Consider the following 57,671-nt stretch of genomic DNA (forward strand, 5'->3'; position numbering starts at 1 on the left):
ACCGGCGCTATTTCAATGATTTGCTAGGGCTTGAGGGGCAGTGAAGTTCCGCTTAGAAATCCCCGCTCCCTGCGGCGATGGCGTCCACTTCCTGCACCTGTTCCGGCGAGAGCGTCCAGTCGGCGGCCGCGGCGTTGGCTTCCAGTTGTTCGATGCTGGTGACCGCCACCAGGACCGTGCAGACGTAGGGCTTGTCCCGCAGCCAGGCGATGGCCAGTTCACCCAGCCGGCGGCCGTGATCCCGGGTCCAGGCATCGAGACGCTCGACAATCTCCAGACGCTCGCCGGTCATGTAGCGGGCCAGGACGGGGCTCGGATTCTTCCAGGCCCGGGTGCCGCGCGGGATCAGCGCGCCCCGGCGATACTTGCCCGTCAGGACGCCTTGGGCCAGGGGGGAGTAGGCGGCGATGCTCAGCCCGTGGTGGAGGCAGGAGGGAAGGACCTCGGCTTCCAGCGACCGTTCGAAGAGGTTGTACGGCGACTGGCTGACCAGGAACGGCGCGTATCCGCGCCGCTCGGCAACGCCGCTCGCCGTGGCGATTTCCCAGCCCGCGTAGTTGGAGCATCCGACGTAGCGCACCCTCCCCTGGCGAACCAGGTCGTCGAAGGCGCGGAGCGTCTCTTCGATGGGCGTCTCAGGATCCGGCCGGTGCGCATAGTAGAGGTCGACGTAGTCCGTATCCAGCCGGCGAAGCGTGCCCTCGATGCTGCTCATGATGTGGCCGCGCGAGAGCCCCGCATCGTTGGGGCCGTCGCCCACCCGCAGGCCCACCTTGCTGGCGATGACGAAACGGTCGCGCCGTCCGGCGACGGCCCTTCCGATGTAGGTTTCGGAGACGCCGCGCGAGTACATGTCGGCGGTGTCGATGTGGTTGATGCCCAGGTCGGCCGCCCGGTGGATAATGGCGGCCGTCTCCCTTTCGTCGCAGTGGTGGGTGAAACTCTCGTGCTGGCCGAATACGTTGGTGCCCAGGCCGAGGATCGAGATTCTGAGGCCGCTGTTTCCAAGCTGACGGTATTGCATCGGGCTTCTCTCCTGGATTGATAGGGGCCTGCGGGGAAGAAATCCGGGTCAGACCAAACCCGAAATCGGATTCCCCTGCTCGTCGCTGGCGCCGATGATCTGTCCCCCCTTCCCCATCACGAGATCAGCGGTTGGAAACCGCCGCTGCGGGAAGGTGATTTCCAATCGTCCGGTTCCCCTCGTATGCCGATGTCCAAAGAACCGGCGGTTAGGAAACCGCCGCTCCAACCTCAAAAATTGAGGCGGAGGGAGAATTGGAATTGCCTCGGAGGAAATGCCGAGGTGTATGAGAACGGCTCCGTCACCGGTCCCCGGCGCCCCTTGTACGACGACGGAAGTTCCTCCAGCGTGACGTTTCCGACGGTGCCGTTGACGTTCTTGAAATTGGTGCGGTTGAGCAGGTTGAATCCTTCGGCCACCACATCCACGCTCACGTCCTCCAAGACCGGGATCCGGCGCTTCAGGCGCAGGTCGGCGCTGAAGAAGTTGGGTCCGATGCCCACGTTGCGCCCCAGGCCCCAGGGCCGGTGCGTGTCGTTGTGCCGGTCCCCCACGTTGTCGTAGCCTGTATTCAGATTGAACGGGGCGAATGAGCGTGCGGTGACAATCCCCGAGATGGTGAGGTCTCCGAGCAGGTTGTCCAGGAAGCCCTTTCCCCGGCCGGCCTTCCAGGGAAGCTGAGCCATGGAGCGGACGACGAACCGGTGACCGCGGTGGTAGGCCGAGAGGGCCATCTCGGCCGCCGCGTCCCATTGCAGGTGCGGCTGGAACGACGTGTTGTAATCGGTGATCTCGTCCATCGCCTTGCTCCAGGTGTGATGAGCCGAGATCTGGAACCCTTCCGAGAAGCGCTTCTCCAGTTGCAGGATCAGGGCGTGGTAGAAGGAATTGGACCAGCTTCCGTAAATGTTGTCCTGCAGGACATTTGGATTGCGAAAACCGATGATGGGGCGTCCCAGGGCGTTGGTCCCGGCCTGGTAAGGGTTGACGTCGAGCGGACGGATGATGTGGACGCCCCGGTTGAAGTTGTATCCGGCCGAAAGGGCGAATCCGGCCGCCTCCCTCTGGATCTCCAGGCTCGCCTGTTGGGCGTAGGGATTCACGATGTCGTCCGCGATCCGGAACCGCACGTGGAAGGGCAGTCCGGGCTCAGGTACGAATCCATGGACGGCCAGGTCCTCGGCCGTGACCGGCCGCTTGCCCAGGACGCCGCGGTTCAAGAGTGTATGGTAGATCTCCGCCGAGTTGAGCAGATCTCCGGTCAGTGCGCTGTTGACTCCCGGGACGCCGTTCAGGGGAATGAAGACCTGAATGATCTGCTGGGCCTCCTCTCCCAGCAGGTCGTCGATGAACGTGATGTGGCCGTCGATCCGGGCATGGAAGATCCCGTACCCGCCCCGGATGACGGTCTTGGCGTCGGGACTCCAGGCGAATCCCACGCGGGGACCGAAGTTGTCGTTGTCCCGGGGGAATTCCGCCTTGCGAAAGAGTTCGTAGCGCAGCCCGAGGGTGAGCAGGAAGTTTTGGTGAATGCGCCACGAGTCCTCGACGAAGAAGCCGAAATTGTGAGCCCAACCGGTGTAGAAGGGGTCGCCGAAACCCTGCTGGTAGACCAGGGGCAGGCCGAGCGCATAGGCCTGCAGTGAGGAGATGGGGGCATCGATCGCTGCGGCCATTTGGGCTTGGCCGGCCGAGTGGAACAGGTCCTTGAGCAATGGGGAGACGGTGTACCCGGCCCCCTCGTCGATCAGAACCCAGAGCGGAATGGCCTCTCCGAAGATGAACTTCCCGCTGAAGAAGGTCTCGGACCGCGCCCGGTCGTAGTATGGATTGTAGTCGGCGCCGAACTTGACCGAATGCCGTCCGGAGACGTAGGTGAAGTTCTGCCGGGCCTGCCCCGTCCGCTCCACGTTTCGCGTCGGCAGGATGACGTCCCGTCCGAAGTAGCCGAATCCCTCGATGTCGATGGAGGGACCGTGAGGGTCGGTGGGATAGACGCCGAAGTCGTGATATCCGATCCCCAGCCAGGTTTCGCTGATCCACTCCGGGCTGATCACCGAGGCGTTCCCGACTGCGAGCGAGAAGTCGTTCAGGTCGTTGTTGCGGCCCCGGTTGCGGGCGATCAGCGAACCGAAGCTGGTGTTCTGGCTGTTCAGTCCCGTCCAGTTTCCCCGCAGGAAGAGCTTGTGCGCCGACCCGATGGCGTGGTCGACGCGGGCAATGACTTGCTGCCGCTCTTCCGAGAAGGGGAAGGCCCCGCTGTTGCTTTCGAACATCTCGACCACGTGGGGATAGTTCCCGGGAACCAGTGCCTCCGCAAGGTAGCCGACCAACGGAGCCAGAGGCGCGAATTCGGGTGGAGCCGAGTCGCTGCTGATCCCGTCGGCCAGAGCCTGCTGCGAGGGTGTCAGGTCGTAGAGAAACGACTTGTCACGGAGCAACGGAACGAACGACGACTCGTGCCGGTCGAGGCGTTCGTAGGCGGTGTAGAAAAACGTCGTGCCGCGGATGATGGGACCGCCGAACGATCCTCCGCTCTGGGCCCGGGTGTAGGCCGACTCGGCCGGATCGAAGTGGTTGCGGGCCTGGAACCGGCGGTTGCGGAGCACTCCGAAGACCGATCCCCGGAAATCGTTGGTGCCACCCTTGGTGACGATGTTGATGGTTCCGCCCGGCGCTCCGCCCAATTCCGAGGAAAACGAATTACGGTTGACCTGAAACTCCTGCACCGCGTCCTGGCTGATGGAGGAACGGACGCTGCCGGTGGAGTAGTTGTTGTTCAGTCCGTCGATGGTGAAGGTGTTGCCCCGGCCGGTCCCCCCTGCGATGCCGAGTCCGGACGCCGGCGTCGGAGCGATTCGGAAGTCGCGGTCGTCCGCCACGTAGTTCGAGTCCACCACGCCGGGGGTCAGGAGCGCCAGGTCCAGGTAGTCGCGTCGGTTGATGGGAAGGTCCTCGATGCTGGTGGAGTCGATGTGGTGGGACTGCTGGGTCCTGTCGCGGGCCACGGCGATTCGCGCCGCTTCCGCCGTAATGACGATTTCTTCGGCGGCCACCACGATTTCCGGAGAGAAGGACTGGGTCTCTCCCACCAGCACTTCCATGTCCTGGACCACGTAGGGGGCAAACCCCGGCAACTCGAACCGCAGCGAGTAGAGTCCCGGATCCACCCGGCTCAGGACGTACTCTCCCAAGTCCGAAGTGAGGGTCTCCCGGATCACGCCCCGGCCCTGGTAGGTGGCGGTGACGGTGACGCCGGGGAGGACGGCCCGGGTCTTGTCGTAGACGTAACCGCGGATGGTCCCGGTGTCGGTCTGGGCGGGGAGCAGGACGGTGCCGGCCAGCAAAAGCAGGGCCATGGTCCCGGTTCGGCGAACAGGGCGCCCGCAGTTACGAAGCAAAGCACGGAAAAGGCTCTTATTCGACATCACCTGATACTCCCGATCGAATCAACCACGCCATCCCGCGTAGCAGGGCGAAACCGGCCGAATGGATGTGGACTCTGATGGTACGGGGAACCTGGCGGAAATCCCGGATCGATTCGTCCCGGGTTGGCTCCGTGATGCTCATTCGTGGCGCAATGTCTTGCAAAAAAACTCAGTCTTTCAGAATCGAACCCTGATTTCCAGACCTCCGGGAGGGGGGTTGGCGAGGCGCCTGGACGGGGGACTGTCTCGTCCCCCAAAACCCCGGAACCGGGGGTTGGAAACCTCCGCTACTGTCCGATTTCGATCACTCGGAGCCGGTGAAGGGGCAGCGCTGAAGTTTCTCCCGGCTGCGTCCGCACTCCGCCCCGGCCTACTCGTAATACGCTACGCCGTTCCGGTAATACACGTTGCTCGTGCTTCCGTCCTTGTTGCGGATGAGCCAGTCGCCGTCCATCTCGCCGTACAGGTACTGACCCTTCCAGAGGCCGCCGTCGGCAAGGCGCCACTCCCAATCGCCGTGCATTTCGTCGTCGAAGTACGGCCCTTCCCAGACGGTGCCGTCGGCATGGCGGACGACCCAGTCGCCGTTCCTCATGCCGTCCACATAAGGGCCTTCCCAGACACCGCGATAGGCGTCGCGCACGACCCATCGGCCCTGCCTCACGCCGGCCACGAAGGGGCCCTTCCAGACGGCGCCGTCGGCCCGGCGTTCGACCCAGAGGCCGTGTTTCAGCCCGGCGACGTAGGGTCCTTCCGAGACGTCCCCGTTCGCTTCGCGCACCACCCAGTCGCCCTGCCGCTTGCCGTACAGGAGACGTCCGGTTGCTTCCACCGTTGACTTGCCGCCGTCCCAGACCCGCTTGATGGTCCCGGTCCCCTGGGCGACGCTCCCGGTGCAGATGGCCGACCAGGTGACGGACTCCTCCGGCTGGAGGTCAACGTTCCAGGCGTAGCATCCCGGCTGCTTTGCCAACTCCATCCAGCAATCGGCGCCCTTGGGCTGGTCCGAGCACGAGTTCTGCGCCGGCAGGCTGGCTTCGATATCGAGCGACAATTCCAGTGCCTCCCGGTAAAACGGGTCGTCCCTCGCGGCCATCCTCAGATACCGGTTCACGGAGTCCATGGCGATCTGGAACGAGCCGGCCGAAAAGGCCACCTCCGCAACCTTGAAGTCGTAGTCCTCGGGCAACTCGAGATCGTGATCCATCTTCAGATCGCGGGCCTTCTGCATCGATTCGAGCGCCCGGACCGGGTCTCCTTGGGCCAGCAGCCGCTCCGCGTGCAACAGATGGCGGTCCACCATCACTTCCGGTGGAAGTTGGGCCGCCGCGACAGCAGCGCCGAAAAGGACGGAAATGACGACATTGGGGACGGTTCTCGGCATGCTGGTCCCTCCTGCGGCTCAGCTCGTGCGGGTGTCGTTGAACTGATGATCATCGTAATGAAATCGTTCAGATTTTCCAGGATCGTTTAAGATGGGGACTCCAATGCGTTAGAATTTTCTTTCGAGTGCCCGGACAACCTGGGGAAAGGATGGCGTTGACGATATGGCCATAAAGGACTGGAGCAAGACAAAGCAGGTCGTGGTCGGTTTCATATCGGGCATGATCGCGACCTGGTTGGTTTTGTGGGCGCTCGGTTGGCCTTAGTCCGAAATCCTTGCCAAGTCGTTGAGAATGTTCAGCAATGCACCGTAGGGAATTCCTAGTGCTCTCGTCGGCCGTTCCATTCGGGTCTCCGGGATTCGCAGGGGTCGAGGACGATCTGAAGATCACCGGTGTGCGACTCGTCCGCATGAGGCCGAAACGGCCGGTTCCCAGCTACGAACCCGCTCCGGACGCTTGGTCCGCGACAGGCGTCGAAGTCGCCAATCCCGTCTCCATCTACCCCAAGTACAAGCCGATGCGCAGCTTGTTCATGGCGGACGGCCCCGGAATTTCGAGTTTCTGGGTCGAGATATCGACCAATAAGGGCGTGACCGGCTACGGGCCGGGAGGACCGGCCGGCGGGGTGATCGTCCAAGACCACCTGGCGAAGCTTCTGATGGGTGAGAACCCCCTCGACATTGAACGCCTTTGGGACATCATGTGGAGATCCACCATGTACTACGGACGCAAGGGCGTGGTGGTGAACGCGATCTCCGGTGTCGACATCGCTCTCTGGGACATTGCAGGAAAGGTCTGGGACGCTCCGGTCTGGCGTCTCTTGGGCGGGCGGATCCATCCCCGCATTCCATGCTACTGCACGGGAAACGACATCGAGCAGCATGTCGAATTCGGCTACACGCGCCTCAAGCTCGCACTGCCCTACGGCCCGGCGGACGGCAGGGAGGGCATCCGCAAGAACGTGGAGCTCGTCAAGCGGGCCCGCTCTGCCGTGGGCCCGGACGGCGATGTCATGATGGACTGCTGGATGGCCCTCACGGAGCGCTACACCCTGGAACTGGCGGAAGCGTTCGAGCCGTACAACGTCTATTGGCTTGAAGAGGCGCTGCCGCCTGACGATTTCGAGGGATTCGGCCGCCTGCGCCGCCAGATCACCTCCACGCGAATCGCCACCGGGGAGCATGTGTACACCCGCTATGGCTTCAGGCAACTGCTGAGAGTCGAGGGGGCCGAGATCTGGCAGCCCGACATCAATTGGTGCGGGGGGATGAGCGAGCTCGTCAAGATTGGGCATCTGGCAGCGGCCCACGACATTCCGGTGATTCCGCACGGCGGCGGCCAGCGGGATGCGGTGCATTTCATCTACGCCACGCCCAACTCGCCGTGGGCAGAAATGTTCATGCCTGCTCCAGGCGGCCCGGACGTGGTCTACCAGCGCTACGAGGAGGACAACAACCTGACGCGCGGGCCCGAAGGAATCTACACCAGACCATCTGACGGGCCGGGATTCGGCTGGGAAGTTGAGCCGGAAGCCTGACGGGCTCCGACAAGGCCGCTGGTCAGCCCCCTTTTCCTCCCGTCAATGACCAAATCGACTGCCTGCAACAAATCGGTCCTGAAGCTCCCGTTCAAGACGGTCTGCCTGCTTTCTTCGGCCCACTTCGGGAATGTCGGCATCCTTGTTGCCGACACGAGCGCGTAAAGCGTGGCCAGGGGCCGGTCGAGGGTCTTCTCGCCGGGGTCGACGCTTCCGTAGACCTCGCGGAACCCGGTGACCGCCTCCCCCGACAAAGATCCCACGACATTCCGGAAGTCGCTGTAGCGGGTTCCGATTCCGAGCAGGTCGTAGTCGAATACGATGGCCTCCATTCCGGGACCTGACTTCCGGCTCAGGGCCAGGTTCGTCCAGTGGAAGTCGTTGTAGTTCAGGGTCGTCCCGAAACCGGCAAGGCCGAGCTTCAGAAGCTCGATGTGGTCGGCGGCGAGACGCCACGAGTCCATTCGCAGGAGACCCAGGGCGCGGCCCGCCGATTCGATGGTGGCGGGATCGAGCAGATCCTCTTCCCGTTTGAGGAACGGGGGCAGGCCCGGGCCGGATGCCGCCAGGGACGAGCCTTTCTGATGGAAGTGCCAATACCAGCGGGCCACCGCCTCTCCCACGCTGCGTTCCCGCACGTCCGACTCGGTGGCCAAGCGCCACGTATCGCTGCAGGTGAGATCTTCCAGGAGGAGATCGGTCTCGGTTTTGGCAATGACGCTGATGGTGGGTACGCCGAGCTGCCGGAGGAGACTGTAGCCTCGAATCTCATTACCTGGCGTATTGCGGATGAACGACTTGAGAACATAGGAGCACCTGTGGGTGCGAATTCTGTAGAGACGATGGCCGGGACGGAAGGAGATCGTTTCCACGCGCCGGACCTCGCCGGCAGGGATGCCCAAGCCTTTGAGGCTGTCGCCGATTTCATTTTGGATTCCGTGTCCGCTCATCATTCCGTGCGACTGCGTACTCTACCTTATTCGAGGCGTTCCGGAGCGATCCCTGCCGTGTGCCGGCGGCACTGTTCTGATACACTCTGCGGTCGCGTGATCCTGCATGAGTTATTCCTTAAGTTATTGATATATAAATATTTACAACATACATCCCAGCCTCTGAAGATGTCTTCGACGAGCTGTCCCATCAAGAACTTGTGACCGTCGTGCAACAAAAGGATTTCACGTCCGCATTCAAGGCCTATGTGCTGCCCGGAATCGTATTCCAGTCGGTGATCATCGCCGGGGGGTACGGCACCGGACGGGAAATGGTGGAGTACTTCCTCAACTACGGACCCGTCGGCGGACTGGTGGGAATGCTTTTCATCAGTACCTTGATGTGGTCGGTGGTTCTGGCCGCCTCCTTCGAATTCGCCAGGGTCTACCGGGCCCATGACTATCGGACCTTCTTCCTGCAACTGCTGGGCCGTTTCTGGTACAGCTTCGAGGTCCTCTACCTGATTCTGCTGCTCATCGTCCTGGCGGTGATCGGCTCCACTGCGGGAGTTTTGCTGCGCGACAATTTCGGTCTGCCCTACCTGCTCGGTGTCGCCGTCATGCTGGCTTCCGTGGGATTTCTCACCTTCAAGGGGACGAGCCTGATCGAGAAGTTTCTCTCCGGGTGGTCCTTGCTCCTCTACGGGATCTATCTGGTCTTCTTCGTCATGTGCTTCCTTCGATTCGGCGACGAGATACGAAACAGCTTGTCCATGGGGATCGATTCCTCCGGCTGGGTCCTGGGCGCCTTCAAGTACGGCTTCTACAATCTGGGAGCGATTCCGGCGGTCCTGTTCACGACACACCACATCAAGACCCGGAGGCAGGCCGTAGGAGCGGGTCTCCTCGGCGGCGTGATCGGAATCTTCCCCGGCTTGCTCTTCTACCTCGCTATCGTCGGCCTCTATCCGCAGGTGCTTTCGGCCGAAGTTCCGGCGGTCTACGCTCTTCGCGCGGCCCAATTGCCCCTGCTTCTCATCGTCTTTCAGGTGGTCTTGCTGGGGACTCTGGTCGAAACCGGGACCGGAATGATCCACGCCGTCAACGAACGGTTGCGGTCGGCCCTCAGGGCGCGGGGGAGAGACCTCCCCCGCCGGGTGCGGCCACTGGTGGCCCTGGGTCTTCTCTTGCTGGGACTGGCGCTGTCGACATTCGGACTGATCCAACTGGTCGCCAAGGGCTACGGAGCGGTGAGTTGGGGATTCCTGTTCGTCTACATCGTCCCGTTGTTGACCTGGGGCTTGTACAAGATCTGGAAGAAGGGAAAGAGTCCCGCCTGACCAGCATGGCTGGAGCAGAATCGGTCGGTGCGACAACTCACACGGAAACGACCAGTTCCACCAGGTGCATTGCGCACGCGTAGGGGTTTTCCCATGAACCATGTGGGCACGGTTTACAAAAGTCGCTACTAGTTGCTACTTTGTTCTGTATGAGATCAGTAGGGATAAAAATTCTGAACAGCCGTCTGAGCGAATACATACGATTAGCCGCATCGGGGGAAACGGTTCTGGTTACAGACCGTGATCGAGTCGTCGCCGAAATCGGGCCACCAAGGCCTTCAAGAAGCCCGATGCTCGCCGACGCGCTGCTCGCAGAGGCGGTGCGTAAGGGCTGGTTGACGCCGCCGGCGCTACCAGCCGAGGGTGAGCCAACGACACCTGAACGAGTGGCGCCACTCCGGGATATTCTCGCCGAATTGGACGAAGACCGGGGCGATCGATGATCTATCTCGATACCTCCGTCGCTCTTGCCCAGCTACTTGCCGAAGATCGCCACCCCACTGCCTCGTTTTGGAGCGAGACCCTGGTGTCCAGCCGTTTGATGGAGTACGAGATTTGGACCCGGTTACACGCGCGCAGACTCGCCGATTCCCACAGTGAGGCGGCCCTCAGGCTCTTAGGACGAGTCGCTTTGATGGACCTTACTCAACCGGTACTTGCGCGAGCTCTGGATGCCTTTCCCGTGTCTTTGTCGGTACGCACTCTTGATGCCCTGCATCTTGCCTCCTGCGACTTCCTGCGTCAGCAAGGTCAATCAGTCGCACTTGCGAGCTACGATCGCCGGATGACGGAAACAGCTCGAGCCATGGAGATTCCTATCTGGCATTTGGAATAGTCCTGAACGACGCACGGAATTCCAGGGTGGACAGGCCGAAATACGCTCCCCGGTCGGTAGCGCCGGTCACTTGAGGTCCGAGCGAATCTTGGCGATGAGGTTCGGCAGGTAGATGCGGAACCGCCGGTCCATTCCGGGCAACTCCTGGGGCAAGGCGAGGATTCGCTCGAGTGCCGGGGCGGCGCGGTCGTCCAGGTAGTCAAGAGCGTTGAGCGCGATCATGGCGACGTGGAGCCCGTGCTTTTCCGCGTCGGCCAGTTCCACCAGCACGGCCAGGGCGCGTGTGGCGTCGGCATCGCTGCCATGGCGTCCGAGCGCTTCGGCGGCCGCGACGCGCACCGCCGGAGCCTCATCCGATAGCGCTTTCCGGAGCGGTCCGGCCAGGGGCCGAACCCCCTCCCGGCCTCGAATCAGGGCGCCGAGGGCCGCCCAGTATCGGACCGCGCCGTCAGAAACGTCGAAGCCGGCCCGGAGTTTGTCCTCGACGCCGTTCCGCATGGAGGTGGCCGACTCGGCCATGCCCATGATCCGCTCCAACGGATACCTCTTGGGATCGGCGCCCATGGTGTGGGGTGCGTCTGAGCCGGAACGTGTGTGGATGGCGTTCTCGGGCAGGAATCCCAGGTCACGGATCGACAGCGACCACTCGCGGCGCGCGGTGCGCAGGCGGTCCAGAACGGCCTTGTGCCGGGGGCTGCCGGCGAGGTTCTTCGTTTCGTCGGGATCCTCGGCCAGGTCGTAGAGTTCCTCGGCCGGCTTGGTCTCCCAGAAGCGGGTGCGCGGGGGACTCAGCTTTCCTTCGCGGTAGAGCCGGTGCCACACGGCCGTCGTCGGCGTCCGGAACATGTACTCGACGAACTGGCCGTAGATCCGGTGGGGCATGAAGTTGCGAATGTAGATGTAGCGGTGGTTGCGAACGCTGCGGACCATGTCGTAGCGCTCGTCCATGCGGCCGCGAAAGCCGTAGAGGTAGGGTTGCGGCGAAGCCTCGTATTCTCCCGCGAAGGCGTGGCCCTGGAAATGGTCCGGAGGTCGGATGCCGGCGAGGCTGAGCAACGTCGGCGCGAAGTCGATAAAGCCGACGAGTCGGTTGGTTTCCCCGCCCGGCGTGTAGCCGGATGGCCGCAGGTGCCGGAACTTCTCGGGGATGTAGAGGATCAGCGGCACGTGCAGACCGGAGTTGTAGGTCCAGCGCTTGCTGCGGGGCAGTCCGGAGCCGTGGTCCGCCCAGTAGAAGACGATGGTGTCCTCTTCCAGGCCTTCTTTTCTCAACTGCTCCAGCACCTTGCCGGCCAGACCATCCATCTCGGTGATCTTGTCGTGGTACTGGGCCCAGTCCTGCCGGGTTTCCGGGGTGTCGGGGTGGTAGGCGGGGACCCGCACCGCAGCGGGGTCGTGGACGGCCGCATGGGGCCGCTTTCGGATCTGGGACTCGTGGGTGACCGTGAGATTGAAAACCGAGAAGAAGGGCTGGCCGGGCGCGCGCTTGCGCCAGTGCGCCTGCCGGCTCGACTCGTCCCAGACCTTGCCGGGTTTCTCCAGGTTGTAGTCCTCCTTGGAGTTGTTCGAGGTGTAGTAGCCGGCCTCCCGCAGGTACTGGGGGAACATCTTCATCGGCCGCGGCAGCCGCGTCGACGAGCGCATGTGCTGCGAGCCCGTGGACGGCGGGTACATGCCGCTGATGATGGTGGTGCGCGCCGGTGCGCAAACGGGAGCCGTGGACCAGGCGGTGCGGTAGATCATGCCGCGGGCGCCCAGGGCATCCAGGTTCGGGGTGTCGGCGCAGGAGTCGCCGTAGACCCCCAGGTGGGGGCCGTTGTCTTCCGAGCTGATCCAGAGGATGTTGGGGGCGTTCGCAAGGGCGGTGGTGAGCGATGCCGCGAGGACGAAGATAGCTCGCATCGGCTTGCTCCGGTCAACGTTTCGGAATGACCGGCAACAGGATGTGGGACGGGTGTTCGGCGTCGTGGTAGACGGTCTGATTGGCGATGACGATTTCCGTGTCGACGCCGAGCTTTCCGCCGTTGTTCAGGTTGCGGTCGAAACGCGGGAAGTTGCTACTGGAGACCTCGACGCGGATCTTGTGGCCCTTGAGAAAGACGTTGCTGACGACGCCCACTTCGATGAAGAATTTGTAGATCTTCCCGGGTTGCAACAGTTTGGGGTTTTCGAATTGGCCAGGTGAAGGGACCCCGGCTCTGATGGCCGCGGGGTCCCGGTAACGGGCCCGGAGAATGCCGTCCCAGAGGTTCACCGCCTTGCCGTCCGGGTAGACGTCCAGCAGCTTGACGGTCCAGTCCGTGTCCCGAGCGGAGCTGCTGGCGTAGATGCTGGCCTGGATCGGCCCCGTCACCTCCAGCTCTTCCTCCAGCGCCTCGGTGCTGTAGACCAGCACGTCATCCCGGTGTTCCACGGGCCGGTGGTCCAGGGGCTCCACCTCGCCGTTGGGGTCCATCCCCAGGGTCGGGACCGGGTCCTCCGGATTGTAGGTGTACCGGTCGGGAGCTTCTCCGGGGGACGGTTTTCCCGTAGAGAGGGTCCCGTCGCCGAAGAGGGAATTGGCCCGTCCGCTGCTTCGGAGGTAGAAGGGAGTCCACTGGGTCTCCGGGAGCGGCCACATGTCGGCGGTCCGCCAACGGTTTTTCCCCATCATGAACAGTCTCAGAGGGGGTTCGTTCTCGACTCCGTTCTCGATTCCCTTCAGCCACCGGTCCATCCAGCGCAGGTAGAGCGCATAGAGGTCGATGATGGAGTCGACTCCGAAATCGAGCACCCCGTACGCCTGCTTGGGCCGGTCGGTGTGGACCCAGGGGCCCACCACCACTTTCTGCAGGCGCTTGGCGCGTTCGGTGCCCTCTCGCTGAATCGCTTCGTAATTGGCGAACAGCGACTTGGCGTGCAGGTCGAGCCATCCGCTCACCTGCAGGATGGGGACGTCCGTCTTGCGGAAGTGCCCATAGTTGCTGGCTTTCTTCCAGAACTCGTCATAGCTGGGGTGCTGGATCCAGTCGCGGTAGAACCCGATCGGTTTGCCCGTGGCCTCGACGTCGGCCGTCAGGATGGGCAGGTGCCGGAACAGCTTGTCCCAGTCGTACGGTTGCCGTGTCTGCTGGGTCCGCCCGCGGACGCCGATGGACCAGGGGATGCCGATCTGCAGCAGGAAGGCCCCGCCGGTGTAGTTCATCCCGTACAGGTATTCGTCGGCCGGCCCCATTTGAGGCGCGATGGCCTTCAGATAGGGAGAGCCGGTCTGGGCCGCCTTCCACTGGGTCAGCCCCATGTGGGACATCCCCATCATGCCCACGTTGCCGTCGGACCAGGACCGGGTCCCGCACCAGTCCAGCGTGTCGCGGCCGTCTTCGATCTCCACGATCCATCCGGACCACTTCCCGTCCGAATCGAACCGGCCCCGGCAGTCCTGGAGCACGTACACGTACCCGCGACGGGCGAAATACAGGGCCCGGTTGACGTACCAGTCGGAGCTGTTGCCGTACGGAGTCCGCTCCAGGATCACCGGCCACCGGCCTTCCTTCCCGGGGAGATAGACGTCCGCCGACAATGAAACGCCGTCCCGCATGGGCACCCGGACGTCGATCAGCGTGGCGGGCGAGTGTTCCGGCGGCGAGAGCATGTCCTTCCAGGCCGAACTCTCCGCCAGAGACGGCGAAATGAGTGTGGATTGCAGGCACATGGCGAGAAGTCCTCGGGTCCAGCGGCGAGTCGATGGGATCATGGACTCCCCTCCCGGATCGGCAACTCGATGAAGGAGGCGTGTTCGCCCCCGTGGTGGATCGTGTTGTCGGCGATGCGCCACTGCCGGCTCAACGGGTCGCCGGTGTTCCGGTTGATGTCGAAATTGGGAAAACTGCTGCTGGAGATGTCCACGCGGATGCGATGTCCCGCCTTGAACAGGTTGGCCGCCGGCTGGACAGGAAGCCGGATCTCGTACACTTGGCCCGGCTCCATCAACTCCGGCTTCCTGAAGCTGTTCCGGTACCGGGCGCGGATGATGCCGTCGGTGACGGGGAAGGCGTAGCCTGCCGGGTAGTCTTCGCTGGGCGGATAGACGTCGATGAGCTTGACGAAGAAGTCGGTGTCGGGAGCGTCCGACGACACGTAGAGGACGGCACGAAGGTTGCCCGCCATGGTCACGTCTCCGGACAGGGGAGGGGTCTGGAAGACCAGGACGTCGGGGCGGGAGGCGGTGGGGAGTCCGGGGATTCCATGGCCCGGGAGGGTCTCCATCTGAATCTGGTTGTAGGGCCCCATTCCCCGGAACCCGAGGTCCGACGCCGGTCCGTAGGCGATCTCGCAGCGTCCGTCGCTGTGGACCGTGTTGCGCGGATCGTAGGTGTAGGTGGTGGACTCGGACCCGCCGTCCGGTTCGGCCGCCGACAGAGTACCGTCGCCATGGAAGTAGTACTTCCTGGGAGAGGTGCCGGCGGCGGGCCATTGCTCGCCGGTCTGCCAGGTTCCTCCGTGGTTCAAACGGTCCTTTTCGCCGCGCCGCCCGTCGCCGCCGCCCATCACGAACACCTTCACCGGGTCGCCCAGCTCGGCGTTCTCGTCCCCCTTGAGCCAGCGGTTGAACCATTGCAGCTCGTAGTCGAGGAATTCCAGATCGTTGGGTGGAACGACGCCTGCCGCGGCGCCGTAGTTGGCGTCCCCGTTGTAGGGATCCCAGTTGGCGTGGGTCCAGGGGCCGGCCACCAGGTACTGGTCGCGGCGGCCTCTCTTGAGCATCTCCCGGTAACCGTCCACGATGGATCGCGCGTAGACCTCGTACCACCCCGTGACCCACATGATGGGAATCTCCGGATAGTTGTCGAAGTATTCGTCCATGGCCAGGCTGGGCCGTTGCCAGAACTCGTTGTAGTCGTTGTTCTCGAAGTAGAACTGGAAGGCGGCGTCCTCATAACGGGGAGCCACGCTCAACGGCGTCTGCCCGCGCCGCCACGGAATTCGCGACGCCCACCGCAGAAACCCCTTGGACGTCAGCATCGGCTTGATGGCTTCAACGATTGAGGGGTTCTCCTTGGCCTCCCAACTGGTGGTGGCCATGTGCAGGTGCCACCGCAACAGGCCCAGAGTCCGGGTCCCGCCCACGTGCATGCTGTAGTAGTAGGCGTTGTTCGGTCCGGTGTGGGGGATCATGGTGGCCAGGCCGGGCGGGTTCAGCGTGGCCATCTGCAACTGTACCCAGCCCATGTAGGAGACCCCGTAGGTCCCCACCTTTCCGTTGCTGGAGGGATGGCGCGCCAGCCATTCCACCGTGTCGTATCCGTCCTCCGCCTCGTCCCGCATGGGAAAGAACTCGCCGCCCGACCGGAAGCGGCCCCGGCAGTCCTGAATGACCGACAGGTAGCCGTGGCTGGCGAAGAAGGTGGCCGGGTCCTTGTAGAACTCGTTCTCCTTGTCGTAGGGCGTCCGCTGCAGGACGACAGGGAACTTTCCTTCCAGGGGGCGGCCGTCTTGGGCAGGCAGGTACAGGTCCGTCGCCAGTTCGACTCCGTCCCGCATCGGGATCTTGACATCCTTCAAGACGACGACGTCCATGGATTTCCCCTCCGCCGCCGGTCCGGCGGCCGCTACGCCAAGGCAGGAGAATCCCGTTGCAAACAACAGAGTCCACGGCAAACTCCTCATGAGTGATCTCCCGTTCTCGTTGATTGACTGGGCTGGAAGCTGAGTGAGAATTTGCGGCTCAGAATATGGAGGGTGAGCCCCGATGTCAATTGGAGCGTGGGTTTTCAACCCGCGATTAGGAGCGTGGGTTGACAACCCCCGATTCGGAGCGGCGGTTTCCAACCGCCGAATCGGAACGGCGGTTTCCAGCCGCCGAATCTTGCACAGGCTCAAGACTGTCCCCTCTTATGCATTGGAACTGCCTTGCTATCACCAGAGAGGTCCATTCGCTATACTCTTCAACAACCCATGAGTCCGGCAATTCCGGGACTTTGTTTCTTTATCTTTGCCGCTTCCGCCGCATTCGGCCAATCCGTCCGGGACGAGGAATCCGAGCAGCACTTCAGAAACTGGCTGGACGAGGACGTCCGCTTCATCATCAATCCGGAGGAGAAGACCGTCTTCCGGGGTCTCTCCACGCCGGAGGAGAAGGAGCGGTTCATCGAGCAGTTCTGGCTGCGCCGGGACCCCGATCCCAAGACGTCCATCAACGAGTTCAAGGAGGAGCACTACCGCCGCATCGCCTACGCCAACGAGCGCTTCAAGGCGGGACGCGACGGCTGGCTCACCGACCGGGGACGGATCTATATCGTCTTCGGTCCGCCGGCCCACATCGAAATGCATCCCATGGGCGGACTTCACAACCGTTCGCTTTCCGAAGGGGGCGGATCCACCGTCACGTTCCCCTACGAGGTCTGGACCTACCGTTACATCGAGGGGCTGGGAAACGACATCCTCTTCGAATTCGTCGACTCCGGCATGAGCGGCAACTACCGGCTCGCCCTCAGCCCGGACGAAAAGGACGCCCTGCTGATGACCGGCTACGGGCTGACCATGGAGGAGTTCTTCGGATCCAGGACGCGCCTTGACCGGGTCCGGCAGCAGGGGATCCTGCGTCCTCTCGATCACACCGGTCTCGGCATCAACAAGAGCAACCTCCAACTCATCGAGGACTACTTCAAGGCCCTCACTCCCCCCAACATCAAGTACAAGGACCTGCAGAAACTCGTGGGGACGCGCGTCCACTACGAGGAGTTGCCCATCGGCACCCGGGCCTCCATCGTCTGGGTCAACGCCGAGCAGTTCATGGTGCCGGCCACGCTCCAGGTCTGGAACCGCCTGCTGACCTATCAGCCGGAGAACGACATCCGCAGGGCGCGGGTCGAGATCTACGGCGCCGTTCATGACCTCTTGGGAAAGACCGTCTACGAGTTCGAAGACCAGGTCTACGTCGACGACACGGGCTACCGTCCCTTCGTGGAACAGGGGAAGTCCCTCTACCAGCACACGATTCCCCTGAGGTCGGGGCGCTACAAGCTGGACTGGGTGGTCCGCGACGTTCACTCCGGAAAGATCGGTACTTCGGTCCATTCCATCGTGGTGCCGCCCAAGCCGGAGGCGGAGCTCTTCACCAGCACGCTGATCCTGGCCGACCGGATTCGAGTCCAGCAGGAGCCCGATCCGCTGGAGCCCTTCGCCACCCTTTCCGGACTCAAGGTCTATCCCAACCTCCAGAAGAATACGTTCCCGGCCGGAGAGCGGGTCGGACTCTACTTCGAGATCTACAACTTCTCCGTCGACTCCGCCACCGGGGAAGCGGACCTGAGGATTCCGCTTCGCGTCCTGGACCGAAACGGACAGGTGGTCCAGGAGATCCGCCTGGATCACGTGGGCCTGACCTACCTGGGAGAACGGGCTTCGGCCTCGACCCATCTCTATATCGACGGCATCGGGGACTACCGGGCCGAGATCTCCATTGAGGACCTGATCTCGGGCCGGAAGAAGGACATGAGCGTCCGATTTCGAATCCAGGACAGTTCGGGTTGAAACTGGGACGGGCCGGGACGAGGCTGACGCAGGCCGTCCGGTTCGCCGCAGTCCTGGCCGCAGTCCTCACCGGCGGCTGCATCGACGCGGGACCTCCCTACTCTCCGGAAGCCGCTCTCCAATCCTTTCAACTGGCTCCGGGTTTCCGGATCGAGCTGGCGGCCGCCGAACCGCAAGTGGTGGATCCCATCTCCATGGCGTTCGACGAGCGTGGCCGGCTGTTCGTCGTCGAGATGAGGGACTACCCGATCTCCGACCAGCCGCTCTCCAGGATCAAGCTGCTCGAGGACCGGGACGGCGACGGCCGGTTCGAGCACGCCAGCGTGTTCGTCGACGGGCTTCACATGGCCCATGGCGTATTGCCCTGGAAGGGCGGGATCCTGGTCGCCTGCGCCCCCGACATCCTCCATTTCACCGATACCGACGGCGACGGGCGGGCCGACCGGCGCAAGGTGATCCTGACCGGATTCGCGCTGGTCAATCCACAGCTCCGCATCAACACGCCGCTCTATGAGATGGACAACTGGATCTACGCCGCCTATCCGAGATTCGGAGTCGGCCGGCGTTTCAAGCAGTTCAGCGATCAGGGCCAGCCGATCCATTTCCCCGGTCACCCTGAGGTCGCACCCGTCGATGTCTTCGAGCGACGGTCCGATATTCGCTTCAAACCGGACAAGCTGCGGATCGAGCCGGTCACCGGCAATTCCGAGTTCGGTCAAGCCTTCAATGCCCGCGGCCACCGGTTCCCCTCCTGGAACAACAATCACCTGAGACATTCCGTCATCGAAATTCGCTACCTGGACCGTAATCCTCATCTCCAGGTCGAGAATCCCATGCAGACCGTGTCCGACCATGGCCAGCCGGCCCCCGTCTACCCCATCACCGACCATCCGCACCTTCAGAACATTCGCCAGACCCGCCTGTTGAAGGAACTCGGCCACTTCACTTCCGCCTGCGGCCAGAGCATCTATGCGGGCGGCCGGTTTCCCGAGCCGTACGGCGGGGCCTATTTCATCGCGGAGCCGGCCCATAACCTGGTGCACAGCGATATTTTGTCGACGAGGGGGGCGACCTACACCGGTGCCGGCGCCTTCGAAAAATCGGAGTTCCTGGCTTCCCGGGACAGTTGGTTCATGCCCGTCTTCACCACGACCGGTCCCGACGGGGCCCTGTACGTGGCCGATTTTTACCGCAAGATCGTCGAGCACCCCGAATGGATTCGCGAGGACTTCGTCGACGATCACGAACTGTTTTACGCGGGTCAGGATCGCGGCCGGATCTACCGGATCGTCCACGGCCAGCCGGAGCCGGCCGAGGCGCCCCGGCTCGACCGGGCCGACGCTGCGGAACTCGTCGGCCGGCTCTCCCATCCCAACCGGTGGTGGCGGCTCACGGCCCAGCGGCTCCTGGTCGAGCGCCGGGATCCGTCGGCGATTCCCCGCTTGGTGGAGCTCGCTCGCGGCGGTGCCTCGACCCGGGGCCGAATGCATGCCCTCTGGACGCTGGAGGGGCTGGATGCCCTGGACGCCGGCCTGGTTGTGGCCGGTTTGGGAGACGAAAGCCCGGAGGTACGGGAGCAGGCGATCCGGATCGGTGAATCCTATCTTTCGGACCGCCGCGTCGTGGACCGGATGATGGAGATGACCGGGGACCCGGACGATCGGGTTCGTTTCCAGTTGGCCTGCACCCTGGGGGAACTTCCTGCCGGGGACTCCTTCGAACCGCTGCTGAAGATCGTCCATGACCACATGGAGGACCCCTGGTTTCAGGTCGCCGCGCTCAGCGCCGCCGGCGAACACACGGTCGGGTGGTTTCGCGCCGTGGTCGGGAACCGGGACTTCGCGTCCCGGGAGACGGAGGGCCGGCAGCTTTTCCTGCGCCGTCTGGGGGCCATGATCGGAGCCCGCCAGAAGGCTCGGGAGCTGACGGCGGTGCTGGCGACCGTGGGCAGGGCCGCAGCGGACGCGGACCTTTGGTGGCCCGTTCCGAGCCTGGAAGGGCTGGCGGAGGGATTGAAACGCGGGACCGAACCGGAGGTCGACCTTTCCCGCCAGGCACAGCGGATCCTGTTGGAGCTGCTGTCCGGACCGAACCGGTTGGGATCGGCGGCCCTTGAGATGGCGGAAGGAGTCCGGCTGTCGAACACGCTCCAATTCCGGTCATTGATACGGCAGGCTGCGGCGGTGGCCGCCGACGAGGAAGCCGGCTTGGATTCCCGGGTCCACGCCATCCGGTTGGCGGCCCTGGACCCCACGCGGGCGGACTACGCGCTGTTGGCCGGGCTGCTGCAACCCAGCCAGCCGGAAAAGATTCAGATGGCGGCGACCCGCGCTCTGGTCGTCCTGCCCCATCCCAGATCGACCGATGTTCTTCTGGGAGCCTGGCGGTCGTTCACGGCTCCGCTCCGGAACGCGGCGCTGGACGGGTTGCTCAGGGAACCGGAGCGGGTGCCCAGCCTGCTGGACGCCGTCGAGGCCGGGAGCGTCCAGCCGTGGACCATCCGGGGCGCCAGACGGGGCCGCCTGTTTCGGATCTCGGAGGGGGAGACCCTGGAGCGCGCCAGGACTCTACTGCGGAGTTCTCCTCCCGACCTGAGGGTGCTGATGGACCAGTATGGCGCCGCCGCCCGCACCACCGGGGACGCCGCTTCAGGCCGTGAGGTCTTCAACCGGAATTGCAGCCAGTGTCACAAGGTCGGAGAGACCGGCTCCGAGGTCGGACCGGATCTGCTGAGCCTTTCAGGCCGGACCAAGTACGAATTCCTGGAGAACATCCTCGACCCCAACTCCAACATCGTCCCCGGTTATGAGGAGTACCTGGTCGAGACCAACGACGGGCGCGCCCTGACCGGAGTGATGGCCAGCCAGGGACCGGCGACGGTCACCCTGAGGCGGAGCGAGGGAGAGGAGGACACGATCTCCCGAAGCCAGATCGCCAACCTCCGCTCGCTGGGAGTGTCCGCCATGCCGGAGGGTGTCCAGGAGGACATCACCGTCCAGCAGATGACCGACCTTCTCGAGTACCTGACCCACCTGGGAGCGGCGACTGGAGCGGCGACTTTCTAGTCGCCGAACAGGAACGGCGGTTTCCCAACCGCCGATCTCCGGAGTAACAGCCCACCGAACCCGCACCGGAAGACCGAAAAATCCCCTCCCACCCTTCCCCAAAAGAAAAGGGACCGACCAATTTCACTCCTCCACTACCAGCACTCGATCCCCTTGCTCCCGATCCTCCCGCTCCTGTTTCTGACGAAGCTCCTCAAACCGCATCAGCGACCGCTTCGCCTTCTCGGTCAGGCCCTGCCTGGAATAGAGCCGGCCCAACTCGAGATGGGCCTCCTTCAACTCCGGTTCCAGCCGCACTGCGTTGTCCAACGCGGATTCCGCAGCTTCGATTTCCCCGGAATCTGCCATCGCCTTTCCCAACTGGTAGTGGACTCGAGCGTCGTCGCCCCTCAACTCGAGGCATTTCCTGAGTTGGGACACGGCCTCGGTCTTGCGTCCCAGCCGGGCGAGCAGCACCGCGTAGAGATAGCGCGAGTCGAAGTCTCCACCGTTGACCTTGAGCGCGCTCAGCAAAACCGGCTCGGCCTCCTCCAACTGTCCACTCTCCAACAACGAACCGGCCAAGGCCGTGTAGACCCCAGGGAAGTCCGCGTCCTGCCGGATGACTCGCCGGAACTCCTGCTGCGCCTGCCGGCTCTTCAACTGCTTCTGGTAGCAGACCCCCAGTTCGAAGCGGATCGCCGCCGACCGGGGCAGTTGCCGAAGACCGTAATTGAGAATCTTCTCGGCCCCGGTGTAAGCCTGACCCCGCGACAGAACCTGGGCGTATTCCAGATAGAACGACTCGTTTCTCGGCTCCCTGAGCATCGCCTGCTCGAAGTTGGAAACGGCCGCGTCGAATTGCTGCGCCTCGAACTGCACCCGCCCCAGCAGGAAGCGCACCCGTGCGTTGTCCGGGTCGAGGCTCGCACTCTTCCGCAGCGCGGTGATCGCTTCCCGGAGCTGTCCCTGGCGCGCCAGGACGAAACCGAGCCCGGCCAGCAACTTTGGGTCGTCCGGCGTCTGACGCAGCGCTTGTTCGTAGGCGTCCCGGGCGGCGGGCCAATCCTCGAGTCCGGCGCACACCCCTGCGAGCATGGCCCATAGCTGCGGAGACTGCGGGTTCCCTTGTACGGCCCGGTCGAGCAGAAGGCGGGCCCCGGCCAGGTCTCCCGAGTTGAGAAGAGCCTGCACGTGCTGGAAATCCACCGTCTGGGACCAGAGGACCGAGTTCAGAACGAAGGTCGCGATCACGACACTCAGGGAGGGGAACGATACTGGCAGAGGATCTTCAACCATCACAGTAGGGGACAGCGTTGCCCCGGTACACTCCGGAATCGGCGGTTAGGAAACCGCCGCCCCACCTTGGAAACGGCGGTTAGGAAACCGCCGCCCCACCTTGGAATCGGCGGTTGGGAAACCGCCGCCCCACATGGGCTGGGAAACCGCCGCTCCACGCTGACCCGGACTCAATTCAGTTTCCTGGGCACGCTCACGGACCAGCTCTTGTTGGTGTGACTCTTGCCGTTGACCCGGACCTCCACTTGGCCCATATGGTGGAAAGCCTTCGAGTCGCTCCTCGTCACCTCGTTCGCCTCCACCCGGACCTCCATGCCGGGACGGTCCATGGACCGTATGGAGCGGGCCTTGAGCACGGCGTTGGCAGGTTCTTTCGACGACACCGTGAAGCTCGACTCGATGATCCGGCCGTACTCCCGATCGTCAATGGACAATCGGACCGTCGCGGTCTCGTTCACCAGGTCCCGGGTGACGGAGTACTCCGTGGGCTTGGCGAGGATGTCGGGATCCGCAGGCGGCAGGATCTTCAGATCCGGCGGTGGAAGGCGCGGGCTCTGGCGCCCGATGACGGGGAGGATGATCCGGGAAGGGAAGCGCCCCCCTCGATGGATCGTGTTGGTGGCGCTCTGCGCTGTGGGCCAGGCGTTCTGGATATCGGCGCTGGTGACGGCCACCCGGATCCGGTGCCCCGGTGCGAAGACGTACGAAATCGTCTTCAACTCGACTTTGATTTCGTAAGTCTTTCCCGGCTCCAGGGGTTTCGGCTCGAAATGCGAGTCGCGATGCGTCGCATTGAGTCCCCCGTAGCGGACCAGCTTGGAAGTCCCGTCCGGGGCCACGTCGATGAGCTTGACGCGAAAATAGGCGACCTCGGCAGTGGAGGAGACGTTGAGCATCGCCGTGGGCGTCCCCGTCACTTCCAGTTCCTCTTCCAGCGGGGGTGTCGTATAGGTCAGGGAGAGGGCTTCGTCCAGCCGCTGATCGATGGGCATTCCCCAGGGCAGGACGCCGCCGCCCCAGTGAATTCCGGACGTGAGTCCCACTACGGGATCGTATTCATACTCGTCGCGCCCTTCGGCGGCGTCTTCCTCACGACTTAGCCCGCCGCCGGAGTGGAAGTAAAGCGGTGTCGGCCGGGTGCGGGCGATGGGCCACTCCCGCTCCGACCGCCAGGACCCGGGCTCCTCCAGGTACATCCGGGCCGACGGCTTCTTGTACTTCTTGACGAAAATGGTCACCGGCGGTTCGTCCATGACGCCGTTGTCGATCTCCTTGAGCCAGTAGTCGAACCACTTCACGTACTCGATGCCGCCCTCGATCCGGGGTCCGGGGACCGCCCGCTCCACTTCCGGCCACCAGTGTCCCCAGGGACCGATCAGCGCCCGTTTGGGGACTTTCAAATTCGAGTAGGCCCGCAGCAGCGCGGTGGGATAGACGTCCGACCAGCCCCCGATCACGTAGACGGCGCACTTGACCCGGTTGAAATCCTTCGCCAGCGACCGGTCCTGCCAGTAGGGGCCGTTCTGCTGGTGGGAGATGTAGCCGATGCCCCAGGGCTCGCTCTTTTCCAACCGCTCCTGCCAGATTTCGCTCCACTTGGGGCCGGCGATATCCGGATTGGGCGGCAGCATATTGGAGGCCGTCATCAAGGGAGAGAAGGTGTCGAACATGTAGGGCCGGAGGACGCCGCCGGGATAGGTCCACTCGGTGTAGACGTCGTCGTTGGCGGAGCGGACGATGATGGCCTTGAGGCTGGGAGGCGCCTGCACCGCCACCTGCCACTGCACCACGCCTCCGTAGGAGATGCCGATCATGCCCACGTTGCCGTTGCACCACGGTTGGTCGGCGATCCACTCCACCATCTCGTAGCCGTCCCGCCGCTCGTCGGCGGAATAGATGTCCTTGGTCCAGCCTCCCGAATTTCCGGTCCCGCGGACCTCGTACTGAACGACGGCATAGCCTCTTTCCGCCAGGTAGGGCGTGGGTCCGACCGGCCAGGGGAAGCCCAGGTCCTCCGAGTCGTTCAGAAAACGGTAGGGGTAGTACATCATCACGCCGGGGAACCGCCCTTCGGCGTCGGGACGCACGATCTTGGCGGCCAGCTCGACGCCGTCCCGCATGGGAACCCGCACGAATTCCACTTTGAGATTATTTTTATATTTTGGTTCAGACATCTTTGCTTTCGAATAAACGATTGATGGAGGAAGGGAAAGCAGAAATAGCGCAATAAAAACGAGCCGGCCCCATTCTTCCGGCTTCGATCGAGGCCTTATTATGCAATCGTCACGATGCAATTCCATAAATCTATTCTCCATCAATGAAGTTTATCTACTTATGTCAGTATGCGCTATATGAAGGCGTCCGGGACGGCGAGACCGCACCCGTGATGAGATCCTTCGGAAAGGAGAAATATCCCCGGGCGCCCACCTCCCTCCCGAACGGGAAGTTCTTGGTGTTCGTCTTGCCCAGCGACACATAGGTTTCGGGGTCGCCGGTTGTCACGTGGATGTCCAGACCGGCATGACCCCGGAGCCACTCGGGGCTGACCAACCGTTTGCCGCGCCAAATCCCCCGGGTTGCGATCAACAGGCCGAAGCGGGCCAGATCTTCCGAACTGATCATGAACCAGCCGGGACCGCCCCGAACCACGTTCCCGTTGATCTCGTAGGGAGGATCGACGTACTCGCCATAGTGGGGAATGGCGGGATAGAAGTCCTTCGTGTCCTGAAGCACCTTGCCGGGCTTCCATTCCCAGCGGTCGGGAGGGATTCCCATGGGACCGAACAATCGCTCGTCGATGACATCCTTCAGGTCCCGGTCCCAGAGGGCGGTCAACGCCTGGCCCAGCCGGACATAGCCTCCGCTGCTGTACCGGGTGACGGTGCCCGGTTCCGTATGGGAGTAGTTGTCGTAGATCGGGTCCCCCGTCCATTCCACCCAATCCGGGATGGTGCCGTGAATCCAATGCGCCGCCACCTCCGGGTCCCGCTCTCCCGGCTTGTTCCGCCAGTGGTAACCGCTCTCCAGGATGAATCCGCCCCGGTGGTTGACCAGTTTCCGCCAGGTGAGGGTCTTGTGATGCCCTTCATCCAGGTACTTGTGGGGATGCGACAGCTCGTCCCGCCCGGTCCAGGTCTTCCAGATGGGTTCGTCCGGATCCACCAGGCCGTCGTCCACGGCCAATCCCAGCAGGGCGCGGACGAGGCATTTCCCCAGTGACGCCGACTGGGTTTTGTAGCTGGGGTCCCCGAATGCGTAGACGAGGTAGCCCCCGCGGGTCAGGACGGCGCCCCATTCGTCATCGCCGGGTGCCGTGCCGCCGAAGCCTCCGGGGTGGATACCGGCGGCGGCGAAGATGCGATCCATCCGGCCCGCATCCAGACCCGCGTCGGCCGGATCGATCTTCACCCATTCCTCTTCCGGAAACGCGACCCACTCGGGGACTCCGAGTCCGTCCCGCCGGCATGCCGGGAGGACCCCCGCCGCGGTTCCGGCGAACGCTCCCAAGGAGAGTGTCTTCAGGCAGTCCCTGCGATTGAGCGGCGGCAGCTTGGAGTCCATTCGGCGTCCCTCCGGCATGAGGCAAGCATGGCAATGTCGTTGTTCGACTGAGTTATGTTGATATATTACATGGATCGATTGCGATTCGACTCGAGATTCCAACAGAGGATCGACTATGCCAAGAAAAAGTCTGGCGCCTTCAGGATTGGCCTGCCTTGCGCTCACCCTGGCGGTAGCGGCGCAAGAGGCGCGCCCCGCACAGGAAGACGAATCGTGGGAGCGGCAGGCCCGAGCCTACTTGAAGAGTATTCTGTACTCGCCGGAGCTGGTGGAGGACTGGATCCTGGGCAGGGCCAGCCTGGGGGAAGCCTACGACGGCGAGCTGGGATGGGTGTTTCACGACAGGCGGGTCAAACACGGGGTCGATGGATCGATATCGACCTATCGGTACGCGGGCGCCCGCCGAACCATCATGTACGGCGACAACCCTTGCCGGATCAACACCTACGGAGACAGTTTCACCCACTGCGACCAGGTCAGTGACGGCGAGACCTGGCAGGAAGTGCTCGCCGCCCACCTGTGCGAACCTCTGCGCAACTTCGGAGTCGGGGGGTACTCCGTCTACCAGGCCTACCTGAGAATGCTGCGTGAGGAAACCCGTACTCCCGCCCGGTACATCATCTTCAACATCTACGACGACGATCACTATCGAAACCTGCATGGCTGGCGCAACGTTCGATTGGGCTATACGACCGGGATGTGGCCGGCCGTGCTCGGCTCCACCATGCCCTATGTCACAGCGAATCCCGCAACCAGGCAATTCACGGAGTTCAAGAATCCCTGCCCGACTCCCGAATCGGTCCGCAACCTCAGCGACTTCGACTGGGTGTTCGAGCGATTCAAGGACGACTTCGTGCTGAAGATCGTCCTGGCGCAAAGGGACCCGGGGGCGGGCTCCCTGCAGCCGAGCTACGCGGTGATGGAGGAACTGGCCCGGGAACACGGCCTCCAGGCCAGCATCGGGACTCCGGAAGAGCTGAAACGGACGGCAACGGAGATCTACACCAGAGCCGCGCTGTTCGCCACCATGAGAATCATCGAGAAGATCGAGCGCTATGCATCGGCTCAGGGAAAACAAGTCCTCTTCGTTCTCTCCTACGGGCAACGGAACGCGGCAAAGGTGCTGACGACAGGGGAACGTTTCGACCAGAGCCTGCTTGATTTTCTAGAGGAGAAGAGGCTGCCGTATGTCGATCTGATGGAGGCGCACGGGCGGGATTTTGCCCAGTTCAAAGTGACGGTGGACGAGTACATCAAGCGTTATTGGATCGGCCACTACAATCCCCTGGGCAACTTCTTTCAGGCATTTGCCATCAAGGACAAGCTGGTCGAGCTCCTCGACCCGAAGCCCGTCAGCTATTCCACCGATCCATCGCAATACATCGAGATGAAGCCCAATCGGAGATGACGAACGCCAATGGGCGTCCTCGCAGGTCTATTCCTCCTGATCGGACTCGGTCCCGGTCCGGAGCCTCGTCTGACCGATGTGACCGACGCCAGCGGCATCCTCTGGAAGCACGGCGCCGGTTCACCCGGGAAAACCAACATCCGCGAGCAGATCGGGAGCGGCGTCGCGCTCCTGGACTACGACCGTGACGGTTGGCTCGACGTCTACCTGCTGACGGGTCCGGCCGCCAATCCGTCCGACTCCCCCGGCAACCGGCTCTATCGCAACAACGGCGACGGTTCGTTCTCCGACGTCACCGAATCGGCGGAAGTCGGTTTCCGAGGGTGGAGCATGGGCGTCTGCGCGGGAGACTACGACGGCGACGGGAACCTCGACCTCTACGTCACCAATCTGGGCCCCAATCTGCTCTATCGCAACAACGGGGACGGGACCTTCACCGAGGCCGCAAAGCGGGCCGGAGTTTCGTGTCCCCGGTTCAGCACCGGGAGCGCCTTCGCCGACTACGACGGCGACGGGGATCTGGACCTCTTCGTGGCCAACTACGTCGCCGTTGAACATACCGATCCCAGCCGGAAGGACCGGGTGTGCAACTACTACGGGCTGCGCGTGGGTTGCGGGCCCCGGGGACTCAAGGGAGCGCCCGATTTCCTCTACCGGAACAACGGGGACGGGACCTTCACCGACGTTTCGCAAGGGGCCGGCGTCGCTGACGGGGCGATGTTCTACGGCCTGGGCGTCATCTGGACTGATATCGACAACGACGCGGACCTCGATCTCTTCGTCGCCAATGACCGGAACCCCAACTACCTCTACCGGAACGACGGCCGGGGCCGTTTCGAGGAGGCCGGGCTGCTGAGCGGAGTCGCCGTCGGATGGGACGGCCAGACCCAGGCCTGCATGGGAGTGGACATCGGCGACGTCGATGCCGACGGGAACCCGGATATCGTGGTGACCAACTTCTCGCGGGAGTACAACGCCGTCTACAAGAGCACGGCCGGGAACCTCTTTTCCGACATGAGCCCCCAGATGGGCTTGGGGCGGCCCAGTTTTCCGTTCGTGGCCTGGGGCACGCAATTTTTCGACGTCGACTCCGACGGGGATCTGGACCTCTTCGTCGCCAACGGCCACACCTACCCCCAGGTGGAAGAACGTGAATGGGACGAGCGCTACGCGCAGCGGAACCAGTTGTTCCTCAATACGGGGTCGGGACGATTTCGGGAACTGGTCTCCGCGGGTCCGGGCCTGGCATTGGCCAGGTCCAGCCGCGGAGCCGCGTTCGGCGATCTGGACAACGACGGCGACGTCGACGTGGTGGTCAACAACGTGGACGATTCCCCGACCATTCTGCGAAACGACACGCCTCGAAAGGGCCACTGGCTGTCGGTCCGGCTGGTGGGGAAGGGCCCCAACGAACCGGCCATCGGCGCCCGGGTCACGGCGGTCGTCCCCGACCGCACGGTGACGCGGGAAGTTCGAAGCGGCGGGAGCTACCTTTCGCAAAACGACCTGCGCCTGCACTTCGGCTTGGGAACTGCCCAACGTCTCGACCGGCTGCTGGTCCTTTGGCCGGACGGTCGGGAGCAAGTCCTGGTGGACGTGCCCGTGGATCGCTTCCTCACCGTCACCCGCACTGCGGAGTGATCTGCGCAACCGCCATACGCATCCTTCCGGGAGTGTGTAAGGGACCGCACGCGGACATCCGGGTAGAGGCGTCTCAATCCAACAAGCTGGACTACTTCGGTGGTCCGGTCCGAAATATTGGACAGTTTCCTGGCCGTGCGCGGCAGGAAACTCGTGGGCGAGTTCCTAAATCCTTTGCTATCCACGGCTTACCGGAACGATCCGGAGCCTCGCTGGACAGTGGAACTTCCATTGCTTACAATTCGGGCATCAAGTTCCACCCTGCCCTAACGTGGAACGCCATCCGATCAGAGGGGTGCAACGCCCCGCCGCCGCAGGAGCCGCACGATGAAGATTCGAAACACCAGATCACTTCGGGTATTGGCCGTCGCGTTTGCCTTCGGGCTTGCGTTGACCACCGTCACGGTGGCACAGGTCAGCAAGGGTGTCATTCTCGGCACCATTACCGACCAGACCGGCGCCGTCATGCCGGGCGCCGAGGTGGAGGTCGCCGCCACCGGGACCGGCGTCACCCGGCTCATGGTCACCGGCGAGGATGGCAACTACCGGATCGTGAATCTCGATCCCGGAGAGTACTCGGTTCGGGCCCTGCTGCCCGGCTTCAAGCCCAAGACCGTTCAGGGAATCATCCTCCAGGTGGACCAGCGGGCGCGGATCGACGTGGAGCTGGAGGTGGGCGAGGTCGCCGACGAGGTGACGGTCCAGGGAGTCACTCCCATCATCGCCACCGACCAGGCGACGGTGGGCGAAGTCATCGAGCGGGAGAAGGTGCTGGAGCTGCCGTTGAACGGGCGCCAGTTCCTTCAGTTGGCGGAACTGACGCCGGGCGTCCAGAGGACCACCGTCGGCTACATGGAATACAGCGGCGGCAGCATCTCGGCCAACGGGATGTCCGACCACTCCAACAACACCATGGTCGACGGGGTCATGAATCAGGAGAGCGGCGCCGCCCGCATGAACTTCTCCCCCAGCATCGACCTGATCCAGGAGTTCAAGATCCAGACCAACGTCTATGACGCCGAGTTCGGCCGCAGCGGCGGAGCCCAGATCAACATCGTCACCAAGCGCGGGTCGCTCGACTACCATGGCGCCCTCTACATGTTCCACCGAAACGACAACCACGAGGCCCGGAACTTCTTCGCCAGGAGGATTCCCGAGTTCCGGCGGAGCCAATTCGGAGGCTCGTTCGGCGGACATATTCCGGGCTCGGAGGACGATTTCTTCTTCTTCAACTACGAAGGACAGCGGGCCGCTCGGGGCTTGACCGTTCCCATCAGCGTGCCCCCGGCGGATATCAGGAACGGTGACTTCTCGAGCCTGCTGGCGCCGGGCACAAACTGCATGGACCACAGCAACAACAAGGGTTGCATCTACGACCCGGCCACCCTGGATCCCGCGACCGGCACCCGGCAACCGTTCCCCAACAACATCATTCCCAATGACCGGATCACACAGCAGGCGAAGTTCATCAACCAGTTCTTCCCCAATCCGACGACTGCGGGATTCTCCGGGAACTACATTGCCAGCCCGGACCGGATTCGAGACAAGGACCAGTACTCGATTCGTTACGATCGCGACTTTTCCGACAGTGACTCCATCACCTTCCGCTTCACCTACCAGGACCGCAAATTCCTGGAGCCGCAGCCGCGGGGCAGCACGACACCTCTCGTCGGGTTCCGGCAGAATCAGGACCTGAACGGCGAAAATCACAAATTGGGATGGACGCACACGTTCAGCCCCACCACCATCAACTCCTTCAACTTCGGATTCAGTCAGTACCACCAGATTCGGGACAACGAGACCACGCTGCCGGACCTCTACGTGCAGGGAGGCAGCCGGGGCGCCGTCACCGGACCCGAATTCTTCGAGGGGGCGGGCATCACGGGAGTGGCCCCCGACCGGCAAAAGGCGGGAATACCGACCATCAACATCAGCGGCTGGAGGACCATTGCCGACGACACCTTCGCGCCGTTGGACAATCCCTACAACAACTACGTCTACTCGAACACCTTGAACAAGGTTCAGGGCAACCACTCCTGGAAGGTGGGGATCGAAGTCATTCGCAACGCCATGGACATGGCGTTCGAGGCCAACAGCCGGGGCATCATCAGCTTCTCGCCCCGCTTCAGCGTCGCCAGCGTCGGAGCCCCCGGCGATCAGTTCAATGCCTGGGCCGACTACCTGCTGGGAGCGGTCACCAGTTCCGGCATCAACGGCGCACTGCTGCAGCTCAACACCAAGCAGACCTGGTGGATGTTCTTCCTCCAGGATGACTGGCACGTGCATCCGGACCTCACTCTGAATCTGGGAGTGCGCTACGAGATCTGGCAGCGCCCCTATGACGCGGAGAACCGGATCACCGGCATCGACATCGCGTCCGGCCAATGGGTGTTCGCGGAGTCGATTCCGACCCTGCCCGGCACGCCCCCCAATGCGGTCACCAATGACGAATTTAACTACGATCGCAGCCTGCAGAAAGTCGGCGGGGCTGAAATGAACGATTGGGGCCCGCGGGTCGGTTTTGCCTGGCGCCTGTTCGGCGACAACAAGACGGTGCTCCGGGGTGGATACGGCGTCTTCTACAGTTGGCAGGTTCTGGACATTCCCATCACCATGGGACTGGGCCGGCCCTGGGTGCCGCCGACCAGCATCTCCAGCGACCGGGACGTTCCCGCCATCAGTTTCGGCAGTCCCTTCGGTACGACTGTCGTTCCCGCCACGGGAGGCCGGGGCCTGATCCGAGACAACCGAACCCCCTACCTGCAACAGTACTCCCTCAGCCTCGACCGCGAGCTGCTTCCCTCCATGGGAGTCGAAGTCGCCTACGTCGGGAATGCAGGCCGCAAGAACGTATTCAATTTCGGCCTCAACAATCCCTATCCGGGTCCCGAGCCCACGGCCGAGCGGAGGGCTCTCTGCCGCAACGCCGGCATCTGCGACCTGTCCGGGATCAGTGGGCCGGTCAACTGGGGCACCAGCAACTACAACGCGCTTCAGGTCAAGTTGCGCAAAGAGATGGGACCGGATGGACTCATGCTCCTGGGCGCCTACAGTTGGGGCAAGGTCCTGGGGACCTCCATCGCGGGACCCCAGCTCTGGGAAGGCCAGCCGATTCGCGACTGGAACCGGAACTGGAAGGCGGACACCGGTCCCACCAGGTACGACACGCGTCACCTCGCGTCCATCAGTTGGGTCTACCAGTTGCCCTTCGGAAGGGGGAGGCCACTGGGCGGCGACATCGGACGAACAGCCGACCTGATCTTCGGCGGCTGGAAACTGGGTGGAATCGGCACCTTCCAAACCGGAGCGTTTCTGACCCCCAGAGACATCTTCAATGCCTCCAATGCCGGGGGAACGCGACCCAACCTGCTGCGCAATCCCAACGACCTGGGTCACTCGTCCCGGGATCAGATGATCAACCAGTTCTTCCACACCGGCGACAGGTACTTCGCACGGACCGCCCCGTTCACTTTCGGCAATGCCGGAACGGGGACGATCGTGGGGCCGGGACTGCAGCTTTGGGACATTTCACTTTACAAGGACTTCTACGTGGCTGAAGAACAGCGGGTGCAGTTCCGCGTCGAGTTCTTCAACGCCTTCAACCATGTGAATTTCGGGAATCCCAATACCAGCTTCGGCTCGGCGGCGTTCGGAACCATCCGCAGCGCCGGTGATGCCCGGCAGGTTCAGTTCGGCCTGCGCTACGATTTTTAGGAGGGGCTTTTTTGCTACCGCCCCGTCTCCTCTATTGCGGTCGGCAAGCGTAGAGGGGGGACTGCCGTCCCCCCTCCCCCCCTGTCGGCGGTAGGAAAACCGCCGCCCCAATCGACGACAAGAAAGTCGCCGCTCCCTACGCCATTATTTCGGTGACGGCGTGTCCGTGGACGTCGGTCAGGCGGCGTTCGATGCCGTTGTGGTAGTAGGTGAGGCGTCTATGGTCGATCCCCAGCAGGTGAAGGACCGTGGCGTGGTAGTCGTAGATGGTGACCGGGCTCTCTGCCGGCTTGTAGCCCAGCTCGTCTGAAGCTCCATAGATGAACCCCGGCTTGAGGCCGGCCCCGGCCAGCCAGCAGGTGAAGCACTCGGGGTGATGGTCCCGTCCCAGGGCGCCTCCCTGAGCCACGGGCGTCCGGCCGAACTCGGTGACCCCCAAGACGAGCGTGTCCTCCAGCATGCCGCGCGAATCCAGGTCCCGGAGCAGGCCGGCGACGGGACGATCGTACTCCAGAGCCATCTTGGTGTGGTTTTTCTCCAGTCTGCCATGGGCATCCCAGCTATTTCCCGGGCCGCCGTTGTAAACCTGGACGAATCGAACTCCGCGCTCCAGCAGGCGGCGCGCCAGCAGACAGCGGCGGCCGAACGCTTCGGTTTCTTTCGCGTCCAGGCCGTAGAGTCGGCGGGTGCTCTCGCTTTCCCGCTCGATATCGGCAATTTCAGGGACGCTCAACTGCATCCGCGCCGCCAGCTCGTACGATTTGAGACGCGCCTCCAGTGAGCTGTCGCCCGGATGCGCTTGCTGGTAGACGCGATTCATGCGTGTCAGCCACTTCAGGCCGGCGCGCCGCTGGGCGGGCGGGACAGATTCGGGAGTGGTCAGGTCATGCAGCGCATCGCCGGACGTGCGAAACGGCGTTCCCTGGTGGGAAGCGGGCAAGAAAGAAGCGCCCCACTGCAGAACGCCTCCCCAGGGGTGGTCGGCGGGGTCGGGCAGGACGACGAACGCCGGCAGGTCTTCGTTCTCGGTCCCCAGCCCGTAGCTGATCCAGGCCCCCATGCTGGGAAAGCCGCTCAGCGGAAAACCGGTGTTCATCTGGGCCACCGCCGGCATGTGGTTGGCGCTTTTGGAGACCATGGATTGAATGAGCGTGAGATTGTCGGCGCAGCCGGCCAGATGCGGCAGCAGGCTGCTCACCCAGAGTCCACTCTCGCCGCGCCGGCGGAACTCGAACGGACTCCCGAAAAGGTGGCCGGCCTCTCCGAAGAACGTGGTCATATTGAACGGGGTGCCGTTGCGCCTGGTGAGTTCGGGTTTGTAGTCCAACGTGTCGAGGTGGCTCATGCCGCCGAGTGCGAACACCTGGACGACGCGCTTGGCTCTGGGAGTAAAGTGCGGCAGTTGGCTCGACGCGGAGGCTGGGGCGTTCCCGCGCGCCGCACCCGCGGCCAACGCTTCCCGATGGGTCAACCACGAGAGCGCCATCCAGCCGAATCCCGCTCCGGCATCGAAGAGCCACCGGCGGCGGGACAGCGGGCTGAATCGGCGTTGTATTGCTGAGAGTCCGGCCATACGGCAATCCGTCAATTCACGTACAGAAACTCGCTGGTGTTGAAGAGGCCCCAGCAGAGGCTGGACAGCCCGTGTTCTCCAACCAGATCTTCGCTCCACCTCGACTCCTCCCGTCCCGGGGAACGTCCCAGCGCAATCCGGAAGGCGCGGCGGACCTGGTGTTCCCGGCCGGACTCCGATTCCCGTTCAACCCGGCCGGCGAACGCCCGGGCTTGCCGCAGGACGAAGGCATTGTTCATGAGGCTCAGCGCCTGCAGGGCGGTCGTCGTGACCACGCGCTTGGGGGTCTTCACGTTCGGATTGGGACAATCGAACGAGTCGAGCAACGGACTCGGCGCCGAGACGACGCTCATGCGATACACGGAGCGGCGGTTGAGCGCCGGTTCATCGGCATCGACCTGCGTATACATCTCGAAGGCGCCCGGTTTCTCTTCCGATCTAAAAGGACGGAAGCTGGGACCCCCCATTTCCCAGTTCACCTGTCCGCTGGCCAGAAGCATCGCGTCGCGGATGGCCTCTCCTTCGAGGCGTCGCGGAGCGTAACGCCAGAGCAGCCGGTTGCCGGCGTCGATTTCCGCGGCGGCCGCTCTCCAGGCCGAGGCTTGACGATAGGTTTGCGACGTCATGATGAGGCGGTGCAGGTTCTTGACGCTCCATCCGCCTCGTATGAACTCGCCGGCCAGCCAGTCGAGCAACTCGGGGTGGGTCGGTTGACCGCCATTGAAACCGAGATCATTGGGATTCTCCACCAGGCCCCTTCCGAAGAGGTAGTGCCAAACGCGGTTCACCATGGTTCTGGCGAAGATGGGATTTCGGGGATTCGCCAGCCACTCCGCCAACCGAATTCGGCGATCCGCTTCGGGAGCGTCTACCTCCAGTCCGAACTCGGGCGAACCAGCCGGGATGCAGGACAAGCCCCCGGCCGACACCTTCTCCAATTTCGTGTTCGGGTCGCCGCGTTCCAGCAGCCAGGTCGAGCCGGGCTGCCGGACGTCGGCGGCATAGATCCTCTGCGGGTCCGGAATCGCCTCCCGCCGCGCCCGCAAATTCTTCAGTTCGGCCCGCAGTTCGAGCGCCCTCGATCTCTCGGCGGAAGTCATGACCGGGTCCAATTCTTCTTGCCGGACATTGGGAGCCCCGCCCCGGTAGGAGGCCTCCACCTGATCCTCGGTCAGGGCGACGTCGTAAAGGCGCGCTTCCTCCAGTTCAAGGTCCTTGGAGACGTTGAACGCCACTCTCGCTTCCCCGGCCAGGTAAGTCTGCAGCCGGCCTTCCGGGATCCTGATGTCGGGAGTGTAGGCCTCGCCGTACGGTTTGCCATCTCGGTAAAGGCGAATGCTGTGGTCGGCCGCGTAGCAGATCGCGATATGGATCAACCGGGCGGCCTCGCCGGTTTCCGCTGTCCCGTTCCCATCCGCGGTGCGGAAGGAGCTGCTGCTGGAATTCACCCACTCCTTGGAGTCCCCGCCGGAGAACATGATGCCGTCCTTGACGGCGCCGAGCAAAGCTTCCGTGTTGTGGATTTGAACGGCGGTGATCAACTCTTCCGGAAGCCGGTTCAACCAGAACCAGGCTTCGATCGTCTTTTCCCGCAATTCCCGGGGGAGCGGGACCGTCTTGACGGCCGCCGACACCTTGGCGTCTGTGCCGGCGGCCACCCGCAGGCGCCCTTCGGCCAGGACCACTTTCTCCGACATCTCGATGTGCAGGGACCCCGCCGAGTCGCGGCTGTTGAGATCGAAGGTCCACCGGGCGATGGGAGAGGGCGCGGTGACGTTCGCCGGACCGCCTGACCTCCGTGACAGCACACGCCGACGAGCGGGAAGCTCGATGGAGGCCAGACGGTCCTCAAGCTCCGCGATCCGACCCTCGAGCGATTGCACCTGTTCCCCTCGCGCCTGCTGCTCTCCGGGCGTCAGCAGGTCCCGGTCTCCCTGCCAGACGCCGTCGAAGGCGGCCTTCATCCGGTAATACTCGCGCTGCGGGATGGGGTCGTACTTGTGGTCGTGGCAGCGCGCGCAGTTCACGGTCAGGCCCAGGAAGGTCTGCGAGACCGTCCCGATCATCTCCTCCATCTGTTCCTGCCGGACCATCTCGCGCTGCACGGGTACGCTGGACATGAGTCCCACGGTGTCGGAGGGTCCGGACACCAGAAACCCGGTGGCGACGACACCGTCACGGGTGACCGGCGCCAACACGTCGCCGGCGATCTGTTCCCGCGCGAAATCCAGGTAGGGTTTGTCCTGGTTGAAGCTCCCGATGACGTAGTCGCGATAGGGCCAGGCGTTTTCCCGGAGCGTGTCCCGTTCGAACCCCTCGCTCTCGGCGAAACGCACCACGTCGAGCCAATGCCGCCCCCAGCGTTCCCCGTAGCGGGGGGACGCCAGAAGCCGGTCGATCAGCTTTTCGTACGCCGCAGGCGAGGAGTCGTCCAGGAAGGCCGAGATCTCCTCGAAACTGGGCGGTAGTCCGATGAGGTCGTAGCCGGCTCGGCGAATGAGCGTACGGCGGCCGGCCGGTGGACTGGGGTCCAAACCCGCTTCCCGCATCCGGGCGTAAACGAACCGGTCGATGGGCGAGGACTGCCAGTGCTCCGGCGTGGTATCCGGCGATGGCGGCTGAGGTTTGCGCAAGGGCTGGAAGGACCACCAGTTGGAGTCGCTGCGCTTGATTGGCGATTTTGACCCGATCGGACGGTCCCACGCCGCGCCGGCTGCAATCCAATCCCTGAAAACCTCGCGATCCGCCGCAGACAGGGGACTCCCCGGAGGCATCTCCCCGGAGGAGACCCTGGACCACAGCAGGCTTGACTCGGGATGGCCGGGGACCAGAGCCGGCCCGTGGTCTCCACCGCGAAGGGCGGTTTCGAGCTGCGTCAGGTCCAGTCCGGAAGTCGCCAATTCGGAGTTGTGACAGCCGAGACATTCGGCCGCGATCAGTTCGGTGGCCCGCGACTCCGGGTCTGATGGACCGACCTCCGAACGAGCCCGGCTCGCCAACGCCAGCCCGGCGATCGAAAGGAAGACGATGATGGTTCTGTTTCTCTTCAAGAGAGGGACCTGCGGGCAATTTTACACCAACCGCGGCTCTTGTCTCGAACGGTAGGAGCGGGGGTTTTCCAACCCCCGGTTCCGGGGAGTGGGGGACTGACAGTCCCCCCTCCCAGGGATTCTATTCGCCTTCCGTCACGGCGATCACCCGGTCGGCGGGCAGGTCATGGAGGGTCTGTTTCTCCCCGCCCGGCCAATTGACTTCGAGCGAATCCACGCGGGTCCTGCGTCCCAACCCGAAGCTCACCCGATAGGGGTTGGTGGACCCGAATCCCTCGCTGCCCTTCACTTCGCGGTGCACGGTCAAGCCGCCGGCCCGGGCCACCAGCACGGCCCCCACGCCGTGGCGGTTGCTTCGGGTTCCGGCGAGATCGACCTGGAGCCAGTGGTTCCGGTTCCCCTTCTCGTTCCTGTAGAAGGCGTTTTCCCACATGTCCCCGGGATCGGCCGCTCCGATCTGGGCGTAGATGTCCAGGTCGCCGTCGCCGTCGTAGTCGATGAAGGTTACTCCGTGCCCCTTTCCGATGTGGCCCAGCCCCGAGGCCATGGTCAGGTCCGAGAAGGTCCCGTCGCCGTTGTTGCGGAAGAAACGGTTGGGCTCCAGGCGGGAGAGCTGCGGGTCCCCCGTGCCGAAGAAGATGTCCATGTAACCGTCGTTGTCCACGTCGGCCACGCCGGCGCCCATGCTGCCCACCGGATAGTAGAGCCTGGCCTCCCAGGTCGCATCGGTGAAGGTGCCGTCCCGGTTGTTTCGGAACAGCCGGGGTGCGTTGCGATCGACCGCCTCCAGGTTGGGGACGGAGTAGGCTCGCTGCAAGCCGGCCAGCACCGCCGGCCAGGTCCCCAGGCTGGTGGCCAGGATGTCGGGATAGCCGTCGTTGTCGTAGTCGAAGAAGAAACAGACGTAGCCGGCATGGGCGGGCTGCACGGCCCCCGCCTGCCGGGCCACCTCGGTGAATGTGAGGTTGCCGTCGTTGCGGTAGAGGCGGTTGGGAGCGGGGTCCCAGCCGTTGATGAACAGATCCAGGTCGCCGTCCCGGTCGTAGTCTCCCAGGGCGATCCCGATGGTTCCGAATTCGGGAGGCTCCGCCAAGCCGGCTTGCCGAGTCGAGTTGGCGAAGGTCCCGTCGCCGTTGTTCCGGTAGATCTGAGTGGTCGATCCGTCCCTCAGCACCCCGTTGCCCACCACCAGGTCCAGGTCGCCGTCATTGTCGAGATCTCCCCAGAGGGAGACGAACCCGGAGCCCGGATCGGCCACGCCCGCCTGTCGCGAAACGTCTTCGAAGGTCCCGTCCCCCCGGTTTCGGAAGAGCCGGCTGGCCATGGGACCGCTCCAGCCGTTGAGGCAGAGGTAGATGTCGATGGCTCCGTCGTTGTCGTAGTCGACGAAGTTGAGACTGTAGCCCGACGGGACCCCCGACAGGCCCGCCCGGTCCGTGACCTCGACGAACCGGCGCCCGTCATTGCGGTAGAGCGCGACGAAAGTGTCCCTCCCGCCCAGGAGCAGGTCCAGGTCGCCGTCGCCGTCATAGTCGCCCCAGGCGCAGGTCCCGTGGCCGTCCCGCCGGTTGACGCCGAGACTGGCGGCCACGTCGGTGAACTCCAGGAGCGGCGGATTCAGCCGGCCGGCCGGTTCCGAACGAAGCGGAAAAAGCAGTTCGGGAGGGAAATCGACCGGAAGACTTCCCAACCGGTCCAGGACCACCTTGAACAGCCACTGGCTGAATGGATCGACTCGTATCTGCAACGCATTGAGAATGGACTTCCCGGCCGCCGGGTAGTTCCCCAGGTGAATATGGCTGGTGCCGACTCCGCGGAAGGCTTCGATCCGCTGGGCGGGCGTCAGGCGGCGAAGGAGCGCGGACTGATAGGTCGCGATGGCCTGGAGGTGCCGGCCGCTCTTGGCCTGGACCTTGCCCAGCAGGAGGAGCGCCGATTCCTCGTCCGGCGTGAAGGGCGCCGTTTCACCGAGCATCCGCTCCAGGAGGGAAGCGGCGCGGTCGAGTCCGATCATGGAATCGTGCGGCACCCGGTCTTCGCTCTCGACGTAGAACCGGACCCCGCTGAGTCCCAGCCACTCGGCGACGTTCAGCAGAAAGGGGTGGGACGAGGGCTGAAGAGCCATGACCTTCCGGGCCAGTTCGTAGGCCCTCCCGGGGTCGTAGTAGATGCTCCCCTTGCCCCGGTGGATCGGGTATTTCAGCCGCAGTGCATTGAGATGTTCGGGATCGATGGCGAGCGCCCGGTCCAACTCTCGAACGGCCTGCCCCAGGGATTCCCGTCCCGCGGCGGCGGTGCGCGACTGGTTGAAGTCGACGATGTGGGTGCGTGCGAGCTGATAGTGCAGGTCGGCGTTGGCCGGGCCGGTGGCCACGCACCCCCGGAGCTTGTCCCTGGCCTCCACCGTTCGAGTCTGGAGAATCAGTGACAGGGCTTCGTCGTAATTCCCCCGGCAGGCGGATTCCTGTCCGCCCGCCCGGATTCCTTCCCCCAACCCCAGCAGAATCGGGAGCGAAAGAAGGGTCCTCAGAGTCAGTGCCGAAAGACCCGGGAGCGGGGCGGAATTCAGCATAGCCGTTGGAATACCAGTGACATCTTGTCCAGCGTCTCGGCAATGTCCTCCTCGCCGTGGACGGCCGAGACGTACCATCTGCCGTCGGGCAGGAGGTAAATGCCTTCTCTCAAGGCCTCCATGACGAACCGGCTCAGACGGTCCGTGTCGTCTTCCAAAGTATCCCGATAGTCGACCAAGTCGTCCTTTTCCGTGAAGTGCACGCTGAACGCCGTTCCCAGACCGGTGATCTTCACCGGGAACGGCCGGTCCGCCGCAAGGGTCCGCAAGCCACCCATCAGCCTCTCTCCCATGGCCAGGGCATGAGCCAGAGGCGCGCCGCCGTCTTTCTCGAGTGCAGCCAGGGTGGCGTCGGCGGCCGCTACGGACAGGGGGTTGCCGTTGTAGGTCCCGCCGAAGGCGACGCCGTCCATCAATTGCTCCATGATGGCGCGCCGGCCGGCCACCGCGCTGAAGGGCAGGCCGCCCCCGATGGCTTTTCCAAGGGTGCACAGATCCGGGGTGAGTCCGAAGTGCTCCTGAGCGCCGCCCAGGGCGATCCGGAAGCCGGTGATGACCTCGTCGAAGATCAAGAGGGCGCCGTGTTGCGCGCAGATCTCCTGGATGCTGCGCAAGTAACCCTCCCGCGGCAGCAGGCAACCGCTGTTGCACAAGACCGGCTCCATGATCACCGCGGCGATCTCGCCGCCGTGCCGCCGGAAGAGGCCTTCAACCAGATCCGTTCGATTCCAGGCGCAGACCAGCAGATCGTCCAGCGCGGCCGGGAGCTGACCCCGGGTGCCGGGTGCGGTCCGGGGATGCTCGACGGTTCCGATTTCCTCCAGCGCGGGATGGTAGCTGGCCAGGATCGAATCCATCCAGCCGTGGTAGTGGCCTTCGAACTTGACCACGAGCTTCCGCCCGGTGAAGGCTCGTGAGAGGCGCAGGGCCAGTTGCACCGCTTCGCTTCCACTGGAAGTGAACGCGACCCGTTCGGCGCACGGAACCAGCCGTTGCACTCGCTCGGAAAGTCGGGACTCCAGCTCGTGCTGAGCGCCGTAGTGAAAGGGACTCTCCACTTGGGCCCGAAGTGTCTCCAGAAGGGCCGGGTGGCGATGGCCCAGGATCAGAGGACCCCAGCCCAGTCCGTAATCGATGTAGCGGTTCCCGTCCACGTCTTCCAGGCGGCAACCCGAGCCATCCCGAAAGAAAAGCGGCACCGGAGATTTGCGCCGGAAAGGACTGCTCACGCCGCCGGCCAGGGATCCTTCGGCCCGAACCAGGAACTCCCTTGATTTCTTCCATTTATCTTCCATGGGACTCTCGAAGGCCGCCGGTTCACTGTGTATCTTATGACTAACTCGCGGAGAATCATAATGAAACGATTCCCGGCGTCCGCGCCATGCCAACTCATTGTTGCCGTCACTCTGTCAGCGTTCTCGGCTCCCGGCTTGGCCTCCGAGGGGACGCTCCATGTGGGCTGGGCCGCGGTGGAGATCACGCCGCCCCGGGAAGTGGCGCTGGTGGGTCAAATGCACCCACGCATCGCCGGCCGGGCCCGGGATCCGCTGACGGCGACGGTCCTGGCGCTTGAGACCAAGCAGGACGGCCGTTCCCTGGAACAGGCCGTCATGATCTCCTGCGATCTCGGCTACATCCGGCAGGTCACCGAAGAGGGACTGCGGCGTTCGGCCGCACGGGAGCTGAAGGATCTCGACCCGGAGAAGGTGTTTCTTCACGCCACGCACACCCACACCGCTCCGGGTCAGGTCGACGGCACCTTCAGCGTCTGGTGGGGCGACGAGCCGCCGGCGGTGGCCATGAGCTCGACCGAGTACGGACAGTGGTTGGTGGACCGGTTGTCCGAAGGTCTGGTCAACGCCTGGCAGAGCCGCAAGCCGGCCGGCATGAGCTGGGGACTGGGACAAGCCGTGGTCGGACACAACCGGCGCGCCGTCTACCGCAGCGGCGAGTCGGTGATGTACGGGGACACCAGCCGGGGTGACTTCATCGGGATCGAAGGGTTCGAGGACCCCGGGGTGCCGATGCTCTTCTTCTGGAATGACCGGGAGGAGCTTACCGGCGTCGTGATCAATCTGGCCGCCCCCTCGCAGGAGACGGAAGGCCTTTCGGAGGTCTCCGCCGATTTCTGGCACGAGGTCCGGCAGGAAGTCCGAAAACGTCATCAACCCGGCTGGTTCATCTTTCCTCAATGCGCCGCTTCAGGCGACATCTCGCCTCACCTGATGTTTCGCAAACGCGCCGAGCAGATCATGCTGGAGCGCAAGGGCGTTTCCAGCCGCCAGGAGATCGCCCTCCGCATCGCCGACGCTCTGGACGCCGTTCTGCCTTACGCCGAGGCCGGACTCAAGAAGAGATTGCCCCTCCGGCACAAGGTCCTGCATCTCGACCTTCCCAGAGCCAGTCCGTCGAGGGAGCCGCCCTATCCCATTGACGGCGGCGGAAAGTTCCGCGTCCACGTGATCCGGCTGGGCGACGTCGCATTGGTGAGCGTCCCTTTTGAGCTCTACCTGGAATATTCCATCCGCATCCAGGCGCGAAGCCCGGCCGTGTTGACCTTCACGGTGCAATTGGCCAGTCAGTTGGCCGGTTATCTCCCGACGACGGAAGCCGTCGCCGGTGGCGGATACAGCGCAGACCGGTTCCTGGTCGGGCCCGAAGGGGGAGACGTGCTGGTGGACGAAGTCCTGAAGGCCATCCACTCGCTGTTTCGATAGGTGGAGAGGAGAGGGGACAGTAATGTCACCGCAAGAATCGGCGGTTCGAAACCGCCGCTCCAATCAGGAATCGGCGGTTGACAACCCTCGCTCCAAGCACATGACCAAACCGATTCCACGCTTCCAATTGAAGAGAGCGGTCAGTGCCCGCCAGTTTTTCATGCTGGCCTACGGCACGGTGGTCGGAGTGGGGTGGCTCGTCTACCCCGGCGTCTGGCTCTCCACCTCCGGCCCTCTCGGGGCCATCGCCGGTTTCACGGGGGGCGGGGTGATCATGCTCGTGATCGCTCTCTGCTATGCGGAAATGGCGGGAATGTTCCCCGTCTCCGGCGGAGAGGTTGCGTACACCTACGAAGTCTACGGTCTCCGCTTCTCCTTCCTGTGCGGATGGCTGCTGGCCTTCGAGTATATTGCGGTGACCAGTTGGGAAGCGATCTTGCTGGCCTTGATCGCGGACGCCCTCTTCCCAGGCATCTCGGGGCCGGAGCTGTATTCCGTGGGCGGCCATCCGGTGCGCCTGGGAAGCCTTCTCATCGCCCTTGTCGGAATGGTTCTGATGACGTGGGTGATCTATCGCGGAATGAAGCTGGCGGCCCGCTTTCAGGAATTGCTCACGGCCGTATTTATTGCGGCATGTGCCGTCTTCATCGTTGCCGGGATCGCCTTCGGGGAAACGGGAAACCTGGAACCGTTATTCCACCGCGACCAGGTGGGTTCGGTCTGGCCCGGAATATTGGCGGCCTTGATGACGGCTCCGTTCTTCATGGCGGGTTTCGACACCATTCCCCAGGTCATGGAGGAGAAATCGCCGGGAACCCCCATGCGGAGGGCCGCACTGATGATGGCGGCCTCCATCGCCGCGGGCGGGACCTTCTACTGCCTGCTGATTCTCTCGGTGTCCATGGCCGCACCGTGGCAGGAGGCGGTCCGATTGGAGGGTCTGACCACCGCCGCCACCTACGAATCCAGTTTCGATTCGCCGCTGTTCGGAAGAATCATCGTGTTCACGGGGCTGCTGGGCCTCATCACGACGCTCAATCCCATCTTCATTGCGGCGTCGCGCCTGGTCTTCGCATTGGGCCGGGCCCGCATGATCCCGGCCGGATTCGCCGCGGTCCACCCCCTTTTCGGATCTCCCGGACGAGCGGTCCTCCTGGTCGGCCTGATCGGCGCGTTGGGCAGTTTCCTGGGCCGCGGTGGCCTCGCTCCCATCGTCGGCATGGCTGTCATGTGCCTGGCCACGGTCTTCTTTTTTGTCTGCCTCGGGGTCCTGATCCTGCGGGTGAAACGGCCGAATGCCCCTCGTCCCTTCCGCGTGCCGGGCGGCGTCTGCACCGCCGGCCTGGGGGTCGCCGGCACCCTGTTCTTCTTGGCTGTTGCGGTCTACGAGCCGTTCGCAAACTCCGACGGTTTTCCCCTGGAGTGGAGCCTCTTCATCGGCGGCTTGCTGCTGGGCCTGTTCTTCTGGCTCATCGCCGGCAAGGTTCGGACTGGCGTCAGCGACAAGGACCGCCGAAGACTGATCCTGGGCAAAGATTAAGTGAAGCGGCGACTTTCCTGTCGCCGATCTCCGGAATAACAAAACCCCGAGACCAAGCGGGAAAGCTCGGAGTGGGCGACAAGAAAGTCACCCTCCCCAGTGGGGGACTAACAGTCCCCCCTCCTCACTTCACCGGGTAGAGCGGCAATTCGATGAAGGACGCGTTTTCCGACTGGTGATAGACCGTATTGTTGGCAATGCGCCATCCCCGGTCGTGCGGATCGCCGGTATTCCGATTGATGTCGAAGTTGGGAAAGTTGCTGCTGGCGACGTGGATCTGAATCCGGTGGTTCGCCTTGAAGACGTTGGCCGCCGGCTGCAGCGGAAATTCGAGCCGGTAGTTCTTCCCCTCCTCCATGAGGACCGATTTTTCGAAACTCTCCCGGTACCGCGCGCGCAAGATCCCCTCCGACACGGGCACGCCATATCCGGCCGGGTAGTCCGCACTGGGCGGATAGAGGTCGACCAGCTTGACGTAGAAGTCGGTGTCGGGGGCATCGGAGGAGACCCAGAGCACCGCCTTGACGTTGCCCGCGATCCGAACGTCCCCGGCCAGGGGCGCGGTCTGGTAGACGAGAACGTCCGGGCGCGAGGAGATGGGCAAACCCGGAATGCCGTGTCCCGGCAGGCTCTCCAGCTCGATCTGGTCGCGGGGGCCCATGCCCCGAAAGCCCAGCTTGAGCGCCGGACCGTAGGAGATGATGCAGCGGCCGTTGCTGGAGACCGTATCGTTGGGATCGTAAGTGTAGGTGGTGGATGAGCCTGAGGCAGCCGGCTTCTCATCCGACAGGCTGCCGTTCGCGTGCAGAAAGAACTTCGTGGGCCGGACTCCCCCCGGAGGCCACTGGTCCGTGTAGTGCCATTCGCCGCCGTGATTCAGCCGGCCGTCCGGAGCCTTTCGGCCATCTCCGCCGCCCATGACGAACACCTGGATCGGCTTCCCCAGGTCGACGCTCTCGTCGTCCTTCATCCAGCGGTCGAACCATTTCAGCTCCAACTGTCGGAACTTGTCGTAGGTGTCGATGCCGTCCCCCCGGTTGCCGAAATTGAGGTCTCCCTGGGAGGTGTCGAAGTTGTTGTGGGTCCAGGGTCCGATCAGCAGGTACTGGTTCTCGCGTCCCAGTTGGACCATCTTCTGGTAGCCGTCGCTGATGGTTCTCGGGTACCAGTCGTACCAGCCGACCACCCACAGGATGGGCATCTTGGGGTAGTCCTCGAAGTACTCGTCCATTCCCAGGCCCGGCTGGCGCCAGAAGTCGGTGTATTCGTTGTTGTCGAAATAGAGCTTGAACGCCGCGTCCTCATACTGCGGTGTCAGGCCGAGGGGAGTCTGTCCCCGCCGCCAGGGGATGCGGGAGGCCCAGTCCAGGAAGTTCTGCCCGGTCCTCATGGTCATGATGGGTTCGGCGATGAAGGGCTTGTCCTTCGCTTCCTGGCTGCTGGCGGCCACCGCCACGATCCACTGCAGGAGCCCCAGGTGCAGGGCGCCGCCTGAGCGCATGCTGTAGTGGTAGGCGTTGATGGGACCCTCCATGGGGATCATGGTCACCAGGCTGGGTGGATTCAGAGCGGCCAGATGGAATTGGACCCAGGCCATGTAGGAGACTCCGTAGGTGCCGACCTTGCCGTTGCTGGACGGATGCTTCGCCATCCATTCCACCGTGTCGTAGCCGTCCTCGGGGTCGTCGACGAAGGGAAAGAACACCCCCTCGGACTGGAAACGGCCGCGGCAGTCCTGGATCACCGAGACATAGCCGTTGCGGGCATAGAACTCGGCCGCCTCCTTGAAGAAATTTCCTTCCTTGTCGTAGGGAGTCCTCTGCATGACCACCGGGAACTTCTCGTCGGCGGGTTGCCCGTTTTCGGCCGGCAGGTAGATGTCGGTGGCCAGCTTCACGCCGTCCCGCATGGGGATCATGACGTTTTTCAATACGGCCACGTCCCAGGTCTTTCCGGTCTTGGCGCCCTGCGAAAATGCCGAACTGACGACACAGAGCGCGATCATCGAAAACACAATCGTTGGCTCTTTCATGTTGAGGTCTCCTCCGGGTCCGCAAGTCCTTCCATAACAATTCCATTCGGTTTTCTTCGCCGGCTCAGGGGCCACTCTCGATCCAGATGGGACTGGACCAGGCCATGACGGCCCGGTGCTCCACCAGCCCGCGCTGCCGCACCCGGACGTAATAGAACGCCCGGTCCGAATATCCCTCGTCGGTCAAGGATTCCCGCAGGCGGGAGCCGCGGGGTGTCCATCTCTTCACCAGGGAATACGCTTCCCGGCGGCGGTCGAAGGCGGCCAGCTCGACCCAGGCGATGTCATCCGTGCCGTGGACCTCGAGGTCAATCCGGGGCGGTCCGCCGGTCGTGACCATCGTTCCGGGCATCCCGCCGTTGATTCGAAAGTCCAGGTAGATCCGCTGGCCGGTCGTGGCGTAGGTCTGCCGCTTCGCGAGCGCCTGGAAGATGGTTTCGCGGTCCAGCCGCTCCGCCCAGACGGCCGCGAGTCCCCAATAGGGCTGACCCGGACGAGCGGTGTGATCGTCGGAAGCCGCGATCGTCCCCAGTTTCAAACCGGCGGCCCAGGCGTCCCGGGCATAGTGAGGGCCTTGGGCGCTGTTGGAGATGGGGACCATGCCCCGATGCTCTTCGGGAACCAGCTCGCTGCCGATGGGATAGGTCCCGTACGGCGCCATGCCGACCAGTTGATCGTAGCTCAGCGGATGTTCCGGTTCGAAGAGTTCGCTCTGTCCATGAACCGAGAAGATCTCGAAGAGGGGACGCAGGGAGTGGTCCCGGTCCCAGACCGCGGCGGCCCAGTGGACGCCGGTATGATGAGGAACCGTGAACGCGCGGTGCGAGGAAAGCCGGCGCCACAACTCCTCCAGTGTATTCACCTCCAGCTTCCGATAGAGGGGAGCCTCGTCATCCGCGAAATAGACGTTGTGATGACCGAACGGAGCGGGCAGGGAACACTCGTAGCCCAGCAGCGTCACGAAACGTCCCGGATCGTAGAAGGACCGGACGCTCGCCTGGATCGCCCGCCATTCCGAGTCGGTGATTCCCTCGTCCCGCCGGTCTCCCGAGGAGTGCTCCGAAGAGGCGAAGAAGTCCAGGTTCGCCTGATCCCGGGCGAAGGTGAACGGGTCGACTCCCAGGGCGTCCTTGCTCATTGTGGAGTGGGAATGCAGATCGCCCCAGTAGAGTTTCAGGGGCGCGTCTTCTTCGGTCACCCGAATCGGATTGGACCGATGGAGCCCGACGGCGCCGTTGCCCACCTCCAGCGCCTGGAACCCGGGAGTCGTGAAGCGAGCCTGTCCCTTCCAGACGGCGCCCTCCGTGTTGAGGCTCAAGGGCTGCATTCCGGGGTCGGAGGAACGGAGTTCAAGACCACTCGGCAACTCGGCTGAATTGCCGAGCCGGTCCCGCGCCGTGACATGGACGTCGACCGGTTGGCCCACGGTCCCCACCGAGTCCGCCGTGACGAGAATGGTATGGAAGGCGCCGGCGAACGTCGTCAACCGAGGGGGATCGTGGAGCTCGCGCCATTGGCCGTCGCCGAGGTCGAACCGGACCGGGATCGGGACGGTCTCGGCCAGGCGCGAGGTCCGTATCGGACGGGCGGCGCTGCCGTACTGGAGCGTGATCTCCTGGCCGGCCCCAAGTTCGCCCGCAAGGCACGTCAGCACCAACCGGCGGTCGAAGCGGTGATAGGTCCCGTCGTGGTGCTCCTCAAGGACTTCCAGCCGCCACCGATCCGCTCTCCCCGTAGGCAGCAGAGCGAAGTATTCCATCAACTCCTGGCTTGGAACCCGCAGGGTCGGCCCCAGTTTGCCGTCCTCTCTCCGGGTGGGGCGGATGGTGTGCCATGTCCAACTCCCCGGCAGAGCCAGGCTGATGCGGGAACCGGACGACAGCTTGCCCTCCTTGACCCGGATGCGAAAAAGCAAACGGCCTTCGTCGTCTACCCGAAAACGATCCGGACTCACTTCGGCGGAAAGGGTCGTCGGCGGGTGGGGCCGACATCCTGCGAAAAAAATCAGAAGCAGGCATGCCGGCAGGAGAAGTCCGGCTGCGAAGATACATCGGCGATGGACCGATGATTGAAATCTTTCCATCGTTCGATCAGCGTCCCGGCGAGATATGTGGACTTGTCGTTTGAGGGAATGCTAGCAAGGATGCCCCGGCAACGCGAACTGGAGGAGGGACTGTCGGTCCCCTCCGGACCCCGGACGCGGGGATTAACAGCCCCGTCTCCTGTTGCGGCGGCTGGAGAGCCGCCGCTCCCCGGGTTGACCGGCGTCGGGGCAGGGCATAGACTCGCGAAATCCTTTTCCCTCTGGTCGAAACCCCGCAAACCAGCCGTTAACGGAGGGGCACCGAAATGTTCTTTCTTCTCCTGTTCGCGACCCTCGCTGCGGTGAGCCTTTCCGCCGAACCCTCCGGCGACCCCATGGCCGGCACCCCATACGGCGACAAGCTCAAGGTGAGCTACGAGCGCGTCGCCATGCGGGACGGCGTGGAGCTGGCGGTCCGCATCATTCGCCCCGATGCCGAGGGCCGGTTTCCGGCCGTCATGATCTATTACCCCTACCGTTTCCTGAAGCAGGGCGCCCTGGAGTACGACGACGAGCCGTGGCCGTTTCAGCCCATGCTCTACCTGGCCGGGCAGGGCTACGCCATCGTTCAGTACGATACCCGCGGGACCGGCAACTCCGGCGGTTCCACCCGGGACATGTACAACCAGGACGAGCAACGGGACGGCTACGAAATGGTGGAGTGGATCGCCGCCCGACCCTGGTGCAACCGTAAGGTCGGGATGATGGGGATTTCCTATGGGGGAGTGGTGCAGTGGCAGGTGGCCAAGCAGGCGCCCCCGCACCTGAAGGCCATCATCGTCCGCTCCGGAAACGACGACAACTACACCGAGTTCATCTATCCCGGCGGAGTGCTCCGGCCCTTCGTCATGTGGCGGTATGCGCCCCAGATGACCGCCATGAACTTTGCTCCCCCGGACCCGGAACTGACCGGGGAGAAGTGGAGCGCGATCTGGGAGGAGCATCTCCAGAACAACCGGCCCTGGGGCTACGGCTACGTCAAGCACATGCTGGATGGTCCCTACTGGCGCGGCCAGTCCCTGGCGCCCGGCTACGACCGGGTCAAGTGCGCCGTGTTCGTGATCGGCGGCTGGGCCGACTGGTACCCGACCGCCCTGCTTCGCGCCTTCTCCAAGCTGAAGGTGCCCAAGCGGGCCCTCGTCGGCCCCTGGGGACACTGGTGGCCGGAAGTCCACAACACCGTTCCCGGACCCCGGATCGACGGGCGCCTGGAATACCTGAAGTGGTTCGACTACTGGCTCAAGGGAATCGACAACGGAGTGATGGACGAACCCCCGGTGACCCTCTTCAAGCGGCAGTACAAAGAACCCTCGGCGAGGATGTACCTGGAGGAGCCGGGCTTCTGGCAGTCGGAGATGGATTGGCCGGTTCCCAGAACCCAATACACGCCCATGTACTTTCACGACGGCGGCCGGCTCGGCCGGGAACGGCCGTCGGGAACGGAGTCCGGATCCGACCGTTACGAATACGACCCGGCCGTCGGCATCACCTCGGGCATCCATGCCGGAGGGAGCATCAATCCCTGGGGGATGCCCGTGGACCAACGCTTGGACGAGGCCCATTCCCTCGTCTACACGTCCGAGCCGTTGGAGGAGGACCTGGAGGTCACCGGAAATCCCACCGCGGTGCTCCACGTCTCATCGACTGCCGAGGTGGCTTATTTCCGGGTCAAGCTCATCGACGTGGCCCCGGACAAAACGTCCAAACTGGTCCGCTACGGGGGACTCAACGCCACTCATCGGAACTCGCACTCCCGTCCGGAACCGCTGGAGACGGGCGCCGTCCACGAACTGAGGTTCGATCTGAAGGCCATGTCCTACGTGTTCGCGAAGGGGCACCGGATCCGGGTCGCCGTCGCCGGCGGCGACATGCCGAATGCCTGGCCCACGCCCAAGCCGGCGGTGATCACACTGCACCGGGACAGCGGTCGTCCGTCCCACCTGGTGATTCCGGTGGTGCCTGCGCAGAACCCGGAGTTGCCCGCGCCCGGACTGAAGCGCCTTGCCAATGCCGATCCGGACGACCTGTCCCAGCCCAAGGAGTACTCCATTACCCGCGATCTGGTGAACAAGACCACGACGCTCCGGCTCCACGTGGTGAGAGGCACTTTCCTTATCGATTCCCGCTTCACGGTCTCGTCGGAGAATCCGGCCCGGGCCACGGTCAACGCCAGGGCGGTCTATACCGTGGATCGGCCGGAATCGAAGATTCGGGTGGAATCCAACGAGCTGACGACCAGCAACGAGACCTCGTTTCGCTACGTGGCGGACGTGGAGGTCACCGTCAATGGAGCCCGCCACTTCAACAAGAGCTGGTCGATCACGGTTCCCCGCCAGTTGAACTAATGTTGCCGGTGAGGATTGGGAGATTGGTGATCTGGAGCCGGCCGGGATGGGGGCGGGGGTTCTCGAGCCCCGGCGCATGGCATCGGGGGGACCGGAAAGTCCCACCTCCACATCCCCCCTCCGGGTCTTCCCCCCGACAACAGGAAGGTCATTCGCGATGAAGAAACTGAACCGCCGGGAATTTGTCCAAACCGGGAGCGGCACCGCATTGGTGGCCTCCGTGGCTCCGGCCGCCCTCGGGGCAGCGCCGCCGGCCGTCTCCGGCAAGCACGGCTCCAAGAAGTTCAAGATCGCCATCATCGGCGTTGGGAGCCGGGGCACGCTCTTCCTCAAGGCGTCCCTCGACCGGTTCAACGTCGACGTTCCGGCGCTGTGCGACTTCCGGGAGGAGGCGGCTCAACGGGGAGTCGAGATGGTGCGGGAAAAGCTCGGGTACGAGCCCGACACCTACACCGACGGTCCCAACGACTACCGGCGCTTGCTCGAGCGCGACGACGTCGACGCCGTCTTCATCACTACGCCCACCTGGTGGCACGGACCCATGGCCATCGACAGCTTGCGGGCGCACAAGCACGTCTTCAGCGAGGTGCCCGCCTGCAACACCATTCAGGAAGGCTGGGACCTGGTGCGGGCGGCTCAGGAGACCGACGCCAAGTATTTCATGGCGGAGAACCTGTGCTTCACCCGCAGCAACATGATGATCCTGAACGCGGTCGAGAAGGGGGTCTTCGGAACCCTCACCTTCGCCGAGTGCGGCTATATCCACGAAGCCCGGAACCTGCAGTTCGATGAGGACGGATCGCTGAACTGGCGCGGATCGCTCAACAGCCGGACGGACCTGATCGCCAACACCTATCCCACCCATGCCCTCGGCCCCACCTCCATGTGGTTCGGAATCCCGCGGGGCGATCAACTCCGGCAATGCGTGAGCATGATGACGCCGGCCTACAGCTTTCGCGAATACGCCATCCGGCGATTCGGTCCGGACAGTCCGGGAGCTACGGCCACCTGGAACGGGGACAACACCGTGAGCCTGATTCGGACCGAGAGCGGAGCCGTGATCTTCCTCCGCTTCGACATCTGTTCCCCGCGGCCGCACCACATCGACTACTACACGCTTCAGGGCACCAAGGCCTCGTATGACGACGAAGCGGGGATGTTCGTTGACGGGAAGTCGAAGGACTGGGACCCCGTCCCGGACTACTACGAGCGTTACGATCACCCCTTCTGGACTCGGCACGGGGAGGCGGCATTGCGGACCGGGCATGGCGGCGGCGACTATTTCGTCGTCGAGCATTTCTACAAGTGCCTGACGGAAGACAGGACTCCGGGGATCGACGTCTACGACGCCGTTACCTGGAGTTCCCTCATCCCCCTCTCTGCGAAATCCGTCCGTGAGAACGGGGCCACCCAGGAGGTGCCTGACTATACGGAAGGCCAGTGGAAGAACCGCCGCCGTTACGATTGGAGCAACGGCTGACGACAGCGTTGATCCGGCAGAAGACGATGATTTGTTTCATTCTCCTGACGATCGGACTTTCCGCCAACGTTTTCGGCCAATCCGCGGCAAGCCTTTCCCAGCCCGTGTACGAGGGAAAGGTCAAGGTGACCCACCGGTATGTCCCCATGCGGGACGGCGTGGAGCTGGCGTTGAGGATCACCCGGCCTGACGCCGAGGGGAAATATCCCGCCATCATGGAATACAACCCCTACCGGCGGGTGAAACCTGCCCTGCCGGACTACCGGGACGAATATCCGCCCGCCGTTCCCTATCTGGCGGAGCGGGGCTACGTGGTGGTGCAGTACGACGTGCGCGGCACGGGCAACTCCGGCGGATGGAGCCGGGACATTTACGCCGCCGCCGAGCGGCGCGACGCCTACGAAATGGTGGAGTGGATCGCCGCCCAGCCCTGGTGCAACGGCAACGTGGGCATGCTGGGGAAATCCTACAGCGGGGTGGTCCAATGGCAGGTGGCCGTCCAGAACCCTCCCCACCTCAAGACCATCATCGTCCGCTCGGCCAACGACAGCGTCTACACCGAGTGGACCTATCCCGGGGGCGTCCTTCGCCCCTACATGTTCGACAGCTACTCTCCTCTCATGACCGCCTTCAATTTCGCCCCTCCCGATCCCGAGATCGCCGGCGTGAGATGGAGCGAGATCTGGCAGCATCGGCTGGAGAACAATCGCCCCTGGGGGATCGGCTACATCTCGCACCCGACCGAGGGACCCTATTGGCAGGACCGCTCCCTGTCCGCCGGCTACAGCCGGGTCAAGTGTCCGGTCTTCGTGGTGGCGGGCTGGTCCGACGTCTACCCCACCGCTCTGCTGCGCGCCTTCGACCGGCTGGACGTCCCCTTCAAGAAGGCCTTGGTCGGTCCCTGGGGACACTGGTACGGAGTGGAGAAGCACGCCGTCCCGGGGCCCCGCGTCGACACCCGCCCCATCTATCTGGAATGGTTCGACTACTGGCTCAAGGGCATTGACAACGGCGTGGTGGACGAGCCGCCGGTCACCGTGTATGTCCGGAAATACGCGCCTCCGGCATCCCGGATGCCGCTGGAAGAGCCGGGATTCTGGCGTTCCGAGGCGGAGTGGCCCATCGCCCGGGCCATGCCCACCAGGCTTTACTTCCGCGAGGACGGCAAGCTGAGCCGGGAGCCGTCCCCCGCGTCCGGGGAAGCCGCGGACAGTTACGGCTACAAGCCCACCGTCGGCGTCACCTCGGGCATGCATTGGGGCGGGGGCATTCTGCCCTGGGCCATGCCCATCGATCAGCGCCCCGACGAGGCCTACTCCCTGACCTACACCACGCCTCCCCTGGAAGAGGACATGGAGGTGTCGGGCGCCCCACGGGCCACGTTGCATGTCTCCTCCACGGCGGAAGTGGCTTATTTCCGAGTCAAGCTCATCGACGTGGCGCCGGACGGAACCTCCAAGCTGGTGCGCTACGGCGGTCTCAACGGAACTCACCGGAACTCGCATTTCGAGCCGGAAGCGATGGCGCCCGGCGAGGTCTACGAGCTGGGAGTGGACGTGAAGGAGATGTCCTACGTCTTCGCCGCCGGGCACCGGATTCGCGTGGCCATCGCCGGCTCCGACATTCAAAACGCCTGGCCTACGGGGCAGGCGGCGGTGAACACGCTGCACCGCAGCCGCCGTTATCCGTCGCATATCCTGCTGCCGGTGATTCCGGAGCAGAGTCCGAAACTCCCGAAACCGGACCTTGTGGAACTCCCCACGGCCGACCCCAAGCTGCTGAGGAGGCCCCTGGAATATTCGATCACCCACGATCTCACGGGAAACGCGGTGACCGTACGGCTTGGCCGCGAGACGAAAGGCGCCCGGGGAGAGGGATCGGAACGCACGGTGACCCGCTCCAGATTCACCGTGTCGGAAGCGGAACCCGCCAATGCCGTTCTGGCGGCGACTTCCGATTACGTGGTCAAGCGTCCGGACTCCGAAATCGAAGTCAGGGCAAACGAGGTCACCTCCAGCGACAAAGCGGCCTTTCATCATGTGGTGGATGTGGAAGTGACCGTCAACGGTGCGCGGCACTTCCAGAAGAGCTGGTCGGTCACGGTCCCCAGGAAACTGAACTGAGGCGGGGATGGGAGAGTCGATACCGGCGCGGAAGTCTTTGGACATCGCCAAGCGGGCCAGACTGCCGCGCGTGCCCTCCAGCGAAGCGGCCGATCATGCGCAGGCGCTCATCGCGGACGGCAAGGACGTCATCATTCTCAAGGGCGCCCCCTTCTGGGCCCCGCCCGGGCACGTCATCGAAGCGGCCACGAGGGCGGCTCAGAGCAACCGGCAGCCTCCCTCCAGCGGCTTCCCGGGACTTCGCCGGGCCATCGCCGGACGCTTGGAGGACCGGGACGGGATCTCCTTCGACCCGGCGGCCGAGATCCTGGTGACGGCGGGCGCCATGCACGCGCTGGACGTCGTCTTCACCACGCTGCTGGACCCGGGAGACGAGGCGGTCATCTTCAGTCCCAGCTTTTTCTTCTTCGGCCTGGTCGAGTTGGCGGGGGCCGTCCCGGTTTACGCAAGAACCCGGGAGGAGGACGACTGGCAGTGGACGCCGGAGGCGCTGGAGGCCGTGATCACCCCCAGGACCAAGGCCATCGTGGTGAGCTCTCCGGCCAACCCCACCGGGTTCGTGGCCGGCGAAGAGGACCTGCGGGCTATCGTGGAAGTGGCGGCCCGGCACGATCTCTACGTGGTGTCGGACGAATGTTACGACAACATGCTCTACGACGGCGCCCGCCATGTCCGTTTCGCCTCGGTTGCGGAAGACCGGGACCGGATCGTCACCATCTGCAGCTTCACCAAGACCTTCGCCCTGCAGCCCTGGAGGCTGGGGTTCATCGCCGCGTCGCCTCGCCTGATCCGGTACATGCGGAAGATCCTGGAGTGGGGCGTCCTCAAGTGCGGGCACGTCGCTCAGCGCGCCGGCCAGGCCGCCATCGAGGGGCCCCAGGAATGGATCGACGAGATTTCCCCGAGATACCAGCGAAGCCGCGACTTGATGCTGGCCGGACTGGAGCCGGCCGCCGGCCTTTCCCATGTCGTTCCCAGAGGCGCTCCCTTCCTGTTCGTCAACAGCAGCGGACTGGGGCTGACGGGAGCGGAGTTCGCGCGAACGCTCCTCTTCGACTGGGGCGTCCTGGCGGAACCGGGCGACCTTTTCGGGTCCGTAAATCATATCCGGCTGCTGTTCGGCGGGACCGACGAGGAGGTGACGGGAGCAGCCCGAAGGATCTGCGCGGCAGCGGCGCAACGGTAAACGAAGCGCCGAATCGTGCCTGTCGCCGGCTGATAAAATGAGGCCATGAATATGGAGAGATTCCCCGGAGTCGAGATTGTCCGCGAGGGAATCGAGGACCTCCGGCGCGGGGAGACGACGGTGTCTGCGCTTTTGGTCTCGATAGGCGCGCCCCGATTGCGCGAAATCGGGCTTCCGATTCCCAGACGGGTCATCCGTTCACCGGAAATCAAACTGTATCTGCACCTCGCTCAATCCGACCCTGACGGGGCTCATTCGAAATACAACGCGCTGATCCGGCGGCTTGTCAGCTTCGAGCGGGCGGCGGAATGCGCAAACTAGCAGACCTGGACCGTATCCGCCGTTTCATGCGCGCGGTCGGTCGAGCGGCGCCGGTCGAGACCCGGTTGTACTTCACCGGCGGCGCGACTGCGGTTCTGCTGGGCTGGCGCTCGACCACAGTCGACGTCGATATCCGGTTTTTTCCCGAAACCGATCAGGTTTTCAGGTCGGTCCCGCGGCTGAAAGAGGATCTGAAAATAAACATCGAGCTGGCGTCACCGTCCGACTTCATCCCCGAACTGCCCGGGTGGAGGGAACGAAGCCTGTTCGCTGCCCGTGAGGGAAGGGTGTCCTTCTATCATTACGATCCCTATTCTCAAGCGCTCGCGAAGATTGAGCGGCGCCATGCCCAGGATCTGAAGGACGTGGAAGCGCTGGGTCGGGGCGGATGGATCGAGCCGGAGAATCTGATGCGTCTTTTTGCCGCCATCGAGTCCAGGCTGTATCGGTATCCAGCCATCGATCCGAAATCATTTCGACAGGCCGTGGAGCGAGTCGCCGATTCCCTGGAACATGGTGATGCCGGGACCGGAACCGAACCGTTGGAAGGGTGATGCGTGTCATTTCCCGACCGTTGTGGGGCAAGTCCATGAAGCGAATATTGGTCACAGGCGCGGCCGGTCAGATCGGCCAGGATCTGGTTCCCGCGTTGAGAGCGCGTTACGGGGGCGAGATGGTCGTGGCGGCCGGCCACAGGACGGCCCTGCCCGATTCCGTGATCAGAGGCGGCCCCGCCACCGTGGTCGACGTCACCGACTACAGCCAGGTCGTCGACACGATCCGGAAATACGAGATCGGCGCCATCCATCACCTGAGCACCATCCTCTCCGCACTGGCGGAGCAGGAGCGGCAGCGTGGGCATGAGGTCAACATCAACGGCCTCTACAACGTTCTGGAGGCCGCCCACGCCTGCGGAGTGGAGAAGGTCGTCGCTCCCAGCTCCATCGCGGCGTTCGGTCCGGAGACGCCCCGCGAACCCACCCCCAACGACACCATCCAGAAGCCGAACACCCTCTACGGAATCGCCAAGGTGTTCGGCGAGCTGCTGGGAAACTACTACTCGACGAAAGTGGGCCTGGACGTCCGTGGACTGCGGCTGCCCGGAATCGTCAGCTGCATGGACCAGGAACCGACCGCCGGCACCACGGACTACGCCGTCCTGATCTTCTTCGGGGCCATTCGGGAGAAGCGGTACACCTGCTTCCTCAAGCCGGACACACGCCTGCCCATGATGTACATGCCCGATGCCATCAAGGCCGTCATCGACCTGGCGGACGCCGATTTCGCCCGGCTCAGGCACCATGCCGACTTCAACGTCGCCGCCATGAGCTTCACGCCCGCCGAACTGGCCGGCGCCATTCGCAAGAGAATCCCCGAATTCGAGATGGACTACGAGATCGACCCGCTCCGCCAGGCCATCGCCGATTCCTGGCCCCGCTCGCTCGACGACAGCGCCGCGCGGCGGGAATGGGGTTGGGAACCCGGGTACGACATGGACGGCATGGTCGACGACATGCTCGACAAGATGAGGAAAAAGCTTCAGAAGGCGGACCAGAATCTGCACTCGTGACGACTCAATTCAACGTCCACGACCAACTCGTTCGGAGAATAGTTCCGCCGGCGTGGCGGCGTGCGCTCCATTCCCTTCTGGGAACCACGCTGCTGTTCGCCGGATGCACCCGGTCCGGCCCGCCATTCAGCCCGCAACAGGCGCTTGAGACTTTCGTGCTGGAAGAGGGCTTCCGGATCGAGGTCTTCGCCGCGGAACCTCTGATTCGAGATCCGGTCGCCATGGAGATCGACGAGCAGGGCCGCGTCTACGTGGTGGAGATGATCGGCTACCCGTTGGATACGGGACGGAACGGGCAGGTCAAGTTGCTGGAGGACACCGACGGCGACGGATGGCCCGACCGCAGCACGGTCTTTGCCGACGACCTCATGCTGCCCACCGGGGTCCTGCGCTGGAAGCAGGGCGTGCTGGTCACCGACGCT

Annotated in this window: 33 protein-coding genes (1 of these 33 running past the window's edge); 17 read left to right on the top strand and 16 right to left on the bottom strand. The window is 63.7% G+C overall.

Going from position 1 to position 57,671, the window contains the following annotated elements:
- Positions 1 to 52: 52 nt before the first annotated feature.
- The 3 genes from OXT71_16585 to OXT71_16595 all read right to left on the bottom strand — a co-directional run bounded on the left by OXT71_16585 (position 53) and on the right by OXT71_16595 (position 5,836).
- Positions 53 to 1,024, bottom strand: coding sequence for an aldo/keto reductase (locus OXT71_16585; protein ID MDE2928012.1), 972 nt, complete (start codon positions 1,022 to 1,024; stop codon positions 53 to 55).
- A 230-nt stretch (positions 1,025 to 1,254) separates the two neighbouring features.
- Entirely contained in the window at positions 1,255 to 4,383 is a 3,129-nt protein-coding gene (locus OXT71_16590) for a TonB-dependent receptor (protein ID MDE2928013.1), read from the bottom strand.
- Positions 4,384 to 4,822: 439 nt separating this feature from the next.
- Complete coding sequence (locus OXT71_16595; GenBank protein ID MDE2928014.1) at positions 4,823 to 5,836, bottom strand: hypothetical protein; 1,014 nt, start codon at positions 5,834 to 5,836, stop codon at positions 4,823 to 4,825.
- Positions 5,837 to 6,138: 302 nt separating this feature from the next.
- Between OXT71_16595 and OXT71_16600 the strand changes: the two genes are divergently transcribed.
- The gene (locus OXT71_16600; protein MDE2928015.1) at positions 6,139 to 7,374 is read left to right on the top strand and encodes an L-rhamnonate dehydratase; all 1,236 of its coding nucleotides are present in this window, start codon (positions 6,139 to 6,141) and stop codon (positions 7,372 to 7,374) included.
- Here the strand turns inward: OXT71_16600 and OXT71_16605 are convergent.
- Positions 7,317 to 8,327, bottom strand: coding sequence for a hypothetical protein (locus OXT71_16605; protein MDE2928016.1), 1,011 nt, complete (start codon positions 8,325 to 8,327; stop codon positions 7,317 to 7,319). The genes OXT71_16600 and OXT71_16605 overlap by 58 nt on opposite strands.
- 206 nt (positions 8,328 to 8,533) lie before the next feature.
- Here OXT71_16605 and OXT71_16610 point away from each other — a divergent pair, with 206 nt between their 5' ends.
- Together OXT71_16610 and OXT71_16615 are read left to right on the top strand one after the other, a co-directional pair.
- On the top strand, positions 8,534 to 9,643 hold the full coding sequence (locus OXT71_16610; GenBank protein ID MDE2928017.1) for a hypothetical protein: 1,110 nt from the start codon (positions 8,534 to 8,536) through the stop codon (positions 9,641 to 9,643).
- Positions 9,644 to 10,082: 439 nt separating this feature from the next.
- Entirely contained in the window at positions 10,083 to 10,478 is a 396-nt protein-coding gene (locus tag OXT71_16615) for a PIN domain-containing protein (GenBank protein MDE2928018.1), read from the top strand.
- Positions 10,479 to 10,544: 66 nt separating this feature from the next.
- Here OXT71_16615 and OXT71_16620 read toward each other — a convergent pair whose 3' ends face one another.
- From OXT71_16620 to OXT71_16630, 3 genes are read right to left on the bottom strand one after another with little or no spacing between them, the layout of a single operon-like run.
- A complete protein-coding gene (locus tag OXT71_16620) occupies positions 10,545 to 12,380 on the bottom strand; it encodes a sulfatase-like hydrolase/transferase (GenBank protein MDE2928019.1) in 1,836 nt (611 codons plus the stop codon).
- A 13-nt stretch (positions 12,381 to 12,393) separates the two neighbouring features.
- Positions 12,394 to 14,211: a CocE/NonD family hydrolase gene (locus tag OXT71_16625; protein ID MDE2928020.1), complete on the bottom strand. Its 1,818-nt coding sequence runs from the start codon at positions 14,209 to 14,211 to the stop codon at positions 12,394 to 12,396.
- Positions 14,208 to 16,124 carry a CocE/NonD family hydrolase gene (locus tag OXT71_16630; protein ID MDE2928021.1) on the bottom strand — a complete coding sequence of 639 codons (1,917 nt, stop codon included), beginning with the start codon at positions 16,122 to 16,124 and terminating at the stop codon, positions 14,208 to 14,210. Before OXT71_16630 ends, OXT71_16625 begins: the two co-directional genes overlap by 4 nt.
- 288 nt (positions 16,125 to 16,412) lie before the next feature.
- Here OXT71_16630 and OXT71_16635 point away from each other — a divergent pair, with 288 nt between their 5' ends.
- Together OXT71_16635 and OXT71_16640 are read left to right on the top strand one after the other, a co-directional pair.
- The gene (locus OXT71_16635; protein ID MDE2928022.1) at positions 16,413 to 17,990 is read left to right on the top strand and encodes a GWxTD domain-containing protein; all 1,578 of its coding nucleotides are present in this window, start codon (positions 16,413 to 16,415) and stop codon (positions 17,988 to 17,990) included.
- Entirely contained in the window at positions 17,987 to 21,055 is a 3,069-nt protein-coding gene (locus OXT71_16640; protein ID MDE2928023.1) for a c-type cytochrome, read from the top strand. Before OXT71_16635 ends, OXT71_16640 begins: the two co-directional genes overlap by 4 nt.
- A 123-nt stretch (positions 21,056 to 21,178) precedes the next feature.
- Here the strand turns inward: OXT71_16640 and OXT71_16645 are convergent, their stop codons facing one another.
- The 3 genes from OXT71_16645 to OXT71_16655 form a co-directional block, all read right to left on the bottom strand.
- Positions 21,179 to 22,288: a tetratricopeptide repeat protein gene (locus tag OXT71_16645; GenBank protein MDE2928024.1), complete on the bottom strand. Its 1,110-nt coding sequence runs from the start codon at positions 22,286 to 22,288 to the stop codon at positions 21,179 to 21,181.
- A gap of 215 nt (positions 22,289 to 22,503) precedes the next feature.
- Positions 22,504 to 24,507: a CocE/NonD family hydrolase gene (locus tag OXT71_16650; protein ID MDE2928025.1), complete on the bottom strand. Its 2,004-nt coding sequence runs from the start codon at positions 24,505 to 24,507 to the stop codon at positions 22,504 to 22,506.
- 163 nt (positions 24,508 to 24,670) lie between these two features.
- The gene (locus OXT71_16655) at positions 24,671 to 25,894 is read right to left on the bottom strand and encodes a serine hydrolase (protein MDE2928026.1); all 1,224 of its coding nucleotides are present in this window, start codon (positions 25,892 to 25,894) and stop codon (positions 24,671 to 24,673) included.
- Between the two features lie 115 nt (positions 25,895 to 26,009).
- On the opposite strand from OXT71_16655, the gene OXT71_16660 reads away from it, so the two are divergent.
- The 3 genes from OXT71_16660 (at position 26,010) to OXT71_16670 (ending at position 32,657) form a co-directional block, all read left to right on the top strand.
- On the top strand, positions 26,010 to 27,302 hold the full coding sequence (locus tag OXT71_16660) for a hypothetical protein (protein ID MDE2928027.1): 1,293 nt from the start codon (positions 26,010 to 26,012) through the stop codon (positions 27,300 to 27,302).
- A gap of 9 nt (positions 27,303 to 27,311) precedes the next feature.
- On the top strand, positions 27,312 to 28,943 hold the full coding sequence (locus OXT71_16665; protein MDE2928028.1) for a CRTAC1 family protein: 1,632 nt from the start codon (positions 27,312 to 27,314) through the stop codon (positions 28,941 to 28,943).
- Positions 28,944 to 29,270: 327 nt separating this feature from the next.
- Positions 29,271 to 32,657 (top strand): TonB-dependent receptor, encoded by a 3,387-nt coding sequence (locus tag OXT71_16670; protein MDE2928029.1) that lies wholly within the window; start codon positions 29,271 to 29,273, stop codon positions 32,655 to 32,657.
- Positions 32,658 to 32,793: 136 nt separating this feature from the next.
- On the opposite strand, the gene OXT71_16675 is transcribed toward OXT71_16670, so the two are convergent.
- The 4 genes from OXT71_16675 to OXT71_16690 form a co-directional block, all read right to left on the bottom strand.
- On the bottom strand, positions 32,794 to 34,230 hold the full coding sequence (locus OXT71_16675) for a DUF1501 domain-containing protein (protein MDE2928030.1): 1,437 nt from the start codon (positions 34,228 to 34,230) through the stop codon (positions 32,794 to 32,796).
- 11 nt (positions 34,231 to 34,241) lie between these two features.
- Positions 34,242 to 37,280 carry a DUF1553 domain-containing protein gene (locus OXT71_16680; protein ID MDE2928031.1) on the bottom strand — a complete coding sequence of 1,013 codons (3,039 nt, stop codon included), beginning with the start codon at positions 37,278 to 37,280 and terminating at the stop codon, positions 34,242 to 34,244.
- A 121-nt stretch (positions 37,281 to 37,401) separates the two neighbouring features.
- Positions 37,402 to 39,852 carry an FG-GAP-like repeat-containing protein gene (locus OXT71_16685; protein MDE2928032.1) on the bottom strand — a complete coding sequence of 817 codons (2,451 nt, stop codon included), beginning with the start codon at positions 39,850 to 39,852 and terminating at the stop codon, positions 37,402 to 37,404.
- Positions 39,846 to 41,147: an aspartate aminotransferase family protein gene (locus tag OXT71_16690; protein MDE2928033.1), complete on the bottom strand. Its 1,302-nt coding sequence runs from the start codon at positions 41,145 to 41,147 to the stop codon at positions 39,846 to 39,848. The genes OXT71_16685 and OXT71_16690 overlap by 7 nt, the downstream gene beginning before the upstream one ends.
- Positions 41,148 to 41,207: 60 nt before the next feature.
- Here OXT71_16690 and OXT71_16695 point away from each other — a divergent pair, with 60 nt between their 5' ends.
- Both OXT71_16695 and OXT71_16700 read left to right on the top strand, forming a co-directional pair.
- A complete protein-coding gene (locus tag OXT71_16695) occupies positions 41,208 to 42,569 on the top strand; it encodes a hypothetical protein (protein ID MDE2928034.1) in 1,362 nt (453 codons plus the stop codon).
- 22 nt (positions 42,570 to 42,591) lie between these two features.
- The gene (locus OXT71_16700; GenBank protein MDE2928035.1) at positions 42,592 to 44,109 is read left to right on the top strand and encodes an APC family permease; all 1,518 of its coding nucleotides are present in this window, start codon (positions 42,592 to 42,594) and stop codon (positions 44,107 to 44,109) included.
- 124 nt (positions 44,110 to 44,233) lie between these two features.
- On the opposite strand, the gene OXT71_16705 is transcribed toward OXT71_16700, so the two are convergent.
- Entirely contained in the window at positions 44,234 to 46,141 is a 1,908-nt protein-coding gene (locus OXT71_16705) for a CocE/NonD family hydrolase (GenBank protein MDE2928036.1), read from the bottom strand.
- 64 nt (positions 46,142 to 46,205) lie between these two features.
- Positions 46,206 to 48,056 carry a DUF3604 domain-containing protein gene (locus tag OXT71_16710; GenBank protein MDE2928037.1) on the bottom strand — a complete coding sequence of 617 codons (1,851 nt, stop codon included), beginning with the start codon at positions 48,054 to 48,056 and terminating at the stop codon, positions 46,206 to 46,208.
- A gap of 434 nt (positions 48,057 to 48,490) precedes the next feature.
- On the opposite strand from OXT71_16710, the gene OXT71_16715 reads away from it, so the two are divergent.
- From OXT71_16715 to OXT71_16745, 7 genes are all read left to right on the top strand, one after another.
- Complete coding sequence (locus OXT71_16715) at positions 48,491 to 50,569, top strand: CocE/NonD family hydrolase (GenBank protein ID MDE2928038.1); 2,079 nt, start codon at positions 48,491 to 48,493, stop codon at positions 50,567 to 50,569.
- A 157-nt stretch (positions 50,570 to 50,726) separates the two neighbouring features.
- Positions 50,727 to 52,049 (top strand): Gfo/Idh/MocA family oxidoreductase, encoded by a 1,323-nt coding sequence (locus OXT71_16720; protein ID MDE2928039.1) that lies wholly within the window; start codon positions 50,727 to 50,729, stop codon positions 52,047 to 52,049.
- Between the two features lie 26 nt (positions 52,050 to 52,075).
- A complete protein-coding gene (locus tag OXT71_16725; GenBank protein MDE2928040.1) occupies positions 52,076 to 54,172 on the top strand; it encodes a CocE/NonD family hydrolase in 2,097 nt (698 codons plus the stop codon).
- A 7-nt stretch (positions 54,173 to 54,179) separates the two neighbouring features.
- Complete coding sequence (locus OXT71_16730) at positions 54,180 to 55,358, top strand: aminotransferase class I/II-fold pyridoxal phosphate-dependent enzyme (protein MDE2928041.1); 1,179 nt, start codon at positions 54,180 to 54,182, stop codon at positions 55,356 to 55,358.
- A gap of 308 nt (positions 55,359 to 55,666) precedes the next feature.
- A complete protein-coding gene (locus tag OXT71_16735; GenBank protein MDE2928042.1) occupies positions 55,667 to 56,233 on the top strand; it encodes a hypothetical protein in 567 nt (188 codons plus the stop codon).
- A gap of 35 nt (positions 56,234 to 56,268) precedes the next feature.
- On the top strand, positions 56,269 to 57,249 hold the full coding sequence (locus OXT71_16740; protein ID MDE2928043.1) for an NAD-dependent epimerase/dehydratase family protein: 981 nt from the start codon (positions 56,269 to 56,271) through the stop codon (positions 57,247 to 57,249).
- On the top strand, positions 57,246 to 57,671 hold the 5' end (the start) of the coding sequence (locus OXT71_16745; GenBank protein MDE2928044.1) for a dehydrogenase. The gene runs 2,640 nt beyond the window's last position; the window shows 426 of its 3,066 coding nt (coding positions 1–426); it begins with the start codon at positions 57,246 to 57,248; its stop codon lies off the right edge, out of view. The genes OXT71_16740 and OXT71_16745 overlap by 4 nt, the downstream gene beginning before the upstream one ends.

Source organism: Acidobacteriota bacterium (genome assembly GCA_028874215.1).
Taxonomy (GTDB): Bacteria; Acidobacteriota; UBA6911; order RPQK01; family JAJDTT01; genus JAJDTT01.

Coding starts and splice junctions, on each gene's coding strand:
- OXT71_16715 (MDE2928038.1), top strand. CDS start 48,491: ATGTTCTTTCTTCTCCTGTTCGCGACCCTCGCTGCGGTGAGCCTTTCC.
- OXT71_16690 (MDE2928033.1), bottom strand. CDS start 41,147: ATGGAAGATAAATGGAAGAAATCAAGGGAGTTCCTGGTTCGGGCCGAA.
- OXT71_16585 (MDE2928012.1), bottom strand. CDS start 1,024: ATGCAATACCGTCAGCTTGGAAACAGCGGCCTCAGAATCTCGATCCTC.
- OXT71_16600 (MDE2928015.1), top strand. CDS start 6,139: ATGCACCGTAGGGAATTCCTAGTGCTCTCGTCGGCCGTTCCATTCGGG.
- OXT71_16705 (MDE2928036.1), bottom strand. CDS start 46,141: ATGAAAGAGCCAACGATTGTGTTTTCGATGATCGCGCTCTGTGTCGTC.
- OXT71_16725 (MDE2928040.1), top strand. CDS start 52,076: ATGATTTGTTTCATTCTCCTGACGATCGGACTTTCCGCCAACGTTTTC.
- OXT71_16695 (MDE2928034.1), top strand. CDS start 41,208: ATGAAACGATTCCCGGCGTCCGCGCCATGCCAACTCATTGTTGCCGTC.
- OXT71_16655 (MDE2928026.1), bottom strand. CDS start 25,894: ATGGACTCCAAGCTGCCGCCGCTCAATCGCAGGGACTGCCTGAAGACA.
- OXT71_16675 (MDE2928030.1), bottom strand. CDS start 34,230: ATGGCCGGACTCTCAGCAATACAACGCCGATTCAGCCCGCTGTCCCGC.
- OXT71_16650 (MDE2928025.1), bottom strand. CDS start 24,507: ATGTCTGAACCAAAATATAAAAATAATCTCAAAGTGGAATTCGTGCGG.
- OXT71_16615 (MDE2928018.1), top strand. CDS start 10,083: ATGATCTATCTCGATACCTCCGTCGCTCTTGCCCAGCTACTTGCCGAA.
- OXT71_16620 (MDE2928019.1), bottom strand. CDS start 12,380: ATGCGAGCTATCTTCGTCCTCGCGGCATCGCTCACCACCGCCCTTGCG.
- OXT71_16665 (MDE2928028.1), top strand. CDS start 27,312: ATGGGCGTCCTCGCAGGTCTATTCCTCCTGATCGGACTCGGTCCCGGT.
- OXT71_16735 (MDE2928042.1), top strand. CDS start 55,667: ATGCGCAAACTAGCAGACCTGGACCGTATCCGCCGTTTCATGCGCGCG.
- OXT71_16590 (MDE2928013.1), bottom strand. CDS start 4,383: ATGGCCCTGCTTTTGCTGGCCGGCACCGTCCTGCTCCCCGCCCAGACC.
- OXT71_16720 (MDE2928039.1), top strand. CDS start 50,727: ATGAAGAAACTGAACCGCCGGGAATTTGTCCAAACCGGGAGCGGCACC.
- OXT71_16700 (MDE2928035.1), top strand. CDS start 42,592: ATGTCACCGCAAGAATCGGCGGTTCGAAACCGCCGCTCCAATCAGGAA.
- OXT71_16730 (MDE2928041.1), top strand. CDS start 54,180: ATGGGAGAGTCGATACCGGCGCGGAAGTCTTTGGACATCGCCAAGCGG.
- OXT71_16740 (MDE2928043.1), top strand. CDS start 56,269: ATGAAGCGAATATTGGTCACAGGCGCGGCCGGTCAGATCGGCCAGGAT.
- OXT71_16670 (MDE2928029.1), top strand. CDS start 29,271: ATGAAGATTCGAAACACCAGATCACTTCGGGTATTGGCCGTCGCGTTT.
- OXT71_16630 (MDE2928021.1), bottom strand. CDS start 16,124: ATGAGGAGTTTGCCGTGGACTCTGTTGTTTGCAACGGGATTCTCCTGC.
- OXT71_16685 (MDE2928032.1), bottom strand. CDS start 39,852: ATGCTGAATTCCGCCCCGCTCCCGGGTCTTTCGGCACTGACTCTGAGG.
- OXT71_16660 (MDE2928027.1), top strand. CDS start 26,010: ATGCCAAGAAAAAGTCTGGCGCCTTCAGGATTGGCCTGCCTTGCGCTC.
- OXT71_16635 (MDE2928022.1), top strand. CDS start 16,413: ATGAGTCCGGCAATTCCGGGACTTTGTTTCTTTATCTTTGCCGCTTCC.
- OXT71_16605 (MDE2928016.1), bottom strand. CDS start 8,327: ATGATGAGCGGACACGGAATCCAAAATGAAATCGGCGACAGCCTCAAA.
- OXT71_16625 (MDE2928020.1), bottom strand. CDS start 14,211: ATGATCCCATCGACTCGCCGCTGGACCCGAGGACTTCTCGCCATGTGC.
- OXT71_16595 (MDE2928014.1), bottom strand. CDS start 5,836: ATGCCGAGAACCGTCCCCAATGTCGTCATTTCCGTCCTTTTCGGCGCT.